This window comes from Lysobacter niastensis, assembly GCF_015453285.1.
GTDB lineage: Bacteria > Pseudomonadota > Gammaproteobacteria > Xanthomonadales > Xanthomonadaceae > Lysobacter_J > Lysobacter_J niastensis.
The window spans coordinates 1-54,101 of the sequence record NZ_JADLZT010000006.1 but is presented as its reverse complement, the minus strand read 5'-3'; the positions used below and the strand labels follow the sequence as shown (position 1 = coordinate 54,101).

The following is a 54,101-nucleotide window of genomic DNA, read 5'->3' as shown; positions in this document are numbered from 1 at the left end:
GATCGAACAGGGCGAAGCACAGCGTGTCGCAGATCGCCCAGTTGTCGAAGTCGCGGCACCACCGATCCATCTGCGACGAGGTGACTCGGGCGGGCTCATCGACGTAGGCCGCGAGCATGCGCGCTTCGTACCAGCCGGTGTCCCACAACGCATCGGCCAGCGCATGGCTGCGGCCAAGCTGTTTGGCGAGCTGCTGGATGTGGGCCATCGACACGCCGAAGGCATGCTCGGACGGAATCGCATAGCGCGCCATGCCGTCCCGGGTCTTGCTGGTCGCGTGGCGTTTCAGCCAGGCGATGGCAGTCTCGACCTGCTCGTCGACCGGGACCATCGCAGGTACCGGCGCCTTGCCCGGCCGTCCGGCCGGCGACGAAACACGTGCTGCTCCACGACTGTGGTTCGTGGTGGAAACCCTGGCCATGCCGTGCTCCTGGGTGCAGTCCGGGCGATGTTACTCAACGGCGCGTCAAGAAATTTGGAGCCTGTGCGTCGCAACGATGTTGGCATCCGGGTTCGGCAGGGGGCCAACCGCCCTTGGTTCACCGCTTCACGCCGCTTCGCCCTGTCGGATGCGACGCTGCCCGCGCGCCATACAGGCCAGAACCGGCCGGCGAATCTTCATTACGAATCATCTCCCTGAGGGGCCGCGACCATGCCGCTCAATCCGCGTTCTCCCGTCCATCATCGATTCGTTGCCGCAGACGGCGTCGAGGTGTTCTATCGCGAGGCCGGTGATCCGCGCCTGCCGACGCTGCTGCTGGTCCACGGCTTTCCCACCAGCTCGCACATGTACCGACACCTTCTGGCCGAGCTGTCGGACCAGTTCCATGTCGTTGCGCCCGACATGCCGGGGTTCGGGTTTACGAATGTGCCCACCGGGCGCAACTACGTCTATACGTTCGATGCCCTCGCCGCGACCCTGGCGGCCTTCGTCGAAGCACTGCAATTGCAGCGCTATGTCCGCTGCGCCTTCACGATGTCGGGGTTGACCGCCACGCCGCAGTCGATCGCGCAGACCACGCGCTCGACCTTGAGCTTGCCATCCTGCGCCACGCGCACCTGCGCGACGGTCGCCAGGAAGCTCCCGAAGCCTTCCTGCAGCGACAGGCCCATGCCCTGTCCCGATCCGAGCTTGCGGCCCCAGCCGGCCTTGTCCGCTGCGAGCTCGAGCACGGCGAGCGATCTCGGGCTCTTGCCCAGCAGGCGCCGGCGGTACTCGAGCGGGTCGATGCCGGCGCGCTGCGCCAGATCGTCGATGACCGACTCGACGACGAACACGTTGCGCGTATGCCCCACTCCGCGCCAGTTGCCCACGTGCAGTCCCTCGGGCGGTTCCTGGCGAACGTAGTCGACCAGCGCATTGGGGAAGTCGTACGGTCCGGCCGCGCCGTTGACCGCGTCGTAATCGACGCCGTCCTTGAAGAAGATCGGCAGGAACACCACCATGATCGCCGGCCCGACGACGCGGTGGTGGAAGCTGACCGGCATGCCGGCGCGGTCGGTATCGACCCAGACGCGGCTGTGGTTGTGGTAACGGAAGTAATCCTGCTGGATGTCCTCTTCGCGGCTCCACGTCACCTTCACCGGGGCATCGACGTGCTTGGCGATGCGGACCGCCTGGGTCACGTAGTCGGCCTCCAGGCGCCGGCCGAATCCGCCGCCCAGCAGGTGGTTGTGCACGACCACCTTGTCGAGCGGCAGCCCGGACGCTTCGGCAGCGCGCTGTTGCGCACGCCCCAGCACCTGGCAGCCCACCCAGACTTCGCAGCGGTCCCGGGTGACATGCGCGGTGCAGTTGATCGGCTCCATCGTCGCGTGCGCCAGCATCGGCTGCCGGAATGTCGCCTCGTAGCCCTTCGCCGCGCGCGCCTTGGCGACGTCGCCGACCTTGACCGCCACCACACCCTCGCGCTCGAGCGCGGCGTCGCATTGCGCCACCAGCGCGGCGGTGTCGAGGCTGGCGTTGGCGCCTTCGTTCCAGCGGATGTCCAGCGCCGCCATGCCCTTGCGCGCAGCCCACGTGTTGTCGGCGACCACTGCCACCAGGTCGTCCAGCACCACCACCTGGCGCACGCCACGCACGGCCAGCGCCGGTGCCTGATCGACGCCGGCAACGCGTCCGCCGAACACCGGAGTGGCGCGCACTGCGGCAAAGCGCACGCCTTCAGGCAACGCGTCGATGCCGAACTTCGCCGTGCCGTTGACCTTGGCCGGCGTGTCGACGCGCTTGACCGAATGCCCGACGATTTTGTAATCGGCGAGCGGTTTGAGCGGTGCTTTGTCCGTTGACGCCGGCAACGTCGCCGCCGTCGCGACCAGTTCGCCATAACCCAGGCGCCGCCCGTTGGCATGGATGACCTGTCCCTGCCCGGTGCTGCAATCGGCGGGCTGCGCGCTCCAGCGCTTGCAGGCGGCCGCCACCAGCAGCGCCCGCGTGTCCGCACCGGCCTGGCGCAGCGTCGCCCAGCTGCCGGGCAGCGATGCGGAACCACCGGTGATCTGGTCGCCATAGACCGGATGGCTATAGCGCTTCGGATCCGGTGGCGCATGTTCCACCGTGACCTGGTCCATGCCGACGTCCAGTTCCTCGGCCAGCAGTTGCGCTTGCGAGGTGTATGCGCCCTGCCCCATCTCGACGTACGGCACCACCAGCGTCACCGCACCGCTCGGCGCAATGCGGATGAAGGCGTTGGACGACCACGGTTGGCCGCCCTTCGCGGCCGCGGGTGCCGCCCGTGCGGGGCCGGCGAGGTGGAAGCCGACGACCAGGCTGCCGCCGACGACGGCCACGGTTTGCAGGAATGCGCGGCGGGACTGGCGCATTGCGCCGAGCGCGGCCGCCATGATCTCGTCACGGGGATCGGCGCTCATGACGCACCTCCGCGTCCGCCGGCCTGCTTCGCCGCCGACTTGATCGCGCCGCGGATGCGTTCGTAGGTGCCGCAACGGCAGATGTTGCCGCTCATAACGCTGTCGATGTCGTCGTCGCTGGGCGCGGCATTGCCCGCCAGAAGCGCCGCCGCCGACATCAGCTGGCCCGACTGGCAGTAGCCGCACTGGATCACTTCGTTGTCGAGCCATGCCTGCTGGAGCGCACGGCCCACCGGAAGCTCGTGCAGCGCTTCGATCGTGCGAACTTTCGCGTCGCCCACGGCGGCGATGGGAGTGATGCACGACCGCCTCGGCACGCCGTCGATGTGTACCGTGCACGCACCGCACAGGGCGACGCCGCAGCCGAACTTGGTGCCGGTGAGCTGCAGGACGTCGCGCAACACCCACAACAGCGGGGTGTCGTCGTCCACATCGACCGTGCGCGGGGCTCCGTTTACGTTGATTGTCGCTGGCATGAGCTGGCTCGCTGGCAGGGGCCCTGCGGCCGCACACGCAAGTTCACGGCCAAGACCGGGGACCGTCCATGGATGGAATATTTCCGAATCCAGATCAGCGGCTGCGTGATCGCGGCCACCGCCTGCACCGTGGATTACGTGCCGGAGATGATCCGCTGACGGGCCTGGAAGGCATTCTGGAAGGTCCGCTTGACCGGACCCAGGGCCTGCACGAACTCCAGTTGCTCGCCCTCCGGACCCTTGCAGTAGATCAGCGACCAGCCGTCCGACTGGCCCTGCGTGATCCTGTTGGAGTTCGCCTCCAGCGGTGCTGCCTGACGTTGCTGTTCGCTGGTCACCGTGATGACCCGGTTTGCCTTCACCTGGGTCATGCCGCGCCGGGCCGACTCGGCTTCCAGGTCGCGGATAAAGGCGTTGAAGTCGACATCGTCGCGAAGGTAGAAGCAGATATGCATCGAACGCGGATAGGCGGGGCTCATGTGGTCCCGCGGTTCCGCGAAACTGTTGCCGCGACCCATCGGCTGCTCGGCGTCGCGGTACTGCAACAGTTCGATGACGACGTTGTCGAACTGGATGAAGCGCACATCGAGACGCTGCGATCCTCCACGCAGGTCCGGAATACCGCGCGTGCGCGGGTTGACCTTGCGCTCGCGCGCGACGATCTCCTCGTCGGTCAACAAGGTGTTGTGGATGCGTTCCCCTTGGAAGTCCCCGTCGCGCATGACCTCCGTGCCGCCCAGGACCTCGGTGTAGAACTCGAACGCCCGATCCATGTTCTGCACGGTCACGCCAAAATGTTGCACGCCCTGCAGGCGTGCGCCGATGGAACCCGGCGCAAGCCGCGCCGCAGGCGCTGGACCGCCGCCTTGTGCAGCCGCCGACAGCGCACCCGGCAATGCCGCAGCAGCCAGTCCTGCGACTACCGTGGTACCCGTCGCGCGCAGCATCTCGCGACGCCCTGGATCGACTTCGGAATTTTGCTCGCGTTCTTGCATGTCGGTATTCCGCGAATGCCAGTCGATGTCCCGCGTCGCCGCGTCAGGCTCCCTGCTTGTCAGGCACCAGGTCGGCGACGACGACAGGGAGCACGACATACGCCTGTCTCTCGGCGAGCGTGTCGACCATGGACAGGTAATGCTTGAAGTGCGCCGTGGCCCGGTGCGCGGCAACGGCGGTCTCGTCCTGATACAGCTCGTCGAGGACGAATCGTCCCGGCCGTGCGGGATCGCGCCAGATGTCCCAGCGCAGGTTGCCAGGCTCCTGCCGGCTCGGGGCCACCATGCCGCGCAGCAGCGTCTCCAGCATCGACTCCTGTCCCGGCCTGGCGGTCAGGATCGCCAGGATCTTTGCGCGCGCTTCCACGATATGCACTCCCGCAAACCAGTCTTCGAGTTTCATGGCACACGGCCCCCGGCCACGGACGCGCATTGCCAAGGCGCGTGAGGGGCGCCGCAGGAGACCTGCCTGGAATCTGCAGCAGTCACGGCCTGTTGCGTCCTCCGCGCCGGACGAGCCATGAGGGGCTCGCTCGTTTATCGCCCGGGCCGTGCCACATGAGAAGTTAAGAATCGTGAATTCTGGTTAGCGGGCCGCGCGCGCGCCGCCATCGGACTTACCCTTTCTGCCGATGGTGATGTTCAACGCCCGCTGGCGTGCGGCCGCGCTCGCCTCATGGGCGACAGACGGGAGACATGCGATGAAGCCCGCTCCATTGCTGATGCTGGCGGCCCTGGCCGCGCTGACGGCGTGTACGTCGCAGGATGCCGCGAGCGTATCGAGTGGCCGCGAGGCCGCGAGCACTGCGGCTGCGACGCCGGCCACACCGCAAGGCGCAGCCCCAACGGTCGGCCAGGTCGAGGTCGTGGCCGAACTCGACATCACGCCAGGCAACGTCACCGCCTCGCGCGATGGCCGCGTGTTCGCGAGCATCCACGGCATGCGACGCGGCCCCGTACAGCTCATCGAGGTAACGGGGCGGAATGCCTACGTCCCCTTCCCCGACCAGGCATGGAACGCAAAGCCCGGCTCGGGCAAGGATGTGCTGAACACCCCGCACGGCGTCGTCATCGACAGTCGCGACCGCTTGTGGGTGATCGACCACGGCAACTGGATGGAAAAACCGCAGCCCCCCAAGCTGCTGGCCTTCGACATCCATTCGCGCAAGCTGGCCTATCGCCACGACTTTGACAAAGTCTCCGCGCCCGCCGGCCAGATCCTGCAGGACCTGGCCGTGGACGGCGAACGCGGTTTCGTCTACGTGGCCGACTGCGGACCCGATCCGGCCATCGTCGTGGTCGACACGAACAAGGGAACTGCGCGGCGTTTCAGCGGGCATCCCTCGCTGCAGGCCGAGGATGTGGAACTGGTCGTGGAAGGCAAGCCGTTGCTGTTCCCCGGTGCGGACGGCCGCATGGGTCCGGCGCGCGTGGGCATCAACCCGATCACGCTGTCCGCCGATGGCGAGACGCTGTACTACGGCTCGATGAACGGGACCAGCTGGTTCTCGGTGCCCGCGCGCCTGTTCCGCGATGGTGCACCAGACGCCACGATAGGAAGCGGTATTGCCCGCGTCGGGCCCAAGCCGCTTTCGGACGGAGCGGCCACCGATGCCGAAGGCAACCACTTCATCACCAACCTGCCGGACAACGGCATCGACCTGCTGACCCGTGACGGCAAGCTGCAGCCGCTGGTGAGGGATCCGCGCTTTCTGTGGGCAGACAATGCGCACTTCGGCCAGGACTCGTGGTTGTACGTGGCGATCAACCAGCTGCACCGCAATCCGATATTTACCGGTGCCGAAGACCGCGGGCAGCCGCCTTACCTGATTGCGCGCGTGTGGACCGGAACACGCGGGCAACCTGGGCGTTGAACGGCGCCCCTTCCCAACCAGGAGTTCCCCATGGCTCTGAAGGACCTGATACCCGGCAAGCTCGGTTTCGGTACGGCACCGCTGGGCAACATGTTCCGCGACATTCCCGAGGCGGAGGCGCGGGCGACCCTGGATACGGCCTGGAACGACGGCATCCGCTATTTCGACAACGCGCCCTTCTATGGCGCGGGCCTGGCCGAAATCCGCATGGGAGACGCCCTCGCCGGAAAACCGCGCGATGAATATGTCATCAGCACCAAGGTCGGCCGGCTGGTCCTGGATGAAGTCGAGGACGTCAGCAGCCGTGACCTCGGCGAGAAGGGAGACGTGTTCAAGTACGGGCGTCCCAACAAGATCGTCAACGATTACTCGCGTGACGCCACGCTGCGCTCGATCGAGGACAGCCTGAAGCGCCTGAAGACCGATCGCATCGAGATCGTCTGGGTGCACGACGTGGCGCAGGACTTCTACGGAGACGAATGGCTGGCGATGTTCGAGAGCGCGCGCAAAGGCGCGTTCAAGGCATTGGACCGTTTGCGCGACGAGGGAACGATTCGAGCCTGGGGGCTGGGCGTCAACCGCGTCGAACCGATCGAACTGCTGCTCGACCTGCAAGGTCCGCGTCCCGATGGCTTCCTGCTCGCGGGCCGCTATACGTTGCTCGACCACGCACGTGCCCTGCAGCGGGTGATGCCGAAGGTCGCCGAACGGGGACTCGGCATCGTGGTCGGTGGACCGTACAGCTCCGGCGCGCTGGTCGGCGGCCCCAACTTCGAGTACGCCCCGGCGAAGCCTGAGATCCTCGACAAAGTCGCCCGCATCAAGGCCATCGCGGACCGCCATGGCATCAGCATGAAGGCCGCCGGCCTGCAGTTCGCCCTGGCCAACCCGGCCGTGGCAGCGGTCATCCCCGGTGCCAGCAAGCCCAGCCGGATCGGGGAGGACCGGGCTGCCCTGCATGAGGCGATTCCCGCGGATTTCTGGCGCGAATTGCGCAGCGCCGGGCTGGTCCACCCTGAAGCGCCGCTGCCATCCGACGCCTGAGCTCAGGAACAGCGCATGCGCCGTCTACGCGTCGAATCGAGGCCAGTTGCCGCTCGTCGGATTGTGCGAAACTGATCTTTCTTTGAGACTTTAGTCTCATTACTGTTCGATCAATCCCACGCTCCGGAGATGGCCATGGCCCTGTCCCGCGCCGACATGGATCGGAAGATCGACGAGCACTTCGGCTACGAAGCCCGCGACGACGTCGAAGGCGTGCTGGCCACGCTCACCAGCGATGTCGAGCACGACATCGTCGGCGTGCCGACCGGACCGACCCTCGGCCGCGATGGCGCGCGCGGCTTCTACGAACACCTGTTCGCCGACCTCGCCGACGGCCAGGTGCAGACACTGCGGCGCCTGTACGGCGCGGACTTCCTCGTCGACGAATCGCTGTGGCGCGGGCGCGCGCCGGGCCGTCCGTTCGGACTGGAGGGCCGCGATCGCCCGCTGGAGTTCCGCCTGCTCCACGTGGTCGAGTTCGCCGGAAACGGCGACATCCGCCGCGAGAACGTCTGGCTCGATCTCGCCTCGATCATTCGCCAACTGCCGCAGGACTGACTATGGATGCCGCCACCAGGCCTGGACGTCCGCGCCAGCGCCAGCGCACGCGCAAGGACCTGCTGCAGGCCGCCAGCCGACTGGTCCGGCTGGGCCGCAGACCGACCCTTGAGGACATCGCCGAGGAAGCGCTGGTTTCGCGCGCGACGGCCTACCGCTATTTCGCCAACGTCGATGCGTTGCTGCTGGAAGCGGCGCTCGACGTCGCCGTGCCCGAAGCCGACACCCTGTTCGATGCGCATGCGCCGGCCGACCCGGTAGCGCGCGTGGAGCGGGTCGATGGCGCGATCCACGGCGTGATCGAAGCGAACGAAGCACAGTTGCGCACCATGCTGATCCACACGCTGCAGCAGCGCCTCGACGGCGCCAGCAGCGATGCCCTGCCCGCGCGCCAGAACCGGCGCACGCCGCTGATCGAGGCTGCGCTCGATCCCGCGCGGAAGCAGTTCACGCCGGCTTCGCTCAGGACGCTGACGCAGGCGCTGGCCATCATCATCGGCACCGAGTCGATGGTGGTATGCAAGGACGTCCTGCAGCTCGACGACGCCGAAGCGCGCAAGGTGCGGCGCTGGGCGATCCGAGCGCTGGTGGATGCGGCACGCAGGCCACAGACCCGCGACTGAACGCGTTTGCATGGAGCCCTGGACATGAACATCGAGCGCACGCACATCGACATCGGCCCGCTTGGCCAGGGCGACCTGCCGGAAGCCGACCGCATCTTCCGCCTGGCCTTCGGCACGTTCCTTGGACTGCCCGATCCGATGGCCTTCGCCGACGACGCCGACCTCGTCACCACGCGCTGGCATGCGGCACCCCACGCCGCGCTCGGCGCCTATGCCAACGGCGTCCTCATCGGGTCCAACTTCGCCGCCCATTGGGGCAGCTTCGGCTTCTTCGGGCCGCTCACCGTGCATCCCGACTACTGGGACCGCGGCGTCGCGCGGCTCCTGCTCGCCGAAACCGTCGCGATGTTCGAGCGCCGCGGTACGCGCCAGACGGCACTGTTCACTTTCCCGCACAGCGCAAAGCATGTCGGGCTCTACCAGAAGTACGACTACTGGCCGCAGCAACTGACGGCCGTGATGAGCAAGGCCGTCGAGCCCCAGCCATCTGCCGGACGTTGGCAGTCGTACTCGGGTCTCGCGGACGACCAACGCGCCGCTGCCCTGTCGGCGTGCCATGCACTTGCAGATGCCGTGTACCCAGGGCTCGACCTCACCATCGAGATCGAGTCGGCTGCCAGGCAACGGCTGGGCGACACGGTGCTGGTCCTTGACGGTGCCGACCTGGTCGCGTTCGCGGTCTGCCACATCGGCAAGGGCAGCGAAGCCGGCAGCGACTGCGCGTACGTGAAGTTCGGCGCGGCGCGACCCGGCGCAGATGCCGCCAGGCACTTCGATCGCCTGCTGCTCGCCTGCGAATCGCTCGCCAGCCAACATGGCGCGACCCGTCTGCTCGCGGGCGTCAACACGTCGCGCTTCGAGGCCTACCGGCAGATGCTGGCACGCGGCTTCAAGACGCAGTTGCAGGGCGTCGCGATGCTGAAAGGCAATGCGCCCGGCTACAACCTGCCCGACCGTTTCGTCATCGACGACTGGCGTTGACGGCCTTGGTGGCCATCCAACGCTAGAATCCGGTTGAACCCAACCGGAAGACCGTCCCCCATGCACATCCTGGTCACCGGCAGCGCCGGCCATCTCGGCGAAGCACTGATGCGGACGCTGCGCGCGCAGGGCCGCCCGGCGGTTGGACTCGATCTGGTGCCCTCGCCCTTCACCGACCATGTCGGCTCGATCGCCGACTCGTCCTTCGTTGAGCGCGCCATGGCAGGCGTGCACGCCGTCGTGCACACCGCGACGCTGCACAAGCCGCATGTGGCCACGCACTCGAGGCAGGACTTCATCGACACCAACATCACCGGCACGCTGAACCTGCTCGAAGCCGCAGCGTCCCATGGCGTTGCCGCGTTCGTGTACACGAGCACGACCAGCGCCTATGGCGATGCGCTGACGCCCGCCGATGGCGAACCGGCAGTGTGGATCGACGAGGACGTCGTGCCGGTGGTGAAGAACATCTACGGCGCGACCAAGCTTGCCGCCGAGGACCTGTGCCGGCTGTTCCATCGCAACCAGCGCATGCCGTGCCTGGTGCTGCGCACCTCGCGCTTCTTCCCGGAGCCCGACGACAGCCCGGCGAAGCGCAATGCATTCGTCGACGCCAACCTCAAGGCCAACGAATTCCTGTACCGCCGTGCAGACGTGCAGGACATCGTCGAAGCGCACCTGCTGGCGGTCGAGCGCGCGCCGCTAATCGGGTTCGGCCGGTACATCCTCAGCGCCACCACGCCGTTCACGCCTGAGGACCTGGCGGAACTGCGCGCGCATGCTCCGGCCGTCGTTGCGCGCCGCGTCCCCGGCTATGAGGCGGAATACGCCCGCCGCGGCTGGCGCATGTTCCCCGGCATCGAGCGCGTCTACGACAACACCCGCGCCCGCGAGGCATTGGGCTGGAAGCCGCGCTACGACTTTTCCCATGTACTGGAACGGCTGCGCGCGGATGAAGACCCGCGCAGTCCACTGGCGCAGTCGATCGGCACCAAGGGTTATCACGCCGGCGCCTATGCCGACGGCCTCTATCCGGTGGAGAGCTGAGGCGCGGCCAAGCTGCACGACGCTCAGTTCGAAGCCGCTCCGCGCTCAGCGCAGCTGGCTGTCCTTGCTGCCGCGGCGGTTGTAGCCGCTGTGCGCCGACTCCTCACGGTCGTGCGCTTCCTGGCAGTTCACGCACAGGCGTACGCCGGGCAAGGCCTTGCGCCGCGCCTCGGGAATCGCGGCCTCGCATTCCTCGCAATGCGTCAGGCCCGGGCCCTGCGGCAACTGGCTGCGCGCCCGCTTGATCGCGTCCTTGACGGTCGCGTCGATCTGGTCCTGTACGGCGCCGTCGCCGGCCCAACCGGTCGCCATGGCGTGTCTCCCACTCATGGATGAGGCGGCGAGGATAACGCCGCGCGCCTGAATCCGGCGTCAGGGACCGGCGGTCCGCCTGCTTTCCACCATTCATCCGCGATCCGCGCGATGGCCGGCCTGCGCGCGCATAGCGCACACCTCGCGCCGCCGGTTCTCCTACGCTTGCTGTGCCCGGTCGGGGGATTCGGGCGCCATCCGATGCGATCGATGTTCGTCCATGGTTTTTCCTTCCGGGGAGAAAGCAGTCATGACACGACGGTTGATGCCCATCCTGTGCGCGCCGATTCTGTTGGCGCTCGTTCTGGCCGTTCCGGCCGTCGCGCAGGCCGCCAAACCAGCGGTACCGAAGAACACGACACCCTGGCAGACGCCGCAATACTGGCCCTATGCCATCGGCGACCAGGCGCCGAACCAGTCCGACCATTTCGTCGTCCACTACACCGACGCCGGCGACCTGGCGATGGCGGTCGAAGTGCTCGGCCACCTCGAAGGCGCCTGGCAACACCAGATCGTCGTCAACCATGCGCTGCCGCCGCTCAGCGACAACGGCATCGCGCCGCCCAATGGCAAGCTCGATGTGTATCTGTGGCGTGGGATCGACACGCTCTACGTCGACTCGGTGACGGGCAACGACGCTACGTGGTGGGACGACGCCGCGACCTATATCGTGCTCGATCCCTGGGGCAAGTACGGCGCTACCTTCGAGGAACGTCGCGCGAACATCTACCACGAGTTCCGTCATGCCAGTCACCAGGCGGCCACCGACTGGTGGGAGGACTTCCCGATCTTCGAGGCCGATGCGACGTTCTGGGAGGCGCGACGCTATGGCTTCGCGCGCCTGTCGTTCGCCTGGGCTGACTTCCAGGCCCGGCCCGACTGGAGCCCGTTCCGCGACGACGCGTTCCGCACCTGGTCCATGTACGGCGGTGCGCTGTACTTCGACTACGTGAGTCGCCGCCATTTCAACAACGGGCTCGGCTTCACCAACGAGATGTGGCTGCTGAGCATCAACCCGCCGGGTGCGGAGACCGATCCAACCAAGAACGAACCCGACTTCGTCGATGCGCTCGATGAACTGCTCGGCGAGGAAGGCACGACATTCTTCGACTCCATCGTCGGATTCAGCCGCGCACGCTGGTATACCGGCAGCCGTGCCGGAACGATGGGCTTCTTCACCGATGGCGCCGTGCTGGCCGAGGTGTCGCCGCGCATCCACACCCGCGGAAGCGGCTCGTCCAAGACGTCCATCCGCGTCGATGCGCAGATGCTCGGCAGCGCCTACATCACGGTGGTTCGTGGCCCGTCCGATCCGATCGAGCTCAATGTCTCGTTCAAGTCCGGCACACAGGGGCCGGCGCGATCGGTCGTGCAGACCGTCGGCAACGGCTCGGGCGATGCGGTCCTCAACCTGGCATCGGGCCCCGCACGCCTGCGCTTCGGCAGCAACGGCCGCGCCACGATCGCCGTGACCGTGCTGCCCGGTCCGGGCATGAGCTACGACCCCGACCTGGCAGGCGATACGCAGTACTCGACCGAACTGGTGTTCGAGCGTCCCTGATGCGGACGTGGCGGGACGGAGTCCGGCTCCGTCCCGCGTCGTCACCACGACACCGCGAAACCGCCGCCGGGCAGCGGCGACACGCGCGCGCCAAAGCGGCCGTACTCGCGCTGCAGCATCGCCAGCAGCCAGCGGCGATCCTCGTCTCCCACGCGATTGATGCGGAAACGCTGCACCCGCGTCGGCACCAGTTCGATTCCAAGCAAAGCACCGCTCGTGGCATCGAGCTGCGGGAAGTACATCGCGCCCAGCTCGCCGCGGAATGCCTCGTGGCCGCGGATGCCCTCGTAGTCGTTGAGAAAGTCGCCGCAGCCATAGAGGACCAGTCGTCCGTTGTGCACCTCGAGCGTGCGCGGATGGTGCGATGAATGGCCGTGCACGAGATCGACGCCTGCCTGGTCGATGAGCGCGTGCGCAAACACGCGTTGTCCGGGCGCCAGGTCATAGCCCCAGTTGTCGCCCCAATGCAGGGACATCACCACGCGATCCAGCGGCTGCCGGTGGCGCGCCACCTCGGCGGCGATCGACGACACCGTCGCGTCCGAAAGGTCGGACAGACGCCAGATGCCTGGGCGTCTGTCGTCCGCAGCCCAGGCTTCCGGTACGCCCGAGTCCCCCGTCGCGGCGGCGAACACCAGCAATCGCGCGCCGTCGCCCAACGGCAGCTCGGCAGGCGCGCGGGCCGATTCGCCGTCGGCGCCCGCACCCGCCGTTGCGATGCGCAGGCGACGCAGTGTCCGTAGCGTTTCCAGCAACCCTTCGCGCGACCAGTCGAGCACGTGGTTGTTGGCCAGCACGCAGCAATCGATGCGCGCCGCCGTCAGGCACGGCGCATTGCGTGGGTGCATGCGGTACTGGATGCCCTTTGGCCACGGCCGGTCGCTGCGCGTGATGCTGGTTTCGAGATTGATGATGCGCAGTTGCGGGCGCCTCGACGCGAGCACTTCCAGCGCGTCGCCCCAGACGTAGTCGAACTGCGCCGGAACCGGAATCTCCGCGCCGGTTCGCAGGGCCAGTTCGAGATCGTCCCGCGCGTCGCGCACGAAGGCCTCATGCAGGGCGGGGTCCGACGGATACGGCAGGATCTGGTCGATTCCACGCCCGAGCATCACGTCGCCGCACAGGAACAAGCGGATGGGTTGCCTCGCGCCGGCCGCGGGCCTGGGCTCGCTTACCGCGCCGGGCGAAGCAGCAGCCAGCATCGACGCGCCCGCCATCCCGGCCATCGCACCGAGCACGATGCCGCCCGAGCAACGCAGAAAGCATCTGCGGTCCTGCATGACGCAGATGCTAGCCCCGGCCGTATGAGCCGAGGCCGACCCATGACTTACGGCCTAGACAAAATGGTCTAGACAAACGCGTCTACTTGTTCCAGCATGCTCACCAAGCCCGTCCCGGTAGCCGCAATGTCCAGGAAACCCGCCAAGCCGCCCAAGCCCACCGCCGCCGAACTCGACCTGCTGCGGGTGATCTGGAAGCTGGGGCCGTCGACGGTGAAGGACGTGCATCACGCCCGACTGGCCGAGGTCCCCGACCTGGCCTACGCCAACGTGCTGCGGCTGATGCAGGTGATGCACGGCAAGGGCTTGCTGATCCGCGACGAAAGCCAGCGCTCGCACGTCTATGCCGCCGCGCATGCACAGGACGCGTTGCAGACCAACCTGCTGCGCGACCTGATCCAGAAGGCCTTCTCCGGTTCCGGCAAGGACCTGGTGCTGGCCGCGCTGAGCAGCCACGTCACCGACAAGGAACGCGACGAGATCCGCCAGCTCCTGAAGCAGGACGCCGGCAAGGGAGAACCGCGATGAATGGACTGATGCCGGAACTGGTCCAGGTGCTCGGCCGTGCGCTGCTGCACTTCCTCTGGCAGGGCGCGCTGATCGGACTGCTCGCGGCGGTCGCGCTGCAATGCCTGCGCAACGCGCGTCCACAGAAGCGTTACGCGGTGGCGTGCATCGCGCTGCTGGCCTGCCTGCTCGTGCCGCTGGCCAGCGTGGTGGCGCAGTTGGGCCAGTCCACAGTGGCTGAGTCGCCGATGCTGCTTTCGGCCGCGGGCGTGACCAGCTTCGAGACGACCGCGGCGGCGCCGATGATGCAAATCGAAACCTGGTCGCCGCGCATCGAAGACAGCCTGCCGTGGATCGTCGCGATGTGGGCCGCCGGTGCATGCGCTCTGTCGCTGCGCATGGCGATGGGCGTGGCCTGGATCCGCCGCCTGCGTGCAACCCCGCAAGGCCCGATGCAGGCCGCCTGGCAGGCGCGGCTGGATGCCCTCTGCCAGCGCTTCGGCATCCGCCGTCCGGTCGCGCTGCAACTCGTCGACGCGATCGACTCGCCGGCGTCGGCGGGCTGGTGGCGACCGGTGGTGCTGCTACCCACCGCTTTGCTGACGCGCATGCCCACCGACCTGATCGAAGCCCTGCTCGCCCACGAGCTGGCGCATATCCGACGCCACGACTACCTGGTCAACCTGCTGCAGGGCGTGGTCGAGGCGCTGCTGTTCTACCACCCCGTGACGTGGTGGCTGTCGCGCCGGATCCGCGACGAACGCGAACACATCGCCGACCGCCTCGCCGCCGAAGCGACCGGCGAACCGCGCCGCCTCGCGCTGGCCCTCTCCGAACTGTCCGACCTGCTCTCGCAGTCGCATCCACAGCCGTCATTCCACCTCGCGCAAGCCGCCCACGGAGGCCACCTCATGTCCCGTATCGAACAGCTCGTCCGTCCCGCACGCAGCCGCGATGGACGCCTCGCCTTCCCGCTGATCGGCCTGGCCGCCGCATGCGTCGCCTTCTACGCCCATGCGCAGATCACCAAGCCTGAGGTCGTGACGCCCGCAGTCCAGGCGACCCCGGCCGCCAAGGCCACGAGCGCCGCGGCCGCGCAGCCTGCAGCCCAAGCAAAGACCGCGAACGCCGCGCAGCCAGCAGCGAAGGCCGTGACGGTGAGGGATTCAAGCACTATCCGCCTCAGCGACGACAAGGCGCCGCGCCAGGCCTATGGCCTCGTCCGCAAGGGCCAGGACGGCTTTACGATGCATGGCTCGTCGAAGGACATCGATGCCATCCGCAACGCGCAGCGCAGCCTGTCGGATGATTTCCTCTGGTTCCGCCGCGACGACAAGGCCTACGTCGTCGTCGATCCGTCCATCGTGTCGCGCGCGCACTCTGCGTGGCGTGAGACCGACAAGCTCAGCGCGCAGATGGATGCGCTCGGCGATCAGATGGAAGTGCACGGCGACAAGATGGAGGCGCTCGGCGAGCAGATGGAGAAGTTGTCGACGCAGTACACCTCCAGCGCCGCCATGGAGGAGATCTCCAAGCGCATGGATGCCCTTGGTCAGCAGCAGACGAAGCTGAGCGAGCAACAGGTGAAGGTGACCGCGGCTCTCGTCAAGGCCGACCAGGCCCAGTACAAGGAACTGGAACGCCAGATGGAAGCGCTCGCCGATCAGCAGGAGGCGATTGGCCGCCAGTTCGAGCACGAAGGAGAGCTGATGGATGCCGAAGCCCGGCGCATGGACAAGCAGTCGGAGCCAATGGATGCATTGAGCAGGCAGATGGACGAAGCCAGCAAGCCGATGGACGCATTGGGCAAACAGATGGACGCCCTGGGCGAACAGATGGACAAACTGTCGGATCAGGCCGAGCGCGAAACCCAGAAGCTGATCGACGAGGCGCTGGCCAAGGGGCTTGCCCTGCCCGCACCGGGCCGCACCCGCCAATGATGCGTTGCTTTGCATGACATGCACCGGAAGGCCCGCCACCCGGCGGGCCTTTCGTTTTCCTGCACGCAGCCGGCGCCCACCCGGTTAGGATCGGCAAACGCACTTACCGGCTCCACACGCGCATGCCCACCGCCATCGGGGAACTCCCGCTCGACAGCACGAACCTGCTGCAACAGATCGTCGAGGGCGGACGTCCCCGGGTGCTGCGCGGCCTGTGCCGCGACTGGCCCATCGTCAAGCTGGCCCGGCAGTCCGACACGGCGTTCGCGCAAGGTCTCCTCGCCCACGACAACGGAACGCCGGTCGACGCGCTGCTGATGCCGCCCGAGGCGCAAGGCCTCGTCGGCTACAACACGGCCATGGACGGTTTCAACTACAAGCACTTCCGCGTCACCGTGACGCAGGTCCTGCAGCGCCTGGCTGCCTACAGCCGGCAGGACGGCGACACGCCCGGCCTGGCGATGCAGAGCGCGCTGATCGCCACCAGCCTGCCCGGCCTGATCGAAGCGCACTCGATCCCGTTCTTCGACCCGTCCGTGCAGCCTCGCCTGTGGATGGGCAACCGCGTCACCACGCCCGCGCACTTCGACAGTTCGCACAACCTGGCCGTCGTCGCCTGCGGACGCCGGCGCTTCACGCTGTTTCCGCCGGAGCAGGTGCGCAACCTCTACGTGGGACCGCTCGACTTCGCGCCGACGGCTGCAGCGATCAGCCTTGCGCCGCTCGATGCGGTGGACGATCCCCGCTATCCGCGCCTGAAGGACGCCCTCGCCCACGCGCAGGTCGCCGAACTCGAACCCGGCGATGCGATCTACATCCCGCCAGTGTGGTGGCACCACGTCGAGTCGCTGGAACGACTCAACGCACTGGTCAATTACTGGTGGCGCCCCGCGATCGTTGCCGGCCATGCCGTCGAGCCGGGCCTCGACGCGCTGATGCACTGCATCCTCGCGTACCGCTCGTTGCCGCGAGCGGAACGAGACGCGTGGAAGACGCTGCTGGACCACTACGTATTCGCCGACGAGGACGCCGCGAGCCACATACCCGCCGAACGCCGCGGCGTGCTCGGACCGCCGACGGTGGAGACCCTGGCCCGGCTCCGGCAGTTGGCCGGAAAGTAGCCGCCCCGCTACTTCATGCCGGGCGCTGCAACGCCCGCCGCGCGAACAGCACGCAGATCACGCCGAACACCATGTGCGCGATCACGCTCAGCGTGATCCAGTCCAGGTGCGCGAACGACGGCGACCGTCCCACCCGCGAGAGCGGCATCACCACGAAGTTCATCACCACGTAGAGCAGCACGCCGTACAGCGGCCCAAGCACCCACAGCCGCCGCAGCAGCGACGGAGCGCGCCGCGCCGCCAGCGTGTACGCGACGACGAACAGCGTGGCCATGGACAGGTGCAGGCCCGCGCCAAGCCAGGCCGAAGCGGCGCCTCCGTCGAAACTGGCCTTGCCCAGCACGCCGACGGCAATGGTCTGGAACACGCGGACCAGTCCCTCCTGCGTCCACGAAAACCACACCGTCGTGGCGAACACGATGTCGCCGATGGCAACGAGGAGCCCACCCAGCAGGACCTGCAGCCAGGCGGTGGACGGCAGGGACGCGCGATCGATGTCGGACATGGTTCCAACTCCCCGGTTTGTGGCGGTGATTTCGTGGCAATGCTCAAACCGGACCCACCGCCCGGCGCCGCCGAGTATCGGGCATCCTGCCGCCGCCGGCGCGCCGCCTGCACGCCACCGCGCTTCGGTGGGACTACACTGACGGCAACCCGTCCTGCCGCCCCGGCGGCGAGGGGTTTGCGGATGTTCACCTGGTTGATCGCCCTGGCGCTGGCGGCCTCGGCGCCCGCTACGACGCCTGCACCGGCGCCCGGACCGGACGCCGTCGCGGTGGCCGCGCCACCAGCGCAGGTGATGGCGTTGCCGCCGGAGCTGCGGGAGCGCGTGCATCGCGAAGTCCTCAAGGGCGCACCTTCGCAGACGCAGCGCCTGGAGCGCCTCGCCCACTTCATGTTCGACGCGCAAAGCGGGCTGGGCATGGACTACCGGGAAGACGCGACCTACGCGGTCGAACAGGCCTATGCCACCCGCACCGCCAATTGCCTCGCCTTCACCATGCTGTTCCTGGCGCTGGCGCGCGAGGTTGGCCTGGACGCGTACCCGCAGGAGATCCGCGAAACGCTGTCCTGGCGCGAGGACGCCGACATCGTCTATCGCAACAACCACATCAATGCCGCGGTGCGCATCGGTGCCCGAGGTTATGTCGTCGACGTCGCGGGGGGTTCGGTCATCGCCCGCGACGATCCGGTGCCGGTTAGCGACGCCCGGCTGCTGTCGCATTACTACAACAACCTCGCGGTCGAACTGCTTGCGCGCGGCCAGGCCGAGGCCGCGGCGCAGCAGATGACCAGGGCACTCGAACTCGACCCGGCCTACGCGCCGCACTGGAGCAACGCCGGCGTCATCCGCCTGCGGACGGGCGATGCCGTCAGCGCGCGCCAAGCCTACGACCGGGCGCTCGCGCTGGAACCCGACGAGCCGGGCGCGTTGTTCAACATGGCCGGACTCGCCAACCGGATCGGCGATCGCCGCCTCGAGGCCGAATACCGCCAGCGCCTCGAACGGGTGCAACGCAAGGATCCATTCCACCACGTGCTGCAGGCGATGCAGTACGAGCGCGCCGGTGACTACGCGCAGGCGATCCGCCACTATCGCAGGGCGATCCGGTTGTATCCGGACGAACATCGATTCTATTCCGCGCTCGCCCGTGCCTACCTGCACAACGACGAGCCGCGCCGTGCCGCCAAGGCGCTGGCGCGCGCACTGGCCCTCAGCGACGGCGCGACGCGTGCCGCCTACCGTGCCGAGCTTGACCGCCTGAGGCATGCATCCAACTGACGATGACGCGCGTTGCCAAGCTGGCTGCCGCTCGAATCGCGGCTATCGCCGCGGTCAGCCGCGCAGCCCGCGGAACACGCGCAGGATCGCTTCGGCGCTGACGCCAGCATCGTCCTCGGTGGTGCCCCAGTTCGAAACCGAGATGCGCATCGCCGCCATGCCGTGCCAGGTGGTGCCACCGAGCCAGCAGGTGCCGTCGCGCTGCACACCGGTGATGACGTTGCGCGTGGTCTCGTCGTCATCGCCGAAACGCACCAGCACCTGGTTCAGCACCACGTCGTTGAGGATGCGAACACCCGGTTCCGCCGACAGGATCTTCGCCATCTGGCGCGCCCGGTCGCAGCCGCGCTCGATGAGTGCCTCGATACCGTCGCGCCCCAGCGCGCGCAGCGTGGCGTAGACCGGGACACCACGCGCGCGCCGCGAGAACTCGGGCACCCAGTCGACCGCGTCGCGCTCGGCGCCGCGTGTCTGGATCAGATAGGCCGCGGTCGACGTCATCGCGGCGCGGTGGTCTTCGGCGTGCCGCACCATCGCGACGCCGCAGTCATAGGGGACGTTGAGCCACTTGTGCGCATCGGTGGCCCAGGAATCGGCGAGCTCGACGCCATCGGCGAGTTCGCGAAGGCCGCGGCTGGCGCGGGCCCACAGGCCGAAGGCGCCATCGACATGCAGCCAGGCGCCGTGCTTCTGCGTGATGGCGCCGATCTCGCGCAGCGGATCGATCGCGCCGGTATTCACGTTGCCGGCCTGCGCGCAGACGATCGTCGGCCCCTCAAGCGTGGCCATCATTTCGGCGAGCCGGTCGGCACGCATCCGGCCCTGCTCGTCGGATTCAACGCGGCGCACGGCCTTGGTGCCGAAGCCGAGATAGCGCAACGCCACGTCGATGGTGATGTGCGACTCGGCCGACGCCACGATGTTGACGCGAGGCGCGCCATACAGGCCGTTGGCTTCCACGTCCCAGCCAATCCTGCGCAGCACGCCATGGCGGGCCGCGGCGAGACAGGTGAAGTTCGCCATCTGGCAGCCGGTGACGAATCCCACGCCCGATTCGCGCGGCAGGTCGAACAGGTCCAGCAGCCAGCGCGCGGCAGTTTCCTCGACCACCGCCACCAATGGCGAGATCACGTAAATGCCGGCGTTCTGGTCCCAGGTCGACACCAGCCAGTCGGCCGCCAATGCCACCGGATACGCGCCGCCGATGACAAAGCCGAAATAGCGCGGCGAACTGCAGGCCACGGTGCCACGCTCGGCCTGCCGGGCGAGCACGTCCAACACCGCTTCTCCCGGTTCGCCACGCTGAGGAAGCGGCGAACCCAGCGCCGCCAGCAGGGCCTCCCGGTCCACTCGCGCATCGACGTGCCGGTCCGGCAGGTCGCGCAGGTAGGCCAGGGCATGGTCGTGGGCCCGCTCGAGCATCGGGCCGAAAGGGGAATGGCTCATTCCGGACTCCAGGGACGATCGCGGCGCACAGTTTGCCCTTTCCCGCGGCCGTAGGGCAGCCGGGCCCGGGCCACCATCAGCGCAAGGCATCGTGGTCGGGGTAGCCGTGCTCGGCGAGCATTTCGAACAAGCGCCTGCAGGTGTCGTGGTAGTCTCCCGCATCCACGTCCACCAGTATTTCGGCGGCGCGTGCGTTGAGCACACAGGCCAGTTCGTCGGGTTGCGGATGATTTCCCACCAGCCTCGGCAGCTCGCGAAGCAACATGCGGATCCGCTGATCGATCTGTTCCGGCGACGACCCTGCCCTCATTCTTCTTTCCTCAAAGCGAAGACCCGCCGAGTACAACCGCGAGTGGGCAACATCGCCGTGAAGGACCGCGCTGTTCATCCGGTCTCGTGTCTGAAGGGTTCAGGTAACGCACACGGCATTCACGGTTCGTTGCTTTACCTGCGGATTCGTCCGCACCGATAGTGCATCCATGAGCCGCGCGATCCATCACGACCACGTTGTTGCGCACGACGCGCACGAGGTCGTCATGGAGGTCATCGAATCGCCTGACGTGCTGGAGGATTTCCTGTGCGTCCCGATGCCGGTGGCGGAGCACGCGGGCATCCTCGTCCCGCCTCCTGCCAGGGAGCGCGACGAGATGCCGGCCGAACAGCGGAGTGTGTATCGGTTCTGGCATTAGGGCCCTGACGGGGTGCGGGCGCCCGGCCATGACCGAACACACATCCAGGGAACCGCTGTCCGGCCCGGCTCACATCGCCTAACCACGCAACGTCGAATCGGTGCGAGCGCTCGGGGCGATCTGCAGCGAGCACTCGCCTCGTAGTCCCGCCCAGACCCGCGGCAGCTCCACGCCGCGAAGGCCCATCCCCTTGATGGGGGACGGGTGAAGGTACGGCTGCCTGATCGATGCGTTCACGATGCCTTGATTCGGCCGCGCCCCACGAATTTGACCGAACCCGCGGCGGATCGGCATCACCCATCGGCGACGACGAACGGCGCTTCGCGCTGACCGAGGCGATATCGGCGGCGCGTTCGTTGCTCATGCCGCGATCTGGCGGCATGCCTCCCGCGCTCCTCTCCTCAAGGAGTAACACCATGAAGTCGCCCTTCGCCTCCCGTGTCCCGCATCACCTGCTGGCCGGTGCGATCGCCCTTGCCCTGCCCGGAACGGCACTCGCCGATGCCGTCACCGACTGGAATGCCCTGACCACTCAGTTCGGTGTCGCCGCCGGGGGGCCGCCGCAACAGTTCCGCGTGGCCGCGATGGCGCAGATCGCCGTACACGATGCGCTCAACTCGATCGATCCGCGTTACCGCACCTATGCGCCGCTCGGTGCCGCGAACCCCAATGCCTCGCCGGACGCGGCCGTCGCCCGCGCCACCGCGGACGTGTTGCTGGCGACCGTGCCGTCGCAGTCGGCCGCGATCAATACCGCCTACTCGAACTACATCGCCGCGCTGCCGGCCTGCCCGGTCTCGGCCCCGACCTGCATCGCCGACGGTGAAGCGGCCGGTGCCGCCGCGGCTGCCGCGATCGTGGAGATGCGCACGCTGGACGGCTCGGAAACCCCGCACGTGCCGTACACGCTCGCCCCGGGGCGCGGCGTCTACCAACCGACAACGCCGACCCCGGCACCGCCCGCACCGTTCCCGCAGTTCGGTGGCTGGGGCGACGTCAAGCCGTTCGCGCTCGGCAGCCACTCCCAGTTCGGCTCCGGCAGGACCGATTTCTTCAACCTCAAGGGCAAGACCTACACCGCGGACTACAACGAAGTGAAGTCGGTCGGTTCGTCGGCCGTGCGCGGCGCCGCACCCGACTCCGAGGAGAGCCAGATCGCCCGCTTCTGGCCCGGCGGTGGCGGCAACCTCAATGCCGTGGCACGCACCATCGTCAACGGCATGGGCCTGGACTTGTGGGAGCACGCCCGTCTGTTCGCGCTCACCAACATCGCAATCAACGACGCACTGGTGGTGACGTTCCACCTGAAGTTCCGCTACAACTTCTGGCGTCCGCAGACGGCGATCCGTTACGCGGACGACGGCAACCCCAACACCGACAGCGATCCGAACTGGTCGTCGTACCTGACCACGCCGCCGTATCCGGACTATCCGTGCGGCCTGCCCTCCACGGTCGGCGCCGCCACCGAAGTCTGGCGCGACTTCTTCGGCACCGACGAAGTGCCCTTCACGTTCACCGCCACCGCGCTGCCACCCAGCGTCACGCGCAGCTATACGAGCCTGTCGCAGGCGGCGGCCGAGAGTGCTTCGGCACGTGTCTATGCCGGCATCCACTTCCGTAGCGGATGCGAGGCCGCGGTACGGCAGAGCGAGAAAGTCGGCCGCTTCGTCACCAACACGCAGTTGAAAGGCCGTTGAGCCGGTATAACGCGCGGCGGCTCCGGCCGCCGCGCGGATGTTTCCCTAGAGGAACTTGCTGATCCCCAGCTGCAAGCCCTTGCCCGGCAACGCCATCAACGTGGACGTGCCATGGGCGACGAGTTCTCCCGCGTCGTCGAACACGCTGGCCTCGGTGTAGCTGATCTGGCGGCCCGCGCGCAGGCAGCGGCCTTCCGCGCGCAGCCCGCCTTTGGTCACCGACTTCAGGTAATTGAGCTTGAGGTCGACGTTGACCAGCCCCGCGTCCTCGGGCAGGCGCAGGAATCCGGCCCAGAACGTGGCTGTATCAATCAGCGTCGCAAGTACACCGCCGTGCACGATGCCGAACGGCTGCAGGTGGCGCTCTCCGAGTTCCATCTCGATGCGGCAACTGTCGAACTCCAGCGCCGCGATCCGCATGCCGATCAGGTGCGGATACGGGGCCGAGCGCACCTGCTCCTGAAGTGCCTGGATGTAGGCCGGGTTGGGAGTCATCGCCGCCATCAACCCTTCGCTCCGCCGCGCAGCGTACGGTTGAACAACGCCAGCGCCCGGCTCCATGCCTCGCGTGCAGCCGCCTCGTCGTAGCGCGGCGTCGTGTCGTTGTTGAAACCGTGCTGGGTGCCTTCGGGCTGGTACAGCGAATAGCGCACGCCGGCCGATTTCAGTGCCGCCTCGTAAGCCGGCCAGCCGGCATTGATGCGCTCGTCGTTCGCCGCCAGCACGACCAGCAGCTCGGCCTTGATCTTCGGCACGTCCTCCACCGGCGCGGCACTGCCGTAGAACGGCGCGGCCGCCGCCACGTCGGGCAAGCGCGTGGCGAGGAAATTGGCCATGCCGCCGCCGTAGCAGAAGCCGATCACGCCGAGGTGCCCGTTGCCGCCCTCGATGCCGCGCAGCATCTGCGCCGCGGCGACGAAATCCTCGCGCGTCTTGGCCTGGTCGAGCTGCTTGAACAGTTCGCGTGCCGCATCCTCGTTGCCCGGGTAGCCACCCAACGGGAACAACGCGTCGGGGGCGAACGCGATGAAGTTCTCCAGCGCCAGCCTGCGGGTGATGTCCTCGATGTGCGGGTTGAGCCCGCGGTTCTCGTGCACCACCAGCACCACCGGGAGCGGGCCGCGCGCCTTGGCCGGTTTGGCGAGGTAGCCGCGGGCCTTGCCGTAGCCCTGCGGCGATGCGAACTCGATGTAGCCCGCCGAGAGCCGCTTGTCGTCGGGCTTGACCTGCTGGGCGGCCGCGAACTGCGGGCTCAGTGCCGCGAGCAATCCCGCCGCGCCCGTCGCGCCGACCGCGAACCGCGCAGCACCGGCCAGGAAACCGCGACGATCGATGATGCCGTGCACGTACTTGTCGAAAAGCTGCAGCACTTCGGGATCGAAGTCGCTGGCCTTGCTGCGGGGAGTCCGGGCCATGGATGCCTCGTGCGGTTGAAGGTGTGCGGACGGAGGTTATCCGAAAGCGGCGCTCCCTTTCGCGTGCTCGGGCTCAGTCCGGCAGCCCGGCCCGCCGCAGGCCTTCGGCGAGGAGGTCGCTGTCCTGGTGGCGCTTGAAAGGCGTCTTCGCCAGGTAATGCGCGATGGTGAACTCCGGCCGCTGCGCCAGGCAGTCGGCGGCGTGGATCCGGGCTATCTCGTCGTCACCACGGAGGGCGTAGCTCGCGGCCCTGAGCGCGCTGTAGCGGTAGTTGCGCCCGGTGATGCGATCCAGCATCGCCAGCGCCTCGTCGTAGCGATGCAGCAGCAGGTACGCCAGGCCGTACTCGCGCCAGTACCACGGCACGTCGAAGTACGGGTCCAGTTCGCGGGCGCGGCGGAACCATTGCAGCGCTTCCTCGGGCTCGCCGGCGTAGTTCAGCATCATGCCCATGTCGCCGGCGTTCCACTGGTTGTTCGGGTTGAGTTCCACCGCGCGCCGGACATGCTGCAGCGACAGCTCGTACTCCTGCCGCAGGTGGCAGAGCTGGGCATAGATCGAGTGGCAGGTGCTCTCGTCGGGGTCCAGCTCCAGCGCACGCGTGGCCAGCGCGTAGCTCTCCTGCAGCGCGGCGTCGTCGCCTATGGGCGCTTCGTACCAGGCCCCGTAACGCATCGCCGCCAGCAGCGAATGGGCGAAGCCGTATCCGGGGTCGAGTGCGATGGCCCGCTCGAACATGCGCGTCGCCTCCTCGGCGCCCCACGGTTCCGCCCATGGCAGCGCATTGCCCTTCAGGACGCACTCGTAGGCCGCCAGGCTTGCGGGCGGCTTGCGGCGCGCCTGCTCGGCGCCGACCGCCTGCACGCGGCCGACCAGCGTGCCAACGATGGTGCGCACCACTTCGTCCTGCACCGCGAACACATCGGCCACGTCCCGGTCGAACTTCTCCGCCCAGACGTGCTTGCCGTCCTGCGCATCGACCAGCTGCGCGGTGATGCGCATGCGATCGCCCATCCGGCGAACGCTGCCTTCGAGGATGTAGCGCACATGCAGCTCACGCGCGACCTGACGCATGTCGGCCGCCACGCCGCGGTAGCGGAACGATGCCGCGCGCGAGCGCACCGCCAGGATCCGCCAGCGCGAAAGCTCGGTGATGATGTCCTCGGTGATGCCGTCGCTGAAGTAGACCTGCTCCGGGTCGCCACTCATGTTGGCGAAGGGCAGCACTGCGATCGGAACGGTAAGACCGTCTCCGGGCGACACGGAGGACTCGTTGGTTGCATCGGCGCCGGCTTGGGGCGTCACCGGCGCCTCCCGGGGAACCGCGTCCATCGCATGGCCATCGCCCGCACACGTGACCGGCGCGATGAAGCGATAGCCGAGTGCATGCACCGTCTGGATGTAACGCGGGTGATCGGAGTCGTCGCCCAGCGCCCGGCGCAGTTGCGCGATCGAACGGCTCAGCACGCCGGGAGTGACATAGCGATGCCCCCAGACCGCGTCGAGCAGGTCGTCGCGTCCGAGCAGCTCCCCGCGGCGCGCCAGCAGTTCGGTGAGCAGCGCGAACGCCTTGGGTTCCAGCGACACCGGCTGCCCGTCGCACAGCAGCTCGTGCTGTGCCGTCCGCAACCGGAAGCGGTCGAAGGCATAGCTCGGCTGCGGATGGGTCACGGCTGCCCCTCCCACGGATGCGGTACAGGGTGCGCCGCACGACCGAACGACGCCGCGGGATTTTATCACCCGCCCTCCCAGCCCCTCGTTCGCCGCAGCCAGGCAGGGTGATACGCGGCATCCCCCATCGGGCCGTTCATCGCACTGTCCGTCCCGCCACAACCGCTGCGTTGGCGATGATGCTCCACCACCTTCTGCGCTCCACGTGTCCGCATCGCGGCGCCCGGGTGCTTACCGGGGAAGCACCGGGAATCACGCCACACGGAGGCGGCGACGCGAACGGGACACGGCCGGGCCAGCTCCGCGAGGGGCTGGCCCGACTTTTGTCGGGCCGCGCCCATCCCCGCACGCACACGGCCTCTTCACCGGGCCTTTCCCGTAATACCGCCTCGATGACCACTTTTGGGGGAGTGCGTTATGCGTTGGCTTGCGTCCGCGTTGCTGTGCTTGCTTCCGGTCCTGGGCGCGCTGGTGCCCGCTCCGGCCCACGCCACCCAGATGCAGGTCTACGGGGCCTGGCACTGCTCCAGCGACGGCTGCACGTGGGGAGCGGCGCGCAGCGTCGCCGAGTTCGACTCGATGAACCGCTGGCTGATCGATCGTGGCGACGGCCGTCCGTCCGTCAACCTGGTCGTGTTGTCATTCGTGCATCCGCTCAAGCTGCTCAACCGCACGACCGATGCGACCACGCTCAACGGCATCCCGCGCGGCATGACGCCGGAGATCGTCAACTACTTCAAGAGCCGCGGCATCCGCGTGATGGTGTCCATCGGCGGCATCACCTACATCGATGCCTGGGAACAGGCGATGGCACAGGACGCGACGCTGCTCGGCCTGTATGCGGCGCAGATGGCGACCCAGCTCGGCGTCGGTGTCGAGATCGACTACGAGCAGAATACCGATCCCGACCTGGCCGGCGTGCAGGCGTTCATCGACGCCTACCGCTCGGTCATTCCCTACGACGCCACCGGCGCCAACCATTCCGCGCGGCTGACCATCGACCTGGCGGCCGGCGACCGCTGGCTGATCGGCATCGGCCGCAAGGCCACCGCCGACTGGTTGCGCACCGACCTGCCCGTGCTCGATTACGCCAATGCGATGGTGCCGGCGCGGCAGCCGTCGTTCGACAAGGCCATCGCCAGCTGGAAGGAGCATATCGACGGCAAGTCGAACTACGTGCCGGCGTATCCGCCGCTCGCTCCGGCCAAGTTCACCGGCGCGGTCTATCTCGCCGGAGACACCAAGGTCCGGCCGGAGTGCAACAACTTCGCCACGTCGCTGCAGAACAAGACCGGCAGCTTCGTGCAGACCGCCGTGCCCAATGGCGCCGGCACCACGCCGGGCATGCTGGGGATCATGTTCTGGGCGGCCGAACGCCCGACCACGCGCGGAAAGTCCACGCAACCGCCGAACAATTGCGAAGGCGGTGTCGGTGTGGGTGCATCGGTGTACGGAATTCCGGTGCCGATGACGCCGCTGAGGCAGCAATAAGCGAGCCGCTGACACACGCGAAAGGCGCCTTCAGGGCGCCGTTCATCCTATATCAGGCAAGAAACCGCGGCACCAGCGCCCGCTCCCACCCGAGCGGGTGAGGCCGGGCAAAGCCGTCGCCCGCGTACACTTTGATGACTGCATCATGAGCGTGAGCCGTGCACGCACCTCGAGTCGCCTCGTTCCTCCTCAGCCTCTCCTTCGCATCGGCGATGGCGTCCGCCGCCATGGCCGGCTTCGCGGAATCCAGGAGCATGGGGCTGAAGTTCTACGGCTGCGCGAGCGGCGAAGGGACGATCGTGCTCGATTCGCTGGACGAACGGGTCCTGCCCATCTGCCGGCGCAATGAAGTGCTGGTGACCTGGAACACCGACGAATCCGCCTTCACGCGGATGTAGCCGACAGGCCCGTTGGGGGCTCCGGCACAGGGGATTACACACCGCGCACCGCGCGGCGACTTCCCCCTGCGGTTGGAGGAACACACGATGCGGTGGTCGATGCTGGCAGGGATGCTGCTCGCGCTGCTTGCACTGTTCCGCACCGGTTCTGCCGGGGCCGCGCAGATCCAGGTCTATGGCGTGTGGCATTGCTCCAACGACGGCTGCAACTGGGGCAAGGCCCGCAGCATCGCCGAGTTCGATTCGATGAATCGCTGGCTGGTCGATCGCGGCGACGGCCGGCCATCGGTCAACCTGGTGGTGCTGTCGTTCGTGCATCCGCTCAAGCTGCTCGACCGCACGACCGACGCGACCACGCTCAACGGCATCCCGCGTGGTATGACGCCGGAGATCGTGCGGTACTTCACCGACCGCGGCATCCGCGTGATGGTGTCCATCGGTGGCGTGACCTACACGCGCGCCTGGGACACGGCACTCGCACGGGACCCGACCCTGCTTGGCCTGGCCGCGGCGCAGATGGCGATGCAGCTCGGCGTGGGTGTCGAGATCGACTACGAGCAGGACCGCAGTCCCGACCTCGCCGGCTTGCAGGACTTCATCAGTGCGTATCGCTCGGCGCTGCCATACGACGCCTCCGGCCGCCGTCCTGCGGCACGCCTGACTATCGACCTCGCCGCCGGCAACCGCTGGCTGGTCGATCTCAGCCGAAAGGCTGCCGCCGACTGGCTACGCACCGACCGGCCCGTGCTCGATTACGCCAATGCGATCGTCCCCGACGTGCAGCCCGGCCAGGGCAGCGCCACCTCCCATTGGCAGGAGCACATCGATGGCGTGCGCCACGGACTCGCCGTCGAACCGCTGGCCCCGGCCAAGCTCACGGCTGCGCTGTACCTGGCCGGCGACCGCCGGCCACGGCCGGAATGCAACCACTTCGCCGCATCGTTGCAGAGCAGCACCGGCGCCTTCGTGCAAAGCGCGGCACCGAATGGTGCCGGCACCACGCCGGGATTGCTGGGCTACATGTTCTGGGCGGCCGAGCGGCCTACCACCCACGGCCGTTCCACTCAGCCGCCCGGAGGTTGCGAAGGCGGCGTGGGCACCGGCGCCACCGTCCACGCCATCCCGATCCCGATGCCGCCGCTGCGGCAGGAGTGATGGGGCTTCAGTGCCGGTGCGCCCCGAACAGCGGCAGGCACGCCTTCACGATAGCCGCGACGTGACGGTCGTCGGTGCCGCAGCAGCCGCCGAGTACGGTCAGCGCCGGCATCCGCCGCTTCAGGTGGACATGCTCGCGCGCCAGTTCCTCCGGATTGCCCATGTCGAGTTCGGTGGCCTCGTTGAGTTCTGCATGACTCAGGCAGGAGGCATTGGTGCGCAACCCACGGATGCGGCCGAGCCACCCTTCGCCGCTCTCGAGCACGTCGGCGAAGTGCGTGGGATGCGCGCAGTTGATCATGTAGTAGGCGGGATACCCGGACGTGGACTGGTCGACGCGCTCGATGGCTGAGCGCAGCGAGTCGCCGGTCGGCAGCCGGCCGTCGGTCTCCACCGTGAACGACAGCGCGACCGGCATCGCGGCGTCGCGCGCGGCGCGGGCCACGCCTTCGGCTTCCTCGACGTAGTTCATCGTGATCGCACAGACCATGTCGGCTTCGGTACCGGCGAACACGTCGATCTGCGCGCGGTGATAATCCGCTGCCTGCTGCGCCGTCATCGACTGGTCGGGGATGTAGCCGTCTCCGCGCGGACCGACGCAGCCGCTGATCACCACGGGCGTGTCCGCGCCGGCATCGTCACGGATCGATTCCAGCAGGCGGATCGCTCGGCGGTTAGCCTGCGCCAGCTCGTCGGCCGTGTAACCCATGCGCTCGCCCCAGTCGGGGCTGGCCCGCCAGGTGGCGCTCTCCAGAACCACGCCGGTGCCTAGCGATCGTGCCAGGTCGGCATAGGTCCGGAAGTATCTGCGCAGCACCTCCGTGCCCTCTTCGGTGCGCAGCAGGTCGAAGGCCGCGAAATACGGCAGCTCCTGCCCTTCGTGGAAGATCAGCGTGGTCTCGATGCCGCCGTCGGTCAGGAAGGGGTGCGTGCCCAGTTGCGGCAGCGCGTGTCGATAACGCGGCATGTCCCACCTCGCATGCAATGAGGTCCAGCGCCAGGGGCCATCATATCCCCGTAAGCATGGGGCACGGCCTAGTGCGGATCCTGCAGCCAGGCGATGGCATCGTCCTCGGACAGGAACACCTCGAGGGTCAGCCCGAAGTTGCGCGCCGCCATCACGCCGAATTTCTCGGGGTCATGGAACGCCGCCGGCATCACCAGCGCCACCGCCACCCGCCCCTGCGAGACATCCGCCCATTCACGCACCATCTGGTGGCGTTCGGCGACGGACGGCGGATCGAACCCATGGATCGCGGTGCCCACGGCCAGGAGCTTGCCTATGCCCTCGTCGCGCACCTGCGCGATGGCATCCGCGACCGCCTGCACGGCCTGCGGGAAGGTGTAGGCGCCAACGGGCCGGAATAGCGCGTATCCGTCTTTTCGTTCCAGGTCTTCCATGGCTTGCGGACTGCGTGGGGAAATCGCATGTTACGCGCCGCCCCGCGTCCCCGCACCGTTCATCGCTGCATCGTGGGAAGGGACTGAATCTGCGACGCTCCCTGCCGATAAGATGCGGATATGGACCCACTACCCACCCCGCCCGCTCCCATGCCGTTCGCCCTGTTCGCCGACTCCGTGGCCTCGGCGCGCACGCTGGAGGAGCTGGTGCGGCCGCTGCTGGAAGTGCTTGAAGCCTTCACCGGCATGGAGTCCACCTACCTGACGTCGATCGACGAACAGGCCGGCGTGCAGAACGTGCTCTTTGCCCGCAACTCGCGCCAGCTGCGGATCCCCGAGCAGCTGGTCGTGCCGTGGAACGACACGCTGTGCAAGCGTGCACTCGACGAGCAGCGCCCGTACACCGACGACGTCGCGGACTGCTGGGGCGATTCCGAAGCCGCCCGCGCTCTTGGCATCCAGACCTACGTCAGCACGCCGGTGCGGATGGAGGATGGCAGCCTGTACGGCACGTTGTGCGCCGCCAGTGCCGAGCGCATGCCGTTGACCGACGATGCCGAGCGCGCACTGCGCATGTTTTCGCGGCTGATCGGCCAGCAGTTGGAACGCGAGCGGCTGCTCGGCCAGTTGCAGGCCGCCAACGCCGCCCTCGCCGCCAGCGCCCTGATCGACGCCGTCACCGGCCTGCCCAACCGGCGCGCCCTGATGCACGAAATGTCGCGGCGCCTCGCCCACAGCCAGCGCCAGCACGAGACGCTGCTGGTGGCCTTCATAGATCTGGACGGCTTCAAGGCCATCAACGACCGCCATGGCCACGACGCGGGCGACCGCTTCCTCGCCGCCATCGGCCGTGCGCTGTCGAGCACGCTGCGCACCGAGGATTTCGCCGCCCGCCTCGGCGGCGACGAGTTCGCCGTGCTCGGCCTGGTGCCACACCACGACGTGCCGCACGCCATCGAAGCCCTGCACGACAGGCTGGCGCAATGCACGCGTGGCCTGTTCGAACTGGGCGACATCATGATCGAGTACGGCGGTCCCAGCATCGGCGTGGTTGCCGCGGGCGACAGCCAGTCCGATCCCGTGGGACTGCTCGCGAGCGCCGATGCCGCGATGTACGCCGCCAAACGCCAGCGCCGCCTGCTCACGGCCAGCCAGGCAGGCTGACGCGGGCCTTGCGCATCGCGCTCACGCGCAGCCCGATAGCATCGGCGCTCCGCTGCCAGGAGCGCGCCATGAAGAACTTCCTCGCCATCTTCACCGGTTCGCCGTCCGGCATGGACGCGTGGAAAGCGCTGGACGCAGCCCAGCGCGAAGCGCGCGAGAAAGCCGGTAAAGAGGCCTGGATGGCCTGGGTCCAGAACAATCAGGAGGCGATCGTCGACCACGGTGCGCCGCTCGGCAAGACCAAGCGCATTGCGACCGATGGCATCGGCGATATCCGCAACCACATGGCCGCCTACACCATCGTCCGCGCAGAAACGCATGAAGCCGCGGCGAAGCTGTTCGAGAACCACCCGCACTTCACGCTGTTCCCCGGCGACGGCGTCGAGGTGATGGAATGCCTGCCGCTGCCCGGGATGTGAGCGGCGTGGCGCCGTGCCCCTGATCAGTGCCGGCATCCTGCTGCACCGCCATCGCGATGGCGCGCTGGAGGTGCTGCTCGCCCATCCGGGCGGGCCGTATTGGCGCAACCGCGACACAGGCGCATGGACGATCCCGAAAGGCCTCGTCGACGAAGGCGAAACCAGTGAAGCCGCGGCGCGCCGCGAGTTCGAGGAGGAACTCGGCAGTGCGGCCAACGGCGACCTGCAGCCGCTCGCCCGCGTCCGGCAGCGCAGCGGCAAGTGGGTCGAGGCTTACGTCATGGAGGGCGACTTCGATCCCGCCACGCTGCGCAGCAACACCTTCAGCGCCGAATGGCCACCGCGCAGCGGCCGCATGGCCGAGTTCGCGGAGATCGACCGCGCCGCATGGTTCGGCATCGCCGAGGCCCGGCGTCGCATCCTGCCCGGGCAGGAACCACTGATCGATGCGTTACTGAACCTGCTGGAGACTGCACCGAAGCGGGGCTGACCGTGTCTTCGATCAACACGCGGCCAGGCCGACCCGCTTTTCGTAACGCCAGACTTCCAGACGCAATATGCCGCCGGGCATTTCCAGCGGATTGACCATCGCGTCGGTGCGACGCCATCCGCATTTCTCGTAGAAGCGCGCAGCCCGCTCGTTGCCGATCGCGCAGGCCAGCCAGGCCAGTTCGACACCCGTTGCCGCCAGCCGCGATTCCGCGTCGGTGACCAGCGCAGCGGCCACACCGGAACCGCGCGCCTTCGCACCGACGAAGAGCTGATAGAGCTCGTCGCCGTGGATCATGCAGAAGCCCGCTGCTTCGCCGTCCACCACCGCCACGCTCACGTCATCCAGTCCGGCCAGCAGGCGCTCCCGGAAGCTCTCGTATGTACGAACGCGTACCAGCTCCTCCGGCAGGATGCGCGCGTGCGCGTCCTGCCAGCCGTCGTACCAGAGCCGGGCCAGCTGATCGACCTCGCCGGCATGCGCGTCGCGGATCAGCATGCGTCCCTCGGGATGATCATTCCCGTCACGCTACCGCTCGGCGCCTTTCCTGTCCCGCTGTGCCAAGCCGCCACGGCGTCGCGATCATGGCGCCATCGTCTCTGGCGTCACGTCCCACCCCGCTTCGATTCCACCCGGCAGCATCTGTCCACGGTCGTCGCCGACTTCGGTGTCGATGAGGTGGTTGAGCTTCTCGTTCATCGCCAGGACGAGATCTCGATGTGCATTGCCGTTCGCGGCGAGGTTGTCCATCTCCAGCGGGTCGGACTCGTGGTCATACAGCTCGACGTCGTTGAAGCGGTACAGCGCCTCCAGCGAGTCGGGCCGGTTGTGCTGCTTGGGCGAGAAGTAGCGCGAGAACACGTAGCGACCGTCGAAGACCGAGCGAACCGCGCCGCGCTTCATCATGTCCGGGACGATGCCTGCCGCCTTGATATCGGCGGGTTTGCTGCCCTTCTCCTGCATGTAGTCGATGGCCTGGTGCAGGAAGTCCCCGTCGAGATAGGCGAACATGTTGTAGTTGAACAGCGAGCCATCGCGCACGGCATCCAGGCCCGCGCCTTCGGGTGCCGCCAGCAGTCCGCTCAGGTCCTTTCCCGGTAATCCTCGGCTGATGGCCGCCTGCGTCTGCGATGGCGCGCCCGTCATCGCGACCAGCGTGGGCGCGATGTCCAGGTGCGAGGTGACGGCGCGGCACTGCTTGCCACCGGGGTGCGCCGGATGGACCACGATAAGCGGCACATGGTTCTGCTCCCGATAAGACACCGCTCCCTTGGCATGCAGCTGGTGCGCGCCATCCATGTCGCCGTGGTCGGCCGTGAGCACGATGATCGTCCTGTCGGTGAGCCCCGACGCATCCAGTTCATCCAGCACCGTGGCGATGTTGCGATCGACGTCGCGCAGGCAATTGAGGTAGTAGTTGTGGCGCCGGCGCCAGCGGGCTTCTTCGTTGGGGATGGCCCCGACCAGTGCATCGTGCGAACGCAGGAAATCGCGGTGGGCAGGCGGCCGCCCCGGTGCATCCAGGGCTTGTGCGTGGCTGCGCGGCAGATCGAAGCTCCATTGCCGAGCGTAAAGCGGGTCCACCGGGTCACGTGCGACATGGGCCAGGCCTCGCCGCGTTTGCACCGGAGTGCCGGGCGCATCGGTGTCGTAGAACATCACGTCATGCGGGTTGACCAGGTTGACCGCCAGGAACCAGGGCTTGCCTTCGCCGGCCAACTCGCGTCCTTTGCCACGCAGCCAGCTACCGCCCATCGCGGCGATGATGCTGTCGTGGAGATAGCCGCCCTGCGTGTGCGCGATGATGTCGCCAACACCGAAATAGTCCGAGAAGCCATAAGCCTCCATCTCCTGCGTAAAGATCTTCGTCGGCGCAGCGAGCTTGTTGACGGTCTCGAACTCCTTCGTGAGATGCCACTTGCCCTTGTAGGCGGTGTAGTACCCGGCCTCGCGCAGCATGTCGCCGACAGTGCGGATGTCGGGGGACAAGCTGGTGATCCATGGAAAGTTGGTGTTGTCGAACATCCGCGTGTGCTGGATGTGCTGGCCCGTGTACAGCACCGATCGCGACGGCGTGCACACGCAGGAATTGATGCGGTGATTGGTGAAGGTGGTTCCGTGTCTCGCCAGGCGCTCGTGCGCAGGCAGGCTCAAGTCATCGGGCAGTTCGCCGGGCCGGAAGAACCGTTCCTGGTCTGTCAGCAGGAACAGGATGTTGTACGGCCCTACCCCTTGTGCATCGCTCATCGCCTTCCCCCGCTGATGCCCGCAACGGACACGCCGCATTACCGCTACAACGGCCGGGTACTCATCGCCCGGCCAACGGTACGTCACCAGCCGCTATGCTGCGCGCTAGCCGCCACCACCGAGACAGTCCGATGCTCCGCCTGATCCACGCTTTCATGTGCACGGCACTGCTGCTCGGCTCGCCCGCCTGGGCCGCCGATTACGTCCCGCCGCGGCACGATTGGGCGCGGCAGGCGCCGGCGAAGGCGGGATTCGATGCAGGCAAGCTCGCCGCCGCCGTCGAGTACGCGAAGAGCAAGGCCGAAGTCGAACCCTCGGACATGCGCCAGGTGCTGCTCGACTACTACCGCGAACGCGAGCCCGGCTACCGCATCCTCGGACCGGTGTACCCGCGCGCGCAGGCCAGCGGCCTGGTCGTGCGCGGCGGCCGCATCGTCGCCGAATGGGGCGACGTCGACCGCCCCGACATGACCTTCAGCGTCGCCAAGAGCTACCTGTCCACCGTCGCCGGGCTGGCCATCGCGGAAGGCCGCATCCACGCCGTCGACGACCGCGTCGCGTCGTACGTCCCCGGCCCGTGGTACGAGGGCGAGCACAACGGCCCGATCACCTGGACCCATCTGCTGCAGCAGACGTCCGACTGGAGCGGCACGCTCTGGGACGTGCACGACTGGGCCGATCGCCCGGAAGGCGACGACCCGTCGAAGCGCGAACTGCACACGCCCGGCACGCACTACAAGTACAACGACGTGCGCGTGAACCTGCTGGCCTTCAGTCTGTTGCAGGTGCTGCGCGACCCGCTGCCGGTCGTGCTGAGGGAACGCATCATGGACCCGATCGGCGCCTCGGCGACGTGGCGCTGGCACGGCTACGACAACTCGTGGACGACGGTCGATGGCCTGAGCATGCAGTCGGTGTCGGGAGGCGGCCACTTCGGCGGCGGCATGTTCATCAGCGCCGCAGACCACGCACGCTTCGGCCTGCTGATGCTGCGCAACGGCGACTGGGGCGGCAAGCGCCTGCTGTCGAAGGAATGGATCGCGCAGGCCACGCGTCCCTCGCCGGTGAAGTCCGACTACGGCTACCTGTGGTGGCTCAACACCGGTCGCAAGGCAATCCCCGCCGCGCCCGAGTCGGCGTTCTGGGCCGCAGGCTTTGGCGGCCACTACATCTACATCGACCGCGAGCACGACCTCGTCGTCGTGTTGCGCTGGACGCAGGACCTGCCGGGCACCATCACCAAAGTGCTGGAGGCGATGCAGCCGCCGGCATGACGATGCGCGCGCCCATCGTTTAGCTGCCACACAGGCCGGCGACCCGTTTTTTCCCATCCGGTGACCTGCCCTTAACCCGGGCCGGGTCACCTTGCCTGTTCGACCGTGCACTCGAACAGGAGGCTCCACCATGTCTTACGTCGACGGATTCGTACTGGCCGTCCCCACCGCCAACAAGCAGAAGTTCATCGATCACGCCCGGCAGGGCGACTCGGTCTTCATGGAATACGGCGCCACCCGCGTCCTCGAATGCTGGGGCGACGATGTACCGGACGGAAAGCAGACCGACTTCCGCCGCGCCGTGAAGGCCAAGGACGACGAAGCCGTGGTGTTCTCCTGGATCGAATGGCCCGACAAGCCGACTCGCGATGCCGGAATGAAGAAGGTCATGGACGACCCGCGCATGAAGCCCGAAGTGAACCCGATGCCATTCGATGGCATGCGCCTGATCTACGGCGGCTTCTCTCCGGTGGTCGAACTCGGGTCGAAATCGAAATCCAGCTGAGCCTGTCCAACCCGGTAGTCCGTCATCCCCACGCAGGCGGGCATCCATCGCCCGAACCGTGGATCCCGCTTTCGCGGGGATGACATGTCGCGCACCCGATCACCCGACAGGGGCACGATGACCCATCGGGGTCACGATTTTCCTGACCGGCGCCTGACAAGCCTCCGCGTTGTGAAGTGTGCGCTCGCCTTGCGGGCTGCATCACAACACGGAGCTGCGCCATGAATCGATTCCGCTTCCCGCTGGTGGCCGCTGTCCTCTCCCTGGGACTGACGGCCCTTCCGGCCTCCGCCGAAAATCCCCACGAGACCGCCACCGTCACCTTCGGCGCCTGGATGAGCTCGCCGCCGCTGGATCGCTTCCCCAACTCGTCCAACACCCGGCTCAACAACGACCATCTGGTCACGCCGAACGTGGTGAAGATCAAGGCCGGCGGCACGGTGAACTTCATCATCTCCGGCTTGCACAACATCGCCGTCTATGAAGACGGCATCGAGCCCGGGGACATCGACATCTCGAATCCCGTCTCGACCACCGGTCCGGTGCCCAATCCGCCGGTGCCGATCATCAACGACCCGAACGGTCGCATCTATCGCGGCCTCGACCCGACGCTGCAGCCCATCGACCGTATCGAAGCCGTGCGTTTCGACGATCCGGGCACGTTCCTGGTGATCTGCGGCATCGTCCCGCACTTCACCGGCGGCATGTACGGGTACGTGGTCGTACAGAAATAGCATCGCCCCGGAAACGGATGACGACCGCCCGGGCATGGCCGAGGCCGTGTCCGGGCATGGCTGCGGGCGATTTCCGGCTCGCGTATCGTGCGCACGGGGACACGGGGGAACCACGGACATGCGCAGTTCCGCAGTTGCACTGATCGTTGCCGCATTCGCCATGCGCGCCACCGCCGGCGATTCCGCGCAGGTCGAGGTCAAGCCAGTGGGCGATGGGAGGTTCGAATTGAGCGTCGAACTGGCCGGCGTGACCGACCCGGACCTTGCGCAGCAGCGCCTGGGACCTGCGGCGACGGAGCTGTGCGGTGCTTTGCCTGTGCAGCTCGGCCGCTACCGCTTCGAGTCCAATGCGCCGCTGGCGGGTACGAAGCCATCCGGCGTGTCGCACGCTTCGGTGCGCTTCATGCAGGAAGTGCGCTGTGGCACCGCGATCACGGCCTCCCGGCTTTCGCCGCCGCCACCGGCCCCGGCGACACCGCCCACGGCCGAGGACGAAGCCGGCATCCGCACACAGACGCTGCACTACCTCACCGCCAAGGATGAAGGGTCGTTCGAGTCTGCCCTTGCGATGTTCAGCGAGAGCAGCGCCGGGATGTTCACCGAAGCCTCATGGCGCGACGCCCGTGCCGCGTTCAATGCGGCCTCGGGTCGGCCCGAGCGACGCCAGGTGGTGCGCGTGACGTGGTACGACAATCCGCCCAACGCGCCCACGCCAGGACGCTACGCTGCGGCCGATTACAGCGCCGGCTACGCCAACGCCGCGTTCTATTGCGGCTATGTGGTCTGGCTGAGGCAAGCGGATGGCAGCTACCGCATCGTCCGCGAGGAGGAAGCGCAAATGCCGCCCGAGGTGATGGCGAAAGTCCCGCCGGAACAGCTCCCTGCCATGCGCGCACAGGTGGGCTGCCGCGACTGAAGGATGGCTGTCGCGATGGGGCCGTCATCACACCGTCGGCAGCGCCAACCCACGGCCGGCGGTGTACCCTCTGCGCCGTCCCGAACCCAATCCGGAGTCCTCATGAATCCCCTGCTCAAGACCGCCGCCCTCGGCCTCATCGGCACCGTCGCGTTCGTCGCGCCGTCGCTGGCCGCACTGAAGGAAGGAACCAAGGCGCCGGAGTTCAGCGCGCAGGCCTACCTCGCCGGTCAGCCCTTCACCTTCAAGCTCGCCGACGCGCTGAAGAAGGGCCCGGTGGTCGTGTACTTCTTCCCGGCTGCGCACACGCCCGGCTGCAACCTGGAAGCCGGCATGTTCTCCAAGGCCATCGACCAGTTCAAAGCCAGCGGCGCCAGCGTGATCGGCGTGACCGCCGGCAACATCAATGAGCTGGCCGACTTCTCCAAGGAAACCGAGCACTGCGCGGGCAAGTTCCCGGTCGCCGCCGACCCGGGCGCGAAGATCGCCAAGCAGTACGACGCCATCCTCGACAAGAAGCCGGAATGGTCCAACCGCACGTCCTACGTGATCGCGAAGAACGGCACGATCGTGCACGTCCACTCGGACCTCAACCCGGGCCAGCACGTCAAGGAAACGCTGGATGCGGTGCAGGCGTTGAAGAAGTAAGCCGCCTCACGGTCCGGGCGTTGTGTCCGGAGCAGCCTACAGAACAGGGCGCATCACGCGCCCTGTTCGTTTTCCGTCGCCTTCTGGATGATCTCGTCGTACAGCTGCACCAGCTGGATTCCCACCTTGTGGAACTGCGGGTTGCGCGCGACGAAATGCTGGCCCTGCTGTGCGTCCTCCAGGGCTTCCTTCAGGAAAGCGATGTCGGTATCGCTCAGCCGCTCGCCCGCGAAGACGCGCTGCCGCAGCTCCATCGCCCTTGGCAGCCTGACCTTCACGAGCCGGTCGAGCAGCGCCTGAAGGACGGCCGTGTCGTCGGTTGGCGTGGTCATCGGTCCCTCCTCAATGCCGGTAGGGGCCCATTCTGCGCGTGAACGGCGATGCCGGCTTCACACCGGGCTCACCCGGTTCGGGCAGGGGCCTCCACCGACCGGGCAACGTCGCCACCGCGCGCAACCGGTACACTGGGACCTTCCCAACGAGATCGCCCATGGCCAAGCCCAACTACTCCTTCGAGAAAAAGCAGCGCGAACTCGCCAAGAAAAAGAAGCAGGACGAGAAGCAAGCCAAGAAGCAGCGCACCAAGGACAGTGCCAACCCGCCGGCACCTGGCGGCGAAGACGACCCCTCGCGCAGGTGAGCGAGCCGACCCAGATCTGGGTTGACGCCGACGCCTGCCCCGGCGTGATCAAGGAAATCCTGTTTCGCGCAGCTGAACGCGCCCGCGTGCAGGTCACGCTGGTCGCCAACCAGTGGCTGCGCACGCCACCCTCGCGCTTCATCCGGTCGCTGCAGGTGGCCGGCGGATACGATGTGGCCGACACCGCCATCGTCGAGCGCGTCCATCCCGGCGACCTCGTGGTCACGCAGGACATCCCGCTCGCGGCACGTGTACTGGAAAGAGGCGCGGTCGCGCTGCACCCGCGCGGCGAGCGCTACACCGCCGACAACATCGCCGAGCGCCTGTCGATCCGAAACTTCATGGAAGAACTGCGAGGCGCCGGCGTGCAGACCGGCGGACCGTCCGCCTTCCACGCCCGAGACAGCCAGAACTTCGCCAGCCAGCTGGACCGCTGGCTGGCGCAGCGGCCGCGTGGTGCGCCGTCGCCTGAGTAGCGATCAGCCGTCCGTGATCCCCGGGATCACTTCCCCACCACGCGAACCACGCCGACGAACATCACGGTCGCCATCATGCCGATCAACACGGTCGACAACGCGATGGTGGTGGACAGCTCCGCACCTTCAAGCATGCGCTGCACCACCGACAAAACCACGTACATGAAGAAAAACACCAGCCCGATCTTGGTGTAGCTCATAACGCCCCCTGTCCGGCGGCGGAGACAGCCGCCCGGGGCGGAGATATAGCCCTTGCAAGCCCGATAGGCAAACGTGATTTTCGCGATCAGCGCATGCTTCGGACGAGCGGTTATCACGCACGTGAAGGAGCGTCACAAGGTCGCCACGGAGTGTCACTAACTGCCCTGCACAGCGTCATTATTTGCCCCGCTCGGCCAACCAATGCGCGGCACCGACGACGCCGTCGAGATCCCCGGCCAGGCGCTCGAAGCATTGCGACGGCAGGGGCGCTTCGTCGTCATCGGAAGCGGCACGCGACTCGATCAGACGCTGCGCAATCGCACCTGGTCGCGGGTCTGCATCAGCGCAAGATGGCATCTTCGGGGAGACATTCTGTCGCCGGTCTCGGCGCATCGTTCGAAGGAGAAATTCATAAATCCGACGCGCGCACGTCGGATCGTCCAGCAATCACAACAACCAAACGCCCCATCCGTAGCATCGTCCCCTCTGCCCGGAGTGCGAGCGATGGCGACGATCAAGGCGTGGGCGGCGAAGGCCGCGGGTGGGAAGCTGGAACCGTTCGAATACGACCCGGGGCCGCTCGGCGCCGAGGATGTGGAGATCGCCATCGAGCATTGCGGCATCTGCCATTCGGACCTGTCGATGCTCGACAACGACTGGGGCATGACGACGTATCCGTTCGTGCCGGGGCACGAGGGCATCGGGCGCGTCGTGGCGCTGGGGCCGCAGGCCAAGGGACTCAAGGTCGGCCAGCGCGTCGGCATCGGCTGGAATGCGTCGAGCTGCCTGCATTGCGATCAATGCCTCGCCGGGCGCCAGCACCTGTGCAGCGAAGTGATCGGCACGATCGCCGGGCGTCACGGTGCGTTTGCCGACAAGGTGCGCTGCCATTGGGTGTGGGCAGCCCCTATTCCGGACGCTCTGCCCTACTCCGAAGCCGGACCGCTGCTGTGCGGCGGCACCACGGTGTACGCACCGCTGGAAATCCTCGGCATCCGCCCGACCAGCCGCGTCGGCGTGATCGGCATCGGCGGGCTGGGCCACATGGCGCTGAAGTTCTGCCGCGCCTGGGGCTGCGAGGTGACGGCGTTCACCAGCAGCGACTCCAAGGCCGAGGAAGCGCGCGCGTTCGGCGCGCACCATGTGGTATCGAGTCGCGACAGCGCCGCGCTCAAGCAACTGGCCGGCACGTTCGACCTGATCATCGACACCGTCAACGTGCCGCTGGACTGGGACGGCGTGGTCGGCGCGCTCGCACCGGGCGGCAAGCTGCACGTGGTCGGCGCGGTACTGGAGCCGATCCCGGTGGTGGCGTTCTCGCTGATCATGGGCCAGCGCAGCATATCGGGCTCGCCGACAGGATCGCGCGGCACCATCGACGCGATGCTCGGCTTCGCTGCGCGACACGGCATCGCGCCGCAGACCGAGCACTTCCCGATGAACCGCGTGAACGACGCGCTCGACCACCTGCGCGCCGGCAAGGCGCGCTACCGGATCGTGCTGGACGCGTGAACGACGGAGCCCGCCAACGGGCTCCGTGCGTCAGGCTTCAGGCGTAGTTGTGGGCGTCCTTGGCCTGGGCTGCGCAGTTCTGCATGTCGCCAGGCTCTTCGAGCGGACGCACCTCGCACTCGAGGTTCCACTCATCGCCGTGGATGGCGAGGAAACGCCGGGTGTGCTCGAGCGCCTCTTCCAGCGACGCGGCCTCGAGCAGGGCAAAGCCGCCGATGACTTCCTTGGCTTCGGTGAACGGGCCGTCGACCGTCGACAGCTTGCCGTTGCGCAGGCGCACACGGGCCCCTTCGGAGGTCGGTCGCAACCCGGCGGTGTCGAGCAGGACGCCGGACTTCGTCATCTCGTCGATCAACTGGCCCATCTCGGTCATCAGCCGTTCGCTGGGAACCTGGCCGGTGTTCTCTTCGACGCGGATCATGGAAAGAAAGCGCATGGTGAGTCCTCTGTTGTTGGGGTGACGGCGCGCGGCTGACCGGGGGTATCCGGACGACGGAAACCGCGCTCCTGTCATGACGACGATTGGTGAGGCGCCGGATCGACATCTCCGGCAAAACATTTCTTCAGAAGGTGACCTTCACCGATGGCGCGCTGCGCCTGGCCTCGCCGTGATGGACCGCTTCGATGTTGTTGCCGTCTGGATCGAGCACGAAGGCGCCGTAATAGCCGGGATGGTACGCACGCTCGCCCGGGGCGCCGTTGTCGCGGCCGCCGGCGGCCAGCGCCGCCTTGTGAAACGCATCGACCATGGCGCGGTCCTGTGCCTGGAACGCGATGTGGTGACGCCCGGTCAGCTCGCCCTGCGCGGCCTCGCTGTCGGCGGTGGAGACGAACAGCTCGTCCGCCCAGAAGTAGTCGTCGCCGGTGCCGGCAATCGGCACCTTCAGCGCATCGAACACGGCCGTGTAGAACGCCTGACTGGCGGGCAGATCACGCACGACCAGCTGGATGTGGTCGATGAGGCGGCCGCGATGCAGTTCCTGGGTTTCCATCCGTTGCTCCTGTGATGACGAGCAGCGGGTTGTAGCAGCCGTGGCGTATCGCCCGCGTCACGGGCGAGTGATGCCTGCACTCCGGGACGAGGGCGAGACCGTCCCGGAGTGTCCCCATCAATCAGTGGGTGGTCTGCGTTGTGGCCGGCGCGCTACCCGACGCCGTCACGGCATTCGTTGCACCCAGATGTTCCTTGAGGAAGCCGGCGATGCCTGTCCACGCGATGTCGATCGCCGTTGGATCGTCGAAACCGTGGCCCATGTTGGGGAAAGCCAGCACCACCGGCGGATCGCCCTGCAGGTTGAGCATGCGCACCAGGCGGCGCGTGTGCTCGAAGTCGACGCGCACGTCGTCGCGGCCGTGCACCAGCATCACCGGCACCTTCAGTTCCTTGGTGTGGTACAGCGGCGAGCGCGCCTGCATCTCGGCCATGTCGGTGCGCGGGTTGCCCATCATGCGTTCGGCCAGCGGACGCACCTGTTCGTCGCGACCCCAGTCGCTGGCGGTGAAGAACAGCACGCGATCGCTGACGCCCGACATCGACACGGCGCAGCGGAAGCGGCCCGGCCAACGGATCGCCGACACCAGCGCGGAGTAGCCGCCGTAGCTGGCGCCGAGCGTGCACATGCGGCTTTCGTCGAGCGGATACTCGGCCAGCGCCGCGCGCAGGGCGGCGTCGATGTCGTCCTCGATCAGGCGGCCGTAGTTGCCGTGGCCGGCCTCGCGGAACGCCTTGCCGTAGCCATCCGAGCCGCGGAAATTGACCTGCAGCACCGCGTAACCCTGCGAAGCGAGGAACTGCACGTCCTGATTGAAGTGCAGGTCGTCGCTGATGCCGATCGGTCCGCCATGCGGGAACACCACCAGCGGCCGCTTGCCGCTTCCGGCGGGCAGCGTCAGGAACGCTTCGATCGGCAGGCCATCGCTGCCCTTGGTCTTGATGACGTGCGCCGGGGCGAAGGTCAGCTTCGACAGCCACGGCGCGTAGTCTTCCAGCAGTTCGGCGCGCTTCTTCGTCGCGTCGTAGTGGAACAGCTGCGGCGGATGGTCGCTGCCATCCACCCACAGGATCAGGTGACCGTCGTCCTGGCTGCGATCGACGACGGCGACGGTGCGTTCGGGGAACGCCGCCTGCAGGGCCTGCTCCTGCTGCTGGCTGGCACTGTCGAAATACTCGGTGACCAGACGCCCGGACTGGTAGTAACGCACGGCGACAGGTTCGCGGCGGTTGTTGGTGACCATGCTCAGCACGTCGACGCCGGGCTTGGAGAACAGCGTGCGGGTGATCTTGCGCGTGGCCGGATCCAGCGCGACGAGGTCGCGCTGCGCGCGGTCGTCGTCGGTCAGGCCGTAGATGATGTCGCCGTCGTACGACAGGCCTTCGGGGTCGAAGCCGCCTTCGGCCTTGGGACGCCACACCTCAGTGAACACACCATCGCGGCCGTGCACCAGCACCGGGGTGCCGTCGCGCACCACCATGGCCATGCGCAGGCGCCCGTGTCCGTCGGCGTACCAGCGCAAGTCCTTGCTGGCGCCGATATTGAGGCGGTCGCGACTCTTCGCGGATGCGTAGTCGCGGATGTCCTTGTCGCCGATCAGTGCGATGCGATGCACCGCGAGTTCACCGCGGCTGTCGAAGCCTTCGAACAGGATGAGACCCGGCTCGTTCGGCAGCAGGTCGACGACGCGCCCCGAACCGACGATGGGCAGCCGCTCGATCTCGTGCTTGCTGCCGTCGTGCGGACCGACGTGGAACACGGTGTGGTTGCCGTTGCCGTTGTTGGCGATCAGCACGTAGTTGTCCTTCCACATCAGCGAATACGCCGGGCGGCTCGACAGGGCCAGGCGCTGCGAGGTGCCCTTGGCCAGGTTGATCAGTTCCAGCGCGTACTTGCCGTTGTCCTCGAGCTCGGTTTCGGCGAGCAGGTCGCCGCCGGGATTGAGGTTGAACGCGATGATGCGCCCGGCCTTCCACATCGTTTCGGCGGGGATCGGCAGCGTGCCGGGCTTCGGTGGCTCCTTGCCGGCATTGAGCTGCTCCGGCGTCTGCGTGTTGCCGGCACGCACCGTGCGGTAGTAGTCCGGGAACGGATCGGGATACAGGCCTTCGTACTGGAACGGCAGCTGCCGGTATAAGTCCGCATGCTGCGTTTCCAGCCAGTCGATCACCGGCAGCGAGTGATTGGCGACGTGGACCGCCAGCGTGGTCCAGCTGGTCGGGCGCAGGATCAGGTCTCCCGCGTAGTTGATCTTCCCCGCCTCCACCTTGAAGCGGTACTGCTTCTCGTCGAGCTCGAAGCGCGTGCGCGTCGACCAGCCCAGCACGTTGACCTGCTTCCACTCGTACTCGCCGGCCTTGGTGGCGAACATGCGCAGGCTGCGGCCGACGTTGAGGTAGTTCAGCACTTCCGCCGTGCCACCGCCCACGTTGCCGACATGGACGCTGCTGATCGGCGCGGAGGCCTCCACCGCCAGCACGACGAGTCCTTCGTCGGGGGCGAGCTTGACCGCTTCGCCCGGGTCGATCTGCCGCATCGCCATCGCCTGCGATGCCATGGCCAACAGGGCAACCGACACCAGCCAGCGCGTCAGTCCCATGGCACCCGCCCGCGTGCGCTGGTGCAGGTCACCCAAGTCCTCGTGCATGAATCCCCCGTCCGTTCCTGCTTCGGCCGGGTCTGCCCCAGCCGCCCCGCCGGCAGGATAGCAACCGCTGTGCCTCGATTGGGAACGGCTCAGGCGGAGGGGGCAGCGCCCTCGATGGCGTCGAAAATCGCGCCCCGGTCATGGTGTTGCCGCGGCCCGTTGCGATAGGCGTGCGGCAGCGCGTCGGCATTCGTCCATTGCGGGCCGGACTGCAACTGGTGATGCACGTGCGGCGCACTGGAGTCGCCGGAGTTTCCGAGCCGTCCCAGCGGTTGGCCTTGCACGACGTGGTCGCCGATGCGGACGCGCAGCGATCCCTGCTGCAGGTGCGCGACGAGGCTGAACTCGCCGTTGCCGTGGTCGATGACGCAGTGATTGCCGGGATCCCCTCCCTGGGGGAACTCCGGTGCGAAGTATTTCGGGTCGGACACCCCAACGACGGGCTGGTCGGGCCTGTCACCTCGCGCGACGACCACCGTTCCCGCCGCCGGCGCGATGATCGCCCTGCCCCAGCCGGCGGTCGCTGCGGGGGCATCGCCGTCAGCGACCATCATCGCGTAGACGTCGCCGAGCCCGATGGCGTCGATCGCGAAAGCGCCACTGCGGTTGCGATGGCCGTCGTTCCATGCCCCGCCCTGTGTGATCAGGCCGCGCCCCACGAAGGGAAATATCAGCTCCGTCCGCTGCCGGTAGGTCTCCAGCGGGAACTCCCTGGCCAGGTGCTCCTGCTTCCCGTCCCGGCGCCAGGCGAGCTCGCACGCCACGCGATCGATGGCGAGCGCGCCGGCCATGCTGTCGGCGACCTGGAATGCCGCGACCGGATACCTATCGCGGGCGGGCTGCGCAGCAACCGCGGGAACCAGATTGATCGCGTTTGCGACTGCCTGCGGATACGTCGTCTCGCTTCTGACTGTGGTACCCGCCGCGTTGCGGATGGTCAGGCGCTCGATCTGCACCTCGCGAGGCTCTCGCGACAGCAACACCAGCGTGAATACCCATTGCTCATGCCGAAGCCGGTTCTGGTCGGCGCTCCGCTTGAACACACGACCGGGCTGGACGGACAGCTCGAAACCTTCCACGGCTTCTGGCTGGCCCGGGCGTTCCGCTGCCCGGGAGACGCCACCGATGGCGGAGGCGGCAAGGCAGGCAGCACCCGCGGAAAGGAACTGGCGACGATCGACCATGAGGCATCTCCGGCATGCAACGTGCGGCGGGGTTCAGTTACTGGATGCGCGGGCAGCGCTGAGCGTCGCGCAAGCACCGTTCAGTGCGGGTGACTTCCTGCAGTTGCCGGCCATGCGCTCCGGGTTGAACATTCCGACATCGCCGCTGCGCTTCGCGGCGGCCCGCGACGGAGGCTGTGATGGACTGGAAGCTGCAGGAACTGCGCAAATCCTCCAACGACCGCGTGATCGATGGCATCTGCGGCGGACTGGGCGCGTACACGCCGGTGCCGTCGGTGGTGTGGCGCGTGATCTTCGTGCTCACCGCGTTGAGCGGCGGTGCCGGACTGATCGCGTATCTGCTGATGTGGTGGCTGATGCCGGCCGCGGGCAGCACGGGTGCGCACGCCGGCCCGGACTGGGACCTCGCCGCGCTGCGCCGTTCCGCCACCGACTGCGAGTTCGCCGGCATCTGCGGCGGCCTGGGCGAGTACACGCCGGTTCCGGCATGGATGTGGCGCACCGCCTTCGCCGGACTGGTCTTTGCCGGAGGCTTCGGCCTGGTCGCCTATCTGCTGCTGTGGATTTTCATCGCGAAGGCCGAGCCCGCTTCATCGGCAACGTGAGTTCGCACGACGACAGTCCCGGGCGCGCTTCGCTGCCCGGGACTGCGTGCCTCCATCACTTCCATGAGGAACCCCGGGAGCGCCCGGGTTCCTCATGCCTGCGCGGGTCCGATCACCAGACCTCGCAGCGATCCGCCTCCGGACGCACCATCGGGTCGCCGGCCTTGCAGCTGAATGCCGCGCGGAACTCGGGCAGGTTCGACAGCGGTCCGTTGACGCGGTACTTCGCGATCGGGTGTGGATCGCCCTGGATCATCGTGCGCTGCGTTTCCGGACGCGTCTCGTCGCCACGCCACTGGCCCCAGGCGATGAAGAACTGCTGCTCCGGCGTGAAGCCGTCGATGGTCGGCTCCGGCCCCTTGCCTTCGCGCGATTTCAGATAGCCCTTGTACGCAAGCTTGGCGCCGGCCAGGTCGCCGATCGACTCGCCCAGCACCAGCTTGCCGTTGTGGTGGATGCCCGGTTCGATGAAGTAACCCTCGAACTGCTTCACTACGCACTGCCCCTTGGCCTGGAACTTGGCGTTGTCCTCCGGCGTCCACCAGTTGGCCAGGCGGCCCTGCGCGTCGAACTGCGCGCCCTGGTCGTCGAAGCCGTGGCTGATCTCGTGGCCGATCACCACGCCGATCGCGCCGTAGTTGACCGCATCGGTGGCGGTGACGTCGAACGCGGGCGGCTGCAGGATGCCGGCCGGGAACACGATCTCGTTCAACAACGGGTTGTAGTAGGCGTTCGAGGTCGGGGGCGTCATGCCCCAACGGTCGCGATCCACCGGCTTGCCGATGCGCGAACGATCGTCGGCGACGTTCCAGCGCGACGTGGCGATCGCATCGTCGAGATAAGCGCCGCGTACGATGCTGACGCCCTGGTAGTCCTTCCACTTGTCGGGGTAGCCGATCTTGGGGTTGAACGTGGCCAGCTTCTCCAATGCCTTGGCCTTGGTCTGCGGGCTCATCCAGTCCAGGCCTTCGATGTCGTCGTGCATCGCCAGCAGGATGTTCTTCACCATGTCCTGCATCCGCGCCTTCGCCTCAGGCGGGAAGTACTTCTCCACGTAGGCGCGGCCCAGCGCATCGCCGAGCTGGCTGTCGGTGTCCTCGGCGCAGCGCTTCCAACGCGGCTTGATCTCGGTCGCGCCGCTCAGGTACTTGCCGTAGAAGGCGAACTTCTCCTGCACGAATGGTTCGGGCAGCGAATCGGAAGCGGCGCGCAGCACGGTCCATTCCAGGTACGTGCGCCACTGCTCGACCGGCGTGCTCTTCAGTTCCTTGTCGACCTGCTGCAGGAACTTCGGCTGGGTGACGTTGAGGCCGATGCGCGGGATGTTGGCATCGTCGAAGTACGCGGCCCAGTCGAACGACGGCGCCAGCTTCTGCAGGCCGGCGAAGTCCATCTTGTGGTCCTGCTGCACCGGGTCGCGCAACGCCACGTTGTCGAGCGATGCCTGCGCCAGGCGCTTCTCGAACTCGAACACGGTGTCGGCTGCCGCCTTCGCCGCATCCGGCTTGGCACCGGCCAGCGTGAGCACCTTCGCCACGTGCTCGTGGTACTTCGCGCGCGCCTCGACGAAACGCGCCTCGGGCTTGAGGTAGTAGTCGCGGTCGGGCATGCCGAGGCCGCCGGCATCGACATGGGCGATCACCTGCGTCGGCTCGTGCAGGTCCTGGTTGGAATACAGCACGAACGGCACCGCGATGCCGACCGTATGCAGGTGGCGCATGGTCTTCTGCAGGTCGGCGCGGGACTTGATCGCACGGACCTCGTCCAGCCACGGCTGGATCGGCTTCATGCCGAGCTGGTCGACACGGCTTTCGTCCATGCAGGCCGCGTAGTAATCGCCGGCGAGCTGCTCGGCGCTGCCCTTGGGCCAGTCGGTCTTCGCCGATACGTCGGCCAGGATATCGCGCACGTGCTCCTTGTTGACCTCGCCGGACTGCCAGCGCCGGCTCCAGCGATCCATGTAATCGGGGATCGGGTTCTGCTGCCGCCAGGCGCCGTTGGCGTAGTCGAAGAAATCGGTGCATGCCGCAGCGCTGCGGTTCATGTCGTTCGGGTCGATGCCGTGCAACGCGCCGGCCGAGGCTGACAGCGTGGCGGTGGCGAGCACGACGGCAATCGAAAGGCTTGACCGGTTCACGGCAACGACTCCTTCGCTGGCAGATTGGCGGCCACTCTAGCCCGGGCCGCGGGGCAATGAGCCGTGCCACACGTCACGCGGCCGTGATGCGGCGGCACCCAGAGTGGACCGACCGCTACGGGAGAACGGCCCCCATGAGAACGCTGGCCCTGGTGCTCGCCTGCTGCACCGCGTTGTCCGCCGCCATGCCCGCCACCGCCGCGCAGGAACCGAGTGCCCACGTGGAAGTTTCCCAGTCCGCGGCCTCCCTGCCCGGCCCCACCTACGCCTGGGTGCCGATGCCGGCCCGACTTTCTGCCGAGTCCGACCCGCGCGTGCAGGACCCGCAACTGCGTGCGCGTCTGCAGGCCTCGCTCGACAAGGCGCTGCAGGCCAAGGGCTACCGCCGCATCGACGACCTGCGCCAAGCCGACATCGCCGTCGCCTACCGCGTCGGCGTGCGCGACGTGCAGCAGGCCACCGTGCGCGAATCCACCACGCTGGCGAGCGCGCCGGAAACCGCGGTGGAATGCAGTCTCGGCGCCGGCTGCTCGCAGATCGTGACCCAGGGCGAGAACGGCGTGCCGACGATCAAGGTCCACACCGTCGACGAGGTCGAGGGCGGCCTGATGGTCGAGGTGATCCAGCCCTCCGACATTCGCGTGCTGTGGCGTGCGCTGTATCGCGGGTCGGTGCGCGCGAAGGACGCGAAGAAGGTCAACCTCGACGCGATCGCGACGCGCACGCTGGAGCAACTGCCGCGCGCACCGGCGAAATAGCGCTCAGTCGAACGGCTTCGTCATCGCCTGCAGCAGGCTGTGCTGCTCGTCGTCGCCGGTCAGTTCCCACATGAAGACGCCGCGCAGGCTGCGGTCCTTCGCGAGCTGCGCTCGCAGCCCGATCGACTTCGGATCTTCATAGCTGACGAAGATGCGCTCGGCTGCGTTGAACAGCCACGGCGTCTGCGCGATCGGGTGCCAGTGCTGTTGCCATTGCGGATTGCCCAGCAGCTTGCCCTTGATGTCGCTCCAGTTGCCCGCGTCGTAGGTGCCGCTGTAGGGCTGGTACAGGCCGTCGTTGGCATCGGTGGACACCCGGAAGCCGCGTCCGTAGAACGGCACGCCCAGCACCAGCTTGCTGGCGAGCACGCCGTGCTGGAGGTAGTAGTCGACGGCGCCCTCGACGTTGTTCCAGCGGCGCAGTTCCGGGTCCAGCGGATCGGCCGGGACCTCGCGCAACGGCGCGTTGAACGTGGCCACCGCCGAGAATGCGGTGCCCATGTCGTAGCTCATCAGGTTGATGAAATCGAGCGTGTTGCCCAGCGCCGCCAGGTCGAAGCTGCGCGCGGGGTCGTACGGGCCGTCGGACTGCATGCGGCCCGCCGGCAACGCAGCGGTGAGCAGCAGCGCCTGCCTGCGCTGCTTGTCCAGCGCATCGAGCTGGCGGCGGAACTCCTGCGCCAGCCGCGTCATGTTCTCCCTGTCCTGCGGCCGCGCGACGATGTGCTTCGGCCCGCCGTAGACCGGAAACTCCCAGTCGATGTCGACACCGTCGAAACTGCCGCGATGCTGGTCGAAGAACATCGCGATGCAGGACGCCACGAAGCGCTTGCGGGATTCCTCCGAGAGCGCAGCATCGGAGAACCCGCCCGCTTCCCAGCCGCCGATCGAGATCAGCGTGCGCAGGCGAGGATGCGCGCGCTTGAGCTTCGCCAACTCAGCGAAATGCTCGCCTGCGTCCGCAGCGACGACGCAACGGCCATCCTCGATGCGCGCGAAGGCATAGAACAGGTGCGTGATCCGATCGGCCGGGATTCTCGCAATCGGGTAGCGGCCGGCCGAGCCACCGGGGTAATAGGCCCCGATGACCGTGTCCGCGGGAGCGCCATCGGCGTGAGCGATGCTTGCGGCAAGACTGGCGAAGACGAGCGCCATGGTTGCCAGGAAATGTCGAAGCATCGCTACCTCCGCAGAATGGGCCGGGCGCGACGATCCTATCCTGTCGCGCCCTCACCCGCGGAGGTCCCCCGCTACATGGCCTAGCCGCCGCAACCGCCGCAGCAGTTCGAAGGCTGACGCTCGATCCGCACGGCCGGCAGCGCGGAAAGGCCGTTGGCCAGCAGCGCGCCGATCTCGCTTTCGTCGAGCGCCGTCGAGAGCCTCACGATCCGTCCGGTCCGGTCCAGGTCCATCAGCGCCGACGGGTCCGCGTCACGCAGTGCGGCATCGAAGGAAGCCAGGTCCGGTGCCGGACCCGCGAGGATGAGGTGGTAGTCCATGGTCGCCTGCTGTCGTTGAGGTGGCGACAGCGTGCGCGCCGGTGGGCTTCCCTGCCCTGATCCAGGTCAAGCCGGGCACCGGCACGCCAGCAGGACGCGGCCCCTCGCTTCAGCGGGCCCTCGCTTCAGCGGCCCGTCGCCACGCCTGTCGGACGGCCCAGTTCGAAGAGGTAGTCGACGTACGACATGACCGCGCCGTCGAAACCCTGCACCTTCGGGTGCGCGGATTCGATGACGAAGAACTCATCCGGAGCGTGCGCGCCGCCGCCGCGGCCGAGGCCGAAGTGCGCGGCCGGCAGCGACAACGGCGGCTGGGTGAAGACGAAGCCGGGGTACGAGCCCGCGATGCGCGGCCACAGCAGCGGGTCGAATCCGTCGCGACGCAGCACCGCCAGTTGCGACTGGATCAGGCGCGAGTCCGCGTCGGTGCTGGTCGGGTCGTAGCCACCGCTGACATTGACGGCGATGTCGCCGTAGCCGCGCTTGGCCAGGTGCGCCTTCAGCGCGGCGACCGCGCCATCGCGCGTCATCGGCGGCACCAGCCGCATGTCGATCTTCGCCACCGCGCGGTGCGGCAGCACGGTCTTGCCACCGACGCCGGTGTAGCCGCCGACCAGGCCCTCGATGTTGATCGTCGGCTGCGACACCAGCCGCTCGTTGGCCTGCTGCCACGACAGGTCGTCGATCCAGTGCGGCACGCCGAGGTTCCGCTTGGCGAGGGCTTCATCGCGCGCGGCGGTCGACTTGGCGATCATCGCGCGCTCGTCTGCCGTCAGCGGTGCCGCCTTCGGGTAGCCGTCGATCGCGACGGTATTGCCGTCGTCGGACACCAGCGTGTCCAGCGCCTTGACGAGACGCCACGCGGGACTGTCGACCATCGCCTTCAGCGAGGAGTGCACGTCCTTCGACGGGCCGCGCCCCCAGGCGTTGCCGTCGGCAACCAGCTCCAGCTCGATCACGCCCTTCGCGCCCAGGTTGACGGTCACCGTGCCATCGCCATCCTGCAGGCCCATCGGCATGAACACGCCGATGCTCTTCTTCAGCGCCGCCTGGATATCGGGACGCAGAACCAGCTTGCCGATGTTGGGCGATCCGATCTCCTCCTCGCCCTCGGCCACCAGCACCAGGTTGACCGGCATCGCCTGCTTCGCGTCGCGGATCGCATGCAGCGCCGTCAGGAAGGCCATCTCCGGCCCTTTCTGGTTGGTCGCGCCGCGACCGACCATCACCTTGCCCACGCCGGGCTTGTCGACGATGCGGCCTTCCAGCGGCGGCGACGACCATTCCGCCGGATCGAACTGTTTGACGTCGTACATGAAGTACAGGCCGACCGTGGTCGGCGCGCCGGCATCGAGCGTGGCGTACACGCCAGGCTTGCCGCCGGTGTCGACGATCTCGACATGCTGGAAGCCGGCCTCGCGAGCCAGCTTCGCCATGTACTCGGCACCCTGCTGCGAATTGCGGCTCTCGGCCGCGATCGACGGCAGCGCGATCCACTCCTGCAGCGCCTTCACCGAAGCATCGTGGCGTTGCGCGACCTGCGCCTTGATCGCATCGCGATCCGGCGTGGCGGCCTGCGTGGCCCCTGCGATCAGCAGCGACAGCGCTGCAAGCTTCCATGCGCGCTTCCGCGCGACCCGACCTTCAAGACCCCATGTCCCCATGCGACGCTCCCCAGCAGTGATGGTGAAAACGAGTCTGGCGCGGTGTTCGCGCCGCTTTGGATTTGTATGCGGTTACCGGTGAGCCAGCGCGTAATCGATGGCCGCGCACACCGCCGCCGCCTGCGCGGCGTTGCACTGTTCGGGCGTCGCGCGCGGGCTGTCGGGATAGACCTCGGTAGTGGTCTTGTAGCGGGCATCGGTGACGCCCGCGCACAGACCGAGCGGCTTCAGCGCGTACTCGATGACGCCCGGAGCGACCACGGGCGAGCCGATGATCTCGCCGTTCCCGTCGGCCGGGGCGATGTGGGTCACCTTGGCTACCGCTTCGATCACCGCCTGCTGGAATCCGGGCTGCGGGTGTTCGGCATCGTCGACAACGTAGAAGCCGTCGGGAATCCCGCCCGGCTCGTACGGCTTGCCGTCGCGCGCGGCCAGCGCCGGCCGGAACTCGGATTCGTCGGTGTCGGTGGTTTCGTGCAGGTCGATGTGCACCAGCACGCCATCGCTCACCGGCGCCACCAGGAGCATCAGCGCCGCCGACTCTTCGGCCGGACTGTTGGCGCGGAACGAGCGGTTCGGGTCGATCGCGTTGGCGTTCCAGCGGTGGATGCGCTCGTACGCCCACGGGCTGATGCACGGCGCCACCAGCAGGTTGATCTTGCCGGCGTAGTCCGCCGCATGCAGGTCGACGAACTGCAGCGCGCCATGCACGCCGCTGGTCTCGTAGCCGTGCACGCCGCCGGTCACCAGCGCGACGGGCAGCGCGTCGTTCCAGTCGCGGCTCCTGATCGCCAGCAGCGGGTAGCTGTCGTCGCCGTAATGCAACCGGCCGTACTCGGCGACGTCGAAACGCGAACGCAGCGCATCGATCTTGCTGACCACTTCGTCCACGTAGCTGCGGTGACGGACCTGGCGCGCCAGCCATCCGGCCTTTTCCGCGTCGCCCCAGGGCTGGCCGGGGGTGCCGATGGGATAGAAGGCCTGATCAGTCATTCGTGCGTCACTCCGTGGGGAATCTTTCGTGATGGAAGCGCGGCGGGTACCGGACCCGC

The 54,101-nt window shown here is 67.4% G+C and carries 58 protein-coding genes and 1 pseudogene (1 of these 59 running past the window's edge); 30 read left to right on the top strand and 29 right to left on the bottom strand.

Annotated elements, in window-relative coordinates; genetic code table 11:
* Positions 1 to 421, bottom strand: the 5' portion of a protein-coding gene (locus IU514_RS11285) for a DNA alkylation repair protein (protein ID WP_228760679.1). It extends 362 nt beyond the left edge of the window; the window shows 421 of its 783 coding nt (coding positions 1–421); it begins with the start codon at positions 419 to 421; its stop codon lies off the left edge, out of view.
* Between the two features lie 207 nt (positions 422 to 628).
* Positions 629 to 829 (bottom strand): hypothetical protein, encoded by a 201-nt coding sequence (locus tag IU514_RS18980; protein ID WP_228760678.1) that lies wholly within the window; start codon positions 827 to 829, stop codon positions 629 to 631.
* Here IU514_RS18980 and IU514_RS18975 point away from each other — a divergent pair.
* Positions 788 to 940, top strand: a pseudogene (locus IU514_RS18975) (alpha/beta fold hydrolase); the annotation flags it as partial. The gene IU514_RS18980 and the pseudogene IU514_RS18975 overlap by 42 nt on opposite strands.
* A gap of 14 nt (positions 941 to 954) precedes the next feature.
* On the opposite strand, the gene IU514_RS11275 reads toward IU514_RS18975, so the two are convergent.
* The 4 genes from IU514_RS11275 to IU514_RS11260 form a co-directional block, all read right to left on the bottom strand.
* Positions 955 to 2,871: a xanthine dehydrogenase family protein molybdopterin-binding subunit gene (locus IU514_RS11275; protein ID WP_194931223.1), complete on the bottom strand. Its 1,917-nt coding sequence runs from the start codon at positions 2,869 to 2,871 to the stop codon at positions 955 to 957.
* The gene (locus IU514_RS11270; protein WP_194931222.1) at positions 2,868 to 3,347 is read right to left on the bottom strand and encodes a (2Fe-2S)-binding protein; all 480 of its coding nucleotides are present in this window, start codon (positions 3,345 to 3,347) and stop codon (positions 2,868 to 2,870) included. The genes IU514_RS11275 and IU514_RS11270 overlap by 4 nt, the downstream gene beginning before the upstream one ends.
* Before the next feature lie 134 nt (positions 3,348 to 3,481).
* Positions 3,482 to 4,342, bottom strand: coding sequence for a VOC family protein (locus IU514_RS11265; RefSeq protein ID WP_194931221.1), 861 nt, complete (start codon positions 4,340 to 4,342; stop codon positions 3,482 to 3,484).
* A 43-nt stretch (positions 4,343 to 4,385) separates the two neighbouring features.
* Positions 4,386 to 4,745 (bottom strand): putative quinol monooxygenase, encoded by a 360-nt coding sequence (locus tag IU514_RS11260; protein WP_228760677.1) that lies wholly within the window; start codon positions 4,743 to 4,745, stop codon positions 4,386 to 4,388.
* A gap of 298 nt (positions 4,746 to 5,043) precedes the next feature.
* Between IU514_RS11260 and IU514_RS11255 the strand changes: the two genes are divergently transcribed.
* The 6 genes from IU514_RS11255 (at position 5,044) to IU514_RS11230 (ending at position 10,469) form a co-directional block, all read left to right on the top strand.
* Positions 5,044 to 6,216: a major royal jelly family protein gene (locus tag IU514_RS11255; protein ID WP_228760676.1), complete on the top strand. Its 1,173-nt coding sequence runs from the start codon at positions 5,044 to 5,046 to the stop codon at positions 6,214 to 6,216.
* Between the two features lie 30 nt (positions 6,217 to 6,246).
* Positions 6,247 to 7,260, top strand: coding sequence for an aldo/keto reductase (locus IU514_RS11250; RefSeq protein WP_194931220.1), 1,014 nt, complete (start codon positions 6,247 to 6,249; stop codon positions 7,258 to 7,260).
* A 135-nt stretch (positions 7,261 to 7,395) separates the two neighbouring features.
* Positions 7,396 to 7,818, top strand: a complete 423-nt coding sequence (locus IU514_RS11245; protein ID WP_194931219.1) for an ester cyclase — start codon at positions 7,396 to 7,398, stop codon at positions 7,816 to 7,818.
* Positions 7,819 to 7,820: 2 nt separating this feature from the next.
* Complete coding sequence (locus IU514_RS11240; RefSeq protein WP_194931218.1) at positions 7,821 to 8,441, top strand: TetR/AcrR family transcriptional regulator; 621 nt, start codon at positions 7,821 to 7,823, stop codon at positions 8,439 to 8,441.
* Between the two features lie 24 nt (positions 8,442 to 8,465).
* Positions 8,466 to 9,422: a GNAT family N-acetyltransferase gene (locus IU514_RS11235; protein ID WP_194931217.1), complete on the top strand. Its 957-nt coding sequence runs from the start codon at positions 8,466 to 8,468 to the stop codon at positions 9,420 to 9,422.
* Positions 9,423 to 9,482: 60 nt separating this feature from the next.
* Positions 9,483 to 10,469, top strand: a complete 987-nt coding sequence (locus tag IU514_RS11230) for an NAD-dependent epimerase/dehydratase family protein (RefSeq protein ID WP_194931216.1) — start codon at positions 9,483 to 9,485, stop codon at positions 10,467 to 10,469.
* A 45-nt stretch (positions 10,470 to 10,514) separates the two neighbouring features.
* On the opposite strand, the gene IU514_RS11225 is transcribed toward IU514_RS11230, so the two are convergent.
* Entirely contained in the window at positions 10,515 to 10,781 is a 267-nt protein-coding gene (locus tag IU514_RS11225; protein WP_194931215.1) for a DksA/TraR family C4-type zinc finger protein, read from the bottom strand.
* Positions 10,782 to 11,031: 250 nt separating this feature from the next.
* On the opposite strand from IU514_RS11225, the gene IU514_RS11220 reads away from it, so the two are divergent.
* Complete coding sequence (locus IU514_RS11220; RefSeq protein ID WP_194931214.1) at positions 11,032 to 12,342, top strand: hypothetical protein; 1,311 nt, start codon at positions 11,032 to 11,034, stop codon at positions 12,340 to 12,342.
* Positions 12,343 to 12,383: 41 nt separating this feature from the next.
* Here the strand turns inward: IU514_RS11220 and IU514_RS11215 are convergent, their stop codons facing one another.
* Positions 12,384 to 13,622: a CapA family protein gene (locus IU514_RS11215; RefSeq protein ID WP_228760675.1), complete on the bottom strand. Its 1,239-nt coding sequence runs from the start codon at positions 13,620 to 13,622 to the stop codon at positions 12,384 to 12,386.
* Positions 13,623 to 13,748: 126 nt separating this feature from the next.
* Here IU514_RS11215 and IU514_RS11210 point away from each other — a divergent pair, with 126 nt between their 5' ends.
* The 3 genes from IU514_RS11210 to IU514_RS11200 all read left to right on the top strand — a co-directional run bounded on the left by IU514_RS11210 (position 13,749) and on the right by IU514_RS11200 (position 17,190).
* Positions 13,749 to 14,150: a BlaI/MecI/CopY family transcriptional regulator gene (locus IU514_RS11210; RefSeq protein WP_194931213.1), complete on the top strand. Its 402-nt coding sequence runs from the start codon at positions 13,749 to 13,751 to the stop codon at positions 14,148 to 14,150.
* Entirely contained in the window at positions 14,147 to 16,069 is a 1,923-nt protein-coding gene (locus IU514_RS11205; RefSeq protein WP_194931212.1) for a M56 family metallopeptidase, read from the top strand. The genes IU514_RS11210 and IU514_RS11205 overlap by 4 nt, the downstream gene beginning before the upstream one ends.
* Positions 16,070 to 16,191: 122 nt before the next feature.
* Positions 16,192 to 17,190, top strand: coding sequence for a cupin-like domain-containing protein (locus IU514_RS11200; protein ID WP_194931211.1), 999 nt, complete (start codon positions 16,192 to 16,194; stop codon positions 17,188 to 17,190).
* A gap of 13 nt (positions 17,191 to 17,203) precedes the next feature.
* On the opposite strand, the gene IU514_RS11195 is transcribed toward IU514_RS11200, so the two are convergent.
* Positions 17,204 to 17,695 (bottom strand): hypothetical protein, encoded by a 492-nt coding sequence (locus IU514_RS11195; protein ID WP_194931210.1) that lies wholly within the window; start codon positions 17,693 to 17,695, stop codon positions 17,204 to 17,206.
* 183 nt (positions 17,696 to 17,878) lie between these two features.
* Between IU514_RS11195 and IU514_RS11190 the strand changes: the two genes are divergently transcribed.
* Positions 17,879 to 18,973: a tetratricopeptide repeat protein gene (locus IU514_RS11190; RefSeq protein ID WP_194931209.1), complete on the top strand. Its 1,095-nt coding sequence runs from the start codon at positions 17,879 to 17,881 to the stop codon at positions 18,971 to 18,973.
* 54 nt (positions 18,974 to 19,027) lie between these two features.
* Here the strand turns inward: IU514_RS11190 and IU514_RS11185 are convergent, their stop codons facing one another.
* Positions 19,028 to 20,419 (bottom strand): pyridoxal phosphate-dependent decarboxylase family protein, encoded by a 1,392-nt coding sequence (locus tag IU514_RS11185; protein WP_194931208.1) that lies wholly within the window; start codon positions 20,417 to 20,419, stop codon positions 19,028 to 19,030.
* 76 nt (positions 20,420 to 20,495) lie between these two features.
* Entirely contained in the window at positions 20,496 to 20,729 is a 234-nt protein-coding gene (locus IU514_RS11180) for a hypothetical protein (RefSeq protein WP_194931207.1), read from the bottom strand.
* 169 nt (positions 20,730 to 20,898) lie between these two features.
* On the opposite strand from IU514_RS11180, the gene IU514_RS11175 reads away from it, so the two are divergent.
* A complete protein-coding gene (locus tag IU514_RS11175) occupies positions 20,899 to 21,108 on the top strand; it encodes a hypothetical protein (RefSeq protein WP_194931206.1) in 210 nt (69 codons plus the stop codon).
* A gap of 416 nt (positions 21,109 to 21,524) precedes the next feature.
* Positions 21,525 to 22,805: a vanadium-dependent haloperoxidase gene (locus IU514_RS11170; RefSeq protein ID WP_194931205.1), complete on the top strand. Its 1,281-nt coding sequence runs from the start codon at positions 21,525 to 21,527 to the stop codon at positions 22,803 to 22,805.
* Between the two features lie 45 nt (positions 22,806 to 22,850).
* Here the strand turns inward: IU514_RS11170 and IU514_RS11165 are convergent, their stop codons facing one another.
* From IU514_RS11165 to IU514_RS11155, 3 genes are all read right to left on the bottom strand, one after another.
* A complete protein-coding gene (locus IU514_RS11165) occupies positions 22,851 to 23,309 on the bottom strand; it encodes a PaaI family thioesterase (protein ID WP_228760674.1) in 459 nt (152 codons plus the stop codon).
* A complete protein-coding gene (locus tag IU514_RS11160; RefSeq protein WP_194931204.1) occupies positions 23,309 to 24,220 on the bottom strand; it encodes a dienelactone hydrolase family protein in 912 nt (303 codons plus the stop codon). The genes IU514_RS11165 and IU514_RS11160 overlap by 1 nt, the downstream gene beginning before the upstream one ends.
* Positions 24,221 to 24,293: 73 nt before the next feature.
* Entirely contained in the window at positions 24,294 to 25,892 is a 1,599-nt protein-coding gene (locus tag IU514_RS11155; RefSeq protein ID WP_194931203.1) for a winged helix-turn-helix domain-containing tetratricopeptide repeat protein, read from the bottom strand.
* A gap of 417 nt (positions 25,893 to 26,309) precedes the next feature.
* Between IU514_RS11155 and IU514_RS11150 the strand changes: the two genes are divergently transcribed.
* The 3 genes from IU514_RS11150 (at position 26,310) to IU514_RS11140 (ending at position 28,936) form a co-directional block, all read left to right on the top strand.
* Positions 26,310 to 27,383, top strand: a complete 1,074-nt coding sequence (locus IU514_RS11150) for a protein kinase family protein (RefSeq protein ID WP_194931202.1) — start codon at positions 26,310 to 26,312, stop codon at positions 27,381 to 27,383.
* 158 nt (positions 27,384 to 27,541) lie between these two features.
* Positions 27,542 to 27,781: a hypothetical protein gene (locus tag IU514_RS11145; RefSeq protein WP_194931201.1), complete on the top strand. Its 240-nt coding sequence runs from the start codon at positions 27,542 to 27,544 to the stop codon at positions 27,779 to 27,781.
* Positions 27,782 to 27,868: 87 nt separating this feature from the next.
* Complete coding sequence (locus tag IU514_RS11140) at positions 27,869 to 28,936, top strand: protein kinase family protein (protein ID WP_194931200.1); 1,068 nt, start codon at positions 27,869 to 27,871, stop codon at positions 28,934 to 28,936.
* Positions 28,937 to 28,943: 7 nt separating this feature from the next.
* Here the strand turns inward: IU514_RS11140 and IU514_RS11135 are convergent, their stop codons facing one another.
* Positions 28,944 to 29,903: a homocysteine S-methyltransferase family protein gene (locus IU514_RS11135; RefSeq protein ID WP_194931199.1), complete on the bottom strand. Its 960-nt coding sequence runs from the start codon at positions 29,901 to 29,903 to the stop codon at positions 28,944 to 28,946.
* Between the two features lie 68 nt (positions 29,904 to 29,971).
* Complete coding sequence (locus tag IU514_RS11130; protein ID WP_194931198.1) at positions 29,972 to 30,337, bottom strand: hypothetical protein; 366 nt, start codon at positions 30,335 to 30,337, stop codon at positions 29,972 to 29,974.
* Positions 30,338 to 30,457: 120 nt separating this feature from the next.
* Here IU514_RS11130 and IU514_RS11125 point away from each other — a divergent pair, with 120 nt between their 5' ends.
* From IU514_RS11125 to IU514_RS11115, 3 genes are all read left to right on the top strand, one after another.
* Positions 30,458 to 31,501: a sensor domain-containing diguanylate cyclase gene (locus tag IU514_RS11125; RefSeq protein ID WP_228760673.1), complete on the top strand. Its 1,044-nt coding sequence runs from the start codon at positions 30,458 to 30,460 to the stop codon at positions 31,499 to 31,501.
* A 68-nt stretch (positions 31,502 to 31,569) separates the two neighbouring features.
* Positions 31,570 to 31,920: a hypothetical protein gene (locus IU514_RS11120; protein ID WP_194931197.1), complete on the top strand. Its 351-nt coding sequence runs from the start codon at positions 31,570 to 31,572 to the stop codon at positions 31,918 to 31,920.
* Positions 31,921 to 31,933: 13 nt separating this feature from the next.
* The gene (locus IU514_RS11115; RefSeq protein WP_194931196.1) at positions 31,934 to 32,410 is read left to right on the top strand and encodes an NUDIX domain-containing protein; all 477 of its coding nucleotides are present in this window, start codon (positions 31,934 to 31,936) and stop codon (positions 32,408 to 32,410) included.
* A 12-nt stretch (positions 32,411 to 32,422) separates the two neighbouring features.
* On the opposite strand, the gene IU514_RS11110 is transcribed toward IU514_RS11115, so the two are convergent.
* Together IU514_RS11110 and IU514_RS11105 are read right to left on the bottom strand one after the other, a co-directional pair.
* Positions 32,423 to 32,908, bottom strand: a complete 486-nt coding sequence (locus IU514_RS11110) for a GNAT family N-acetyltransferase (RefSeq protein WP_194931195.1) — start codon at positions 32,906 to 32,908, stop codon at positions 32,423 to 32,425.
* A gap of 84 nt (positions 32,909 to 32,992) precedes the next feature.
* Positions 32,993 to 34,657, bottom strand: coding sequence for a sulfatase family protein (locus IU514_RS11105; RefSeq protein WP_228760672.1), 1,665 nt, complete (start codon positions 34,655 to 34,657; stop codon positions 32,993 to 32,995).
* A gap of 131 nt (positions 34,658 to 34,788) precedes the next feature.
* Here IU514_RS11105 and IU514_RS11100 point away from each other — a divergent pair, with 131 nt between their 5' ends.
* The 5 genes from IU514_RS11100 (at position 34,789) to IU514_RS11080 (ending at position 38,734) form a co-directional block, all read left to right on the top strand.
* Positions 34,789 to 35,931 (top strand): serine hydrolase domain-containing protein, encoded by a 1,143-nt coding sequence (locus IU514_RS11100; protein WP_194931194.1) that lies wholly within the window; start codon positions 34,789 to 34,791, stop codon positions 35,929 to 35,931.
* A 130-nt stretch (positions 35,932 to 36,061) separates the two neighbouring features.
* The gene (locus tag IU514_RS11095) at positions 36,062 to 36,436 is read left to right on the top strand and encodes a DUF1428 domain-containing protein (RefSeq protein ID WP_194931193.1); all 375 of its coding nucleotides are present in this window, start codon (positions 36,062 to 36,064) and stop codon (positions 36,434 to 36,436) included.
* Positions 36,437 to 36,657: 221 nt separating this feature from the next.
* Positions 36,658 to 37,170: a cupredoxin domain-containing protein gene (locus IU514_RS11090; RefSeq protein WP_194931192.1), complete on the top strand. Its 513-nt coding sequence runs from the start codon at positions 36,658 to 36,660 to the stop codon at positions 37,168 to 37,170.
* Positions 37,171 to 37,288: 118 nt separating this feature from the next.
* Positions 37,289 to 38,086, top strand: a complete 798-nt coding sequence (locus IU514_RS11085; protein ID WP_194931191.1) for a DUF4019 domain-containing protein — start codon at positions 37,289 to 37,291, stop codon at positions 38,084 to 38,086.
* A 102-nt stretch (positions 38,087 to 38,188) separates the two neighbouring features.
* The gene (locus IU514_RS11080) at positions 38,189 to 38,734 is read left to right on the top strand and encodes a peroxiredoxin (protein ID WP_194931190.1); all 546 of its coding nucleotides are present in this window, start codon (positions 38,189 to 38,191) and stop codon (positions 38,732 to 38,734) included.
* 53 nt (positions 38,735 to 38,787) lie between these two features.
* Here IU514_RS11080 and IU514_RS11075 read toward each other — a convergent pair whose 3' ends face one another.
* Positions 38,788 to 39,066: a hypothetical protein gene (locus IU514_RS11075; RefSeq protein WP_194931189.1), complete on the bottom strand. Its 279-nt coding sequence runs from the start codon at positions 39,064 to 39,066 to the stop codon at positions 38,788 to 38,790.
* A gap of 158 nt (positions 39,067 to 39,224) precedes the next feature.
* On the opposite strand from IU514_RS11075, the gene IU514_RS18970 reads away from it, so the two are divergent.
* Positions 39,225 to 39,374 (top strand): hypothetical protein, encoded by a 150-nt coding sequence (locus IU514_RS18970; RefSeq protein WP_228760671.1) that lies wholly within the window; start codon positions 39,225 to 39,227, stop codon positions 39,372 to 39,374.
* Positions 39,371 to 39,850: a YaiI/YqxD family protein gene (locus IU514_RS18965; protein ID WP_324187822.1), complete on the top strand. Its 480-nt coding sequence runs from the start codon at positions 39,371 to 39,373 to the stop codon at positions 39,848 to 39,850. The genes IU514_RS18970 and IU514_RS18965 overlap by 4 nt, the downstream gene beginning before the upstream one ends.
* Before the next feature lie 26 nt (positions 39,851 to 39,876).
* Here the strand turns inward: IU514_RS18965 and IU514_RS11065 are convergent, their stop codons facing one another.
* Positions 39,877 to 40,050 (bottom strand): hypothetical protein, encoded by a 174-nt coding sequence (locus IU514_RS11065; protein WP_194931188.1) that lies wholly within the window; start codon positions 40,048 to 40,050, stop codon positions 39,877 to 39,879.
* Positions 40,051 to 40,555: 505 nt separating this feature from the next.
* Between IU514_RS11065 and ahr the strand changes: the two genes are divergently transcribed.
* Entirely contained in the window at positions 40,556 to 41,563 is a 1,008-nt protein-coding gene (gene ahr, locus IU514_RS11060) for an NADPH-dependent aldehyde reductase Ahr (protein ID WP_194931187.1), read from the top strand.
* Between the two features lie 37 nt (positions 41,564 to 41,600).
* On the opposite strand, the gene IU514_RS11055 is transcribed toward ahr, so the two are convergent.
* From IU514_RS11055 to IU514_RS11040, 4 genes are all read right to left on the bottom strand, one after another.
* Positions 41,601 to 41,999, bottom strand: coding sequence for a YciI family protein (locus IU514_RS11055; RefSeq protein WP_194931186.1), 399 nt, complete (start codon positions 41,997 to 41,999; stop codon positions 41,601 to 41,603).
* A 127-nt stretch (positions 42,000 to 42,126) separates the two neighbouring features.
* Positions 42,127 to 42,555 carry a VOC family protein gene (locus IU514_RS11050; RefSeq protein ID WP_194931185.1) on the bottom strand — a complete coding sequence of 143 codons (429 nt, stop codon included), beginning with the start codon at positions 42,553 to 42,555 and terminating at the stop codon, positions 42,127 to 42,129.
* 121 nt (positions 42,556 to 42,676) lie between these two features.
* The gene (locus IU514_RS11045) at positions 42,677 to 45,202 is read right to left on the bottom strand and encodes an alpha/beta hydrolase family protein (protein WP_194931184.1); all 2,526 of its coding nucleotides are present in this window, start codon (positions 45,200 to 45,202) and stop codon (positions 42,677 to 42,679) included.
* Between the two features lie 89 nt (positions 45,203 to 45,291).
* Positions 45,292 to 46,386, bottom strand: a complete 1,095-nt coding sequence (locus IU514_RS11040) for a M23 family metallopeptidase (RefSeq protein WP_194931183.1) — start codon at positions 46,384 to 46,386, stop codon at positions 45,292 to 45,294.
* Between the two features lie 179 nt (positions 46,387 to 46,565).
* Between IU514_RS11040 and IU514_RS11035 the strand changes: the two genes are divergently transcribed.
* Positions 46,566 to 46,991: a PspC domain-containing protein gene (locus IU514_RS11035; RefSeq protein ID WP_194931182.1), complete on the top strand. Its 426-nt coding sequence runs from the start codon at positions 46,566 to 46,568 to the stop codon at positions 46,989 to 46,991.
* Between the two features lie 112 nt (positions 46,992 to 47,103).
* On the opposite strand, the gene IU514_RS11030 is transcribed toward IU514_RS11035, so the two are convergent.
* Positions 47,104 to 49,128 carry a M13 family metallopeptidase gene (locus tag IU514_RS11030; protein WP_194931181.1) on the bottom strand — a complete coding sequence of 675 codons (2,025 nt, stop codon included), beginning with the start codon at positions 49,126 to 49,128 and terminating at the stop codon, positions 47,104 to 47,106.
* Positions 49,129 to 49,262: 134 nt separating this feature from the next.
* On the opposite strand from IU514_RS11030, the gene IU514_RS11025 reads away from it, so the two are divergent.
* A complete protein-coding gene (locus tag IU514_RS11025) occupies positions 49,263 to 49,886 on the top strand; it encodes a DUF4136 domain-containing protein (protein ID WP_194931180.1) in 624 nt (207 codons plus the stop codon).
* A gap of 3 nt (positions 49,887 to 49,889) precedes the next feature.
* On the opposite strand, the gene IU514_RS11020 is transcribed toward IU514_RS11025, so the two are convergent.
* From IU514_RS11020 to IU514_RS11005, 4 genes are all read right to left on the bottom strand, one after another.
* A complete protein-coding gene (locus IU514_RS11020) occupies positions 49,890 to 51,065 on the bottom strand; it encodes a glycoside hydrolase family 18 protein (RefSeq protein ID WP_194931179.1) in 1,176 nt (391 codons plus the stop codon).
* A gap of 80 nt (positions 51,066 to 51,145) precedes the next feature.
* A complete protein-coding gene (locus IU514_RS11015; protein WP_194931178.1) occupies positions 51,146 to 51,385 on the bottom strand; it encodes a hypothetical protein in 240 nt (79 codons plus the stop codon).
* 125 nt (positions 51,386 to 51,510) lie between these two features.
* On the bottom strand, positions 51,511 to 53,049 hold the full coding sequence (locus IU514_RS11010; RefSeq protein ID WP_194931177.1) for a M20/M25/M40 family metallo-hydrolase: 1,539 nt from the start codon (positions 53,047 to 53,049) through the stop codon (positions 51,511 to 51,513).
* A 72-nt stretch (positions 53,050 to 53,121) separates the two neighbouring features.
* Positions 53,122 to 54,042, bottom strand: coding sequence for a M14 family metallopeptidase (locus IU514_RS11005; protein WP_194931176.1), 921 nt, complete (start codon positions 54,040 to 54,042; stop codon positions 53,122 to 53,124).
* Positions 54,043 to 54,101 lie beyond the last annotated feature (59 nt).

Bases quoted from the DNA above. Each gene is read 5' to 3' on its own strand.
- IU514_RS18980 (WP_228760678.1), bottom strand. From the start codon at position 829: ATGGAACTGGTCCGACAGCTCGGCCAGAAGGTGTCGGTACATGTGCGA.
- IU514_RS11275 (WP_194931223.1), bottom strand. From the start codon at position 2,871: ATGAGCGCCGATCCCCGTGACGAGATCATGGCGGCCGCGCTCGGCGCA.
- IU514_RS11270 (WP_194931222.1), bottom strand. From the start codon at position 3,347: ATGCCAGCGACAATCAACGTAAACGGAGCCCCGCGCACGGTCGATGTG.
- IU514_RS11265 (WP_194931221.1), bottom strand. From the start codon at position 4,342: ATGCAAGAACGCGAGCAAAATTCCGAAGTCGATCCAGGGCGTCGCGAG.
- IU514_RS11260 (WP_228760677.1), bottom strand. From the start codon at position 4,745: ATGAAACTCGAAGACTGGTTTGCGGGAGTGCATATCGTGGAAGCGCGC.
- IU514_RS11255 (WP_228760676.1), top strand. From the start codon at position 5,044: ATGAAGCCCGCTCCATTGCTGATGCTGGCGGCCCTGGCCGCGCTGACG.
- IU514_RS11250 (WP_194931220.1), top strand. From the start codon at position 6,247: ATGGCTCTGAAGGACCTGATACCCGGCAAGCTCGGTTTCGGTACGGCA.
- IU514_RS11245 (WP_194931219.1), top strand. From the start codon at position 7,396: ATGGCCCTGTCCCGCGCCGACATGGATCGGAAGATCGACGAGCACTTC.
- IU514_RS11240 (WP_194931218.1), top strand. From the start codon at position 7,821: ATGGATGCCGCCACCAGGCCTGGACGTCCGCGCCAGCGCCAGCGCACG.
- IU514_RS11235 (WP_194931217.1), top strand. From the start codon at position 8,466: ATGAACATCGAGCGCACGCACATCGACATCGGCCCGCTTGGCCAGGGC.
- IU514_RS11230 (WP_194931216.1), top strand. From the start codon at position 9,483: ATGCACATCCTGGTCACCGGCAGCGCCGGCCATCTCGGCGAAGCACTG.
- IU514_RS11225 (WP_194931215.1), bottom strand. From the start codon at position 10,781: ATGGCGACCGGTTGGGCCGGCGACGGCGCCGTACAGGACCAGATCGAC.
- IU514_RS11220 (WP_194931214.1), top strand. From the start codon at position 11,032: ATGACACGACGGTTGATGCCCATCCTGTGCGCGCCGATTCTGTTGGCG.
- IU514_RS11215 (WP_228760675.1), bottom strand. From the start codon at position 13,622: ATGCAGGACCGCAGATGCTTTCTGCGTTGCTCGGGCGGCATCGTGCTC.
- IU514_RS11210 (WP_194931213.1), top strand. From the start codon at position 13,749: ATGTCCAGGAAACCCGCCAAGCCGCCCAAGCCCACCGCCGCCGAACTC.
- IU514_RS11205 (WP_194931212.1), top strand. From the start codon at position 14,147: ATGAATGGACTGATGCCGGAACTGGTCCAGGTGCTCGGCCGTGCGCTG.
- IU514_RS11200 (WP_194931211.1), top strand. From the start codon at position 16,192: ATGCCCACCGCCATCGGGGAACTCCCGCTCGACAGCACGAACCTGCTG.
- IU514_RS11195 (WP_194931210.1), bottom strand. From the start codon at position 17,695: ATGTCCGACATCGATCGCGCGTCCCTGCCGTCCACCGCCTGGCTGCAG.
- IU514_RS11190 (WP_194931209.1), top strand. From the start codon at position 17,879: ATGTTCACCTGGTTGATCGCCCTGGCGCTGGCGGCCTCGGCGCCCGCT.
- IU514_RS11185 (WP_194931208.1), bottom strand. From the start codon at position 20,419: ATGAGCCATTCCCCTTTCGGCCCGATGCTCGAGCGGGCCCACGACCAT.
- IU514_RS11180 (WP_194931207.1), bottom strand. From the start codon at position 20,729: ATGAGGGCAGGGTCGTCGCCGGAACAGATCGATCAGCGGATCCGCATG.
- IU514_RS11175 (WP_194931206.1), top strand. From the start codon at position 20,899: ATGAGCCGCGCGATCCATCACGACCACGTTGTTGCGCACGACGCGCAC.
- IU514_RS11170 (WP_194931205.1), top strand. From the start codon at position 21,525: ATGAAGTCGCCCTTCGCCTCCCGTGTCCCGCATCACCTGCTGGCCGGT.
- IU514_RS11165 (WP_228760674.1), bottom strand. From the start codon at position 23,309: ATGGCGGCGATGACTCCCAACCCGGCCTACATCCAGGCACTTCAGGAG.
- IU514_RS11160 (WP_194931204.1), bottom strand. From the start codon at position 24,220: ATGGCCCGGACTCCCCGCAGCAAGGCCAGCGACTTCGATCCCGAAGTG.
- IU514_RS11150 (WP_194931202.1), top strand. From the start codon at position 26,310: ATGCGTTGGCTTGCGTCCGCGTTGCTGTGCTTGCTTCCGGTCCTGGGC.
- IU514_RS11140 (WP_194931200.1), top strand. From the start codon at position 27,869: ATGCGGTGGTCGATGCTGGCAGGGATGCTGCTCGCGCTGCTTGCACTG.
- IU514_RS11135 (WP_194931199.1), bottom strand. From the start codon at position 29,903: ATGCCGCGTTATCGACACGCGCTGCCGCAACTGGGCACGCACCCCTTC.
- IU514_RS11130 (WP_194931198.1), bottom strand. From the start codon at position 30,337: ATGGAAGACCTGGAACGAAAAGACGGATACGCGCTATTCCGGCCCGTT.
- IU514_RS11125 (WP_228760673.1), top strand. From the start codon at position 30,458: ATGGACCCACTACCCACCCCGCCCGCTCCCATGCCGTTCGCCCTGTTC.
- IU514_RS11120 (WP_194931197.1), top strand. From the start codon at position 31,570: ATGAAGAACTTCCTCGCCATCTTCACCGGTTCGCCGTCCGGCATGGAC.
- IU514_RS11110 (WP_194931195.1), bottom strand. From the start codon at position 32,908: ATGCTGATCCGCGACGCGCATGCCGGCGAGGTCGATCAGCTGGCCCGG.
- IU514_RS11105 (WP_228760672.1), bottom strand. From the start codon at position 34,657: ATGAGCGATGCACAAGGGGTAGGGCCGTACAACATCCTGTTCCTGCTG.
- IU514_RS11100 (WP_194931194.1), top strand. From the start codon at position 34,789: ATGCTCCGCCTGATCCACGCTTTCATGTGCACGGCACTGCTGCTCGGC.
- IU514_RS11095 (WP_194931193.1), top strand. From the start codon at position 36,062: ATGTCTTACGTCGACGGATTCGTACTGGCCGTCCCCACCGCCAACAAG.
- IU514_RS11090 (WP_194931192.1), top strand. From the start codon at position 36,658: ATGAATCGATTCCGCTTCCCGCTGGTGGCCGCTGTCCTCTCCCTGGGA.
- IU514_RS11085 (WP_194931191.1), top strand. From the start codon at position 37,289: ATGCGCAGTTCCGCAGTTGCACTGATCGTTGCCGCATTCGCCATGCGC.
- IU514_RS11080 (WP_194931190.1), top strand. From the start codon at position 38,189: ATGAATCCCCTGCTCAAGACCGCCGCCCTCGGCCTCATCGGCACCGTC.
- IU514_RS11075 (WP_194931189.1), bottom strand. From the start codon at position 39,066: ATGACCACGCCAACCGACGACACGGCCGTCCTTCAGGCGCTGCTCGAC.
- IU514_RS18970 (WP_228760671.1), top strand. From the start codon at position 39,225: ATGGCCAAGCCCAACTACTCCTTCGAGAAAAAGCAGCGCGAACTCGCC.
- IU514_RS11065 (WP_194931188.1), bottom strand. From the start codon at position 40,050: ATGAGCTACACCAAGATCGGGCTGGTGTTTTTCTTCATGTACGTGGTT.
- ahr (WP_194931187.1), top strand. From the start codon at position 40,556: ATGGCGACGATCAAGGCGTGGGCGGCGAAGGCCGCGGGTGGGAAGCTG.
- IU514_RS11055 (WP_194931186.1), bottom strand. From the start codon at position 41,999: ATGCGCTTTCTTTCCATGATCCGCGTCGAAGAGAACACCGGCCAGGTT.
- IU514_RS11050 (WP_194931185.1), bottom strand. From the start codon at position 42,555: ATGGAAACCCAGGAACTGCATCGCGGCCGCCTCATCGACCACATCCAG.
- IU514_RS11045 (WP_194931184.1), bottom strand. From the start codon at position 45,202: ATGCACGAGGACTTGGGTGACCTGCACCAGCGCACGCGGGCGGGTGCC.
- IU514_RS11040 (WP_194931183.1), bottom strand. From the start codon at position 46,386: ATGGTCGATCGTCGCCAGTTCCTTTCCGCGGGTGCTGCCTGCCTTGCC.
- IU514_RS11035 (WP_194931182.1), top strand. From the start codon at position 46,566: ATGGACTGGAAGCTGCAGGAACTGCGCAAATCCTCCAACGACCGCGTG.
- IU514_RS11025 (WP_194931180.1), top strand. From the start codon at position 49,263: ATGAGAACGCTGGCCCTGGTGCTCGCCTGCTGCACCGCGTTGTCCGCC.
- IU514_RS11020 (WP_194931179.1), bottom strand. From the start codon at position 51,065: ATGCTTCGACATTTCCTGGCAACCATGGCGCTCGTCTTCGCCAGTCTT.
- IU514_RS11015 (WP_194931178.1), bottom strand. From the start codon at position 51,385: ATGGACTACCACCTCATCCTCGCGGGTCCGGCACCGGACCTGGCTTCC.
- IU514_RS11010 (WP_194931177.1), bottom strand. From the start codon at position 53,049: ATGGGGACATGGGGTCTTGAAGGTCGGGTCGCGCGGAAGCGCGCATGG.
- IU514_RS11005 (WP_194931176.1), bottom strand. From the start codon at position 54,042: ATGACTGATCAGGCCTTCTATCCCATCGGCACCCCCGGCCAGCCCTGG.